The organism is Granulibacter bethesdensis (genome assembly GCF_001889525.1).
Classification (GTDB): Bacteria; Pseudomonadota; Alphaproteobacteria; order Acetobacterales; family Acetobacteraceae; genus Granulibacter; species Granulibacter bethesdensis_C.
In genome coordinates, this window is sequence record NZ_CP018192.1 from 228,319 (window position 1) to 285,989 (window position 57,671).

44 protein-coding genes and 1 tRNA gene (2 of these 45 only partly in view) are annotated in these 57,671 nt (G+C 58.5%); 26 read left to right on the plus strand and 19 right to left on the minus strand.

The features are described 5' to 3' along the window. The 4 genes from GbCGDNIH6_RS01005 to GbCGDNIH6_RS01020 all read left to right on the plus strand — a co-directional run. Positions 1 to 1,781, plus strand: the 3' portion of a protein-coding gene (locus tag GbCGDNIH6_RS01005) for a tetratricopeptide repeat protein (protein WP_408874851.1). Its footprint begins 127 nt before the window's first position; 1,781 of the gene's 1,908 nt are visible here — the last part of the coding sequence; the start codon falls outside the window, past its left edge; the stop codon is at positions 1,779 to 1,781. Between the two features lie 27 nt (positions 1,782 to 1,808). Beyond that, the gene (locus GbCGDNIH6_RS01010) at positions 1,809 to 4,952 is read left to right on the plus strand and encodes a glycosyltransferase (protein ID WP_072562544.1); all 3,144 of its coding nucleotides are present in this window, start codon (positions 1,809 to 1,811) and stop codon (positions 4,950 to 4,952) included. A gap of 84 nt (positions 4,953 to 5,036) precedes the next feature. Further along, positions 5,037 to 6,182, plus strand: coding sequence for a PAT1 family protein (locus GbCGDNIH6_RS01015; RefSeq protein WP_081369897.1), 1,146 nt, complete (start codon positions 5,037 to 5,039; stop codon positions 6,180 to 6,182). 92 nt (positions 6,183 to 6,274) lie between these two features. After that, entirely contained in the window at positions 6,275 to 7,501 is a 1,227-nt protein-coding gene (locus tag GbCGDNIH6_RS01020) for a glycosyltransferase (protein WP_072562545.1), read from the plus strand. Between the two features lie 68 nt (positions 7,502 to 7,569). Here the strand turns inward: GbCGDNIH6_RS01020 and ppa are convergent, their stop codons facing one another. Further along, positions 7,570 to 8,094 carry an inorganic diphosphatase gene (ppa, locus tag GbCGDNIH6_RS01025; RefSeq protein WP_011630907.1) on the minus strand — a complete coding sequence of 175 codons (525 nt, stop codon included), beginning with the start codon at positions 8,092 to 8,094 and terminating at the stop codon, positions 7,570 to 7,572. A gap of 161 nt (positions 8,095 to 8,255) precedes the next feature. Between ppa and GbCGDNIH6_RS01030 the strand changes: the two genes are divergently transcribed. From GbCGDNIH6_RS01030 to GbCGDNIH6_RS01040, 3 genes are all read left to right on the plus strand, one after another. Beyond that, positions 8,256 to 8,328 (plus strand) — tRNA-Ile (locus GbCGDNIH6_RS01030). Between the two features lie 67 nt (positions 8,329 to 8,395). After that, positions 8,396 to 10,075 carry an energy-dependent translational throttle protein EttA gene (ettA, locus tag GbCGDNIH6_RS01035; RefSeq protein ID WP_072562546.1) on the plus strand — a complete coding sequence of 560 codons (1,680 nt, stop codon included), beginning with the start codon at positions 8,396 to 8,398 and terminating at the stop codon, positions 10,073 to 10,075. Beyond that, a complete protein-coding gene (locus tag GbCGDNIH6_RS01040; protein ID WP_332455403.1) occupies positions 10,020 to 10,655 on the plus strand; it encodes a GNAT family N-acetyltransferase in 636 nt (211 codons plus the stop codon). The genes ettA and GbCGDNIH6_RS01040 overlap by 56 nt, the downstream gene beginning before the upstream one ends. A 1-nt stretch (position 10,656) precedes the next feature. Here GbCGDNIH6_RS01040 and GbCGDNIH6_RS01045 read toward each other — a convergent pair whose 3' ends face one another. The 4 genes from GbCGDNIH6_RS01045 to GbCGDNIH6_RS01060 all read right to left on the minus strand — a co-directional run bounded on the left by GbCGDNIH6_RS01045 (position 10,657) and on the right by GbCGDNIH6_RS01060 (position 13,797). After that, entirely contained in the window at positions 10,657 to 11,601 is a 945-nt protein-coding gene (locus GbCGDNIH6_RS01045) for a YncE family protein (RefSeq protein ID WP_081369898.1), read from the minus strand. A 7-nt stretch (positions 11,602 to 11,608) separates the two neighbouring features. Then, positions 11,609 to 12,166: an SRPBCC family protein gene (locus GbCGDNIH6_RS01050; RefSeq protein WP_095413420.1), complete on the minus strand. Its 558-nt coding sequence runs from the start codon at positions 12,164 to 12,166 to the stop codon at positions 11,609 to 11,611. A 140-nt stretch (positions 12,167 to 12,306) separates the two neighbouring features. Then, positions 12,307 to 12,900 (minus strand): MlaC/ttg2D family ABC transporter substrate-binding protein, encoded by a 594-nt coding sequence (locus GbCGDNIH6_RS01055; protein ID WP_038515772.1) that lies wholly within the window; start codon positions 12,898 to 12,900, stop codon positions 12,307 to 12,309. Between the two features lie 69 nt (positions 12,901 to 12,969). Then, positions 12,970 to 13,797, minus strand: a complete 828-nt coding sequence (locus GbCGDNIH6_RS01060) for an MlaA family lipoprotein (protein ID WP_025285782.1) — start codon at positions 13,795 to 13,797, stop codon at positions 12,970 to 12,972. Positions 13,798 to 14,033: 236 nt separating this feature from the next. Here GbCGDNIH6_RS01060 and metF point away from each other — a divergent pair, with 236 nt between their 5' ends. From metF to GbCGDNIH6_RS01080, 4 genes are all read left to right on the plus strand, one after another. Further along, a complete protein-coding gene (gene metF / locus GbCGDNIH6_RS01065; protein ID WP_051496826.1) occupies positions 14,034 to 14,996 on the plus strand; it encodes a methylenetetrahydrofolate reductase [NAD(P)H] in 963 nt (320 codons plus the stop codon). An 85-nt stretch (positions 14,997 to 15,081) separates the two neighbouring features. Then, a complete protein-coding gene (locus GbCGDNIH6_RS01070) occupies positions 15,082 to 17,370 on the plus strand; it encodes an ATP-dependent helicase (protein WP_072562547.1) in 2,289 nt (762 codons plus the stop codon). Positions 17,371 to 17,383: 13 nt separating this feature from the next. Further along, the gene (locus GbCGDNIH6_RS01075) at positions 17,384 to 18,310 is read left to right on the plus strand and encodes a 50S ribosomal protein L11 methyltransferase (RefSeq protein ID WP_025285785.1); all 927 of its coding nucleotides are present in this window, start codon (positions 17,384 to 17,386) and stop codon (positions 18,308 to 18,310) included. A gap of 39 nt (positions 18,311 to 18,349) precedes the next feature. Beyond that, complete coding sequence (locus tag GbCGDNIH6_RS01080) at positions 18,350 to 19,840, plus strand: Ppx/GppA family phosphatase (RefSeq protein ID WP_072562548.1); 1,491 nt, start codon at positions 18,350 to 18,352, stop codon at positions 19,838 to 19,840. A gap of 16 nt (positions 19,841 to 19,856) precedes the next feature. Here GbCGDNIH6_RS01080 and rnd read toward each other — a convergent pair whose 3' ends face one another. Beyond that, positions 19,857 to 21,044 carry a ribonuclease D gene (rnd, locus tag GbCGDNIH6_RS01085; RefSeq protein ID WP_072562549.1) on the minus strand — a complete coding sequence of 396 codons (1,188 nt, stop codon included), beginning with the start codon at positions 21,042 to 21,044 and terminating at the stop codon, positions 19,857 to 19,859. A gap of 100 nt (positions 21,045 to 21,144) precedes the next feature. Between rnd and GbCGDNIH6_RS01090 the strand changes: the two genes are divergently transcribed. From GbCGDNIH6_RS01090 to GbCGDNIH6_RS01100, 3 genes are all read left to right on the plus strand, one after another. Continuing rightward, a complete protein-coding gene (locus GbCGDNIH6_RS01090) occupies positions 21,145 to 22,125 on the plus strand; it encodes a magnesium transporter CorA family protein (RefSeq protein WP_072562550.1) in 981 nt (326 codons plus the stop codon). Between the two features lie 142 nt (positions 22,126 to 22,267). Next, a complete protein-coding gene (aspS, locus tag GbCGDNIH6_RS01095; protein WP_072564219.1) occupies positions 22,268 to 24,055 on the plus strand; it encodes an aspartate--tRNA ligase in 1,788 nt (595 codons plus the stop codon). Between the two features lie 57 nt (positions 24,056 to 24,112). Next, positions 24,113 to 25,144: a cell envelope integrity EipB family protein gene (locus tag GbCGDNIH6_RS01100; RefSeq protein ID WP_081369899.1), complete on the plus strand. Its 1,032-nt coding sequence runs from the start codon at positions 24,113 to 24,115 to the stop codon at positions 25,142 to 25,144. A gap of 11 nt (positions 25,145 to 25,155) precedes the next feature. Here GbCGDNIH6_RS01100 and GbCGDNIH6_RS01105 read toward each other — a convergent pair whose 3' ends face one another. The 4 genes from GbCGDNIH6_RS01105 to GbCGDNIH6_RS01120 all read right to left on the minus strand — a co-directional run bounded on the left by GbCGDNIH6_RS01105 (position 25,156) and on the right by GbCGDNIH6_RS01120 (position 31,007). Further along, entirely contained in the window at positions 25,156 to 26,496 is a 1,341-nt protein-coding gene (locus GbCGDNIH6_RS01105; RefSeq protein ID WP_157692285.1) for a hypothetical protein, read from the minus strand. 202 nt (positions 26,497 to 26,698) lie between these two features. Then, a complete protein-coding gene (locus tag GbCGDNIH6_RS01110) occupies positions 26,699 to 28,855 on the minus strand; it encodes a DUF6311 domain-containing protein (RefSeq protein ID WP_475690078.1) in 2,157 nt (718 codons plus the stop codon). After that, positions 28,783 to 30,066, minus strand: a complete 1,284-nt coding sequence (locus GbCGDNIH6_RS01115) for a DNA polymerase IV (RefSeq protein ID WP_072564221.1) — start codon at positions 30,064 to 30,066, stop codon at positions 28,783 to 28,785. Before GbCGDNIH6_RS01115 ends, GbCGDNIH6_RS01110 begins: the two co-directional genes overlap by 73 nt. Further along, positions 30,063 to 31,007, minus strand: a complete 945-nt coding sequence (locus GbCGDNIH6_RS01120; protein ID WP_072562553.1) for an ROK family protein — start codon at positions 31,005 to 31,007, stop codon at positions 30,063 to 30,065. The genes GbCGDNIH6_RS01115 and GbCGDNIH6_RS01120 overlap by 4 nt, the downstream gene beginning before the upstream one ends. 114 nt (positions 31,008 to 31,121) lie before the next feature. On the opposite strand from GbCGDNIH6_RS01120, the gene GbCGDNIH6_RS01125 reads away from it, so the two are divergent. From GbCGDNIH6_RS01125 to GbCGDNIH6_RS01145, 5 genes are all read left to right on the plus strand, one after another. Continuing rightward, positions 31,122 to 31,409, plus strand: a complete 288-nt coding sequence (locus GbCGDNIH6_RS01125) for a sulfurtransferase TusA family protein (RefSeq protein WP_072562554.1) — start codon at positions 31,122 to 31,124, stop codon at positions 31,407 to 31,409. Between the two features lie 105 nt (positions 31,410 to 31,514). After that, positions 31,515 to 31,781, plus strand: coding sequence for an exodeoxyribonuclease VII small subunit (locus GbCGDNIH6_RS01130; protein ID WP_072562555.1), 267 nt, complete (start codon positions 31,515 to 31,517; stop codon positions 31,779 to 31,781). A gap of 66 nt (positions 31,782 to 31,847) precedes the next feature. After that, entirely contained in the window at positions 31,848 to 32,777 is a 930-nt protein-coding gene (locus GbCGDNIH6_RS01135; protein WP_072562556.1) for a polyprenyl synthetase family protein, read from the plus strand. A 69-nt stretch (positions 32,778 to 32,846) separates the two neighbouring features. Then, the gene (gene dxs / locus GbCGDNIH6_RS01140; RefSeq protein ID WP_072562557.1) at positions 32,847 to 34,853 is read left to right on the plus strand and encodes a 1-deoxy-D-xylulose-5-phosphate synthase; all 2,007 of its coding nucleotides are present in this window, start codon (positions 32,847 to 32,849) and stop codon (positions 34,851 to 34,853) included. Continuing rightward, positions 34,853 to 35,593 carry a TlyA family RNA methyltransferase gene (locus GbCGDNIH6_RS01145; RefSeq protein ID WP_072562558.1) on the plus strand — a complete coding sequence of 247 codons (741 nt, stop codon included), beginning with the start codon at positions 34,853 to 34,855 and terminating at the stop codon, positions 35,591 to 35,593. The genes dxs and GbCGDNIH6_RS01145 overlap by 1 nt, the downstream gene beginning before the upstream one ends. Positions 35,594 to 35,646: 53 nt before the next feature. Here the strand turns inward: GbCGDNIH6_RS01145 and GbCGDNIH6_RS01150 are convergent, their stop codons facing one another. The 3 genes from GbCGDNIH6_RS01150 to fabI all read right to left on the minus strand — a co-directional run bounded on the left by GbCGDNIH6_RS01150 (position 35,647) and on the right by fabI (position 41,834). Continuing rightward, positions 35,647 to 39,603 carry a Pls/PosA family non-ribosomal peptide synthetase gene (locus GbCGDNIH6_RS01150; protein ID WP_072562559.1) on the minus strand — a complete coding sequence of 1,319 codons (3,957 nt, stop codon included), beginning with the start codon at positions 39,601 to 39,603 and terminating at the stop codon, positions 35,647 to 35,649. A 289-nt stretch (positions 39,604 to 39,892) separates the two neighbouring features. Next, positions 39,893 to 40,981, minus strand: a complete 1,089-nt coding sequence (gene aroC, locus GbCGDNIH6_RS01155) for a chorismate synthase (protein WP_072562560.1) — start codon at positions 40,979 to 40,981, stop codon at positions 39,893 to 39,895. Positions 40,982 to 41,000: 19 nt separating this feature from the next. After that, complete coding sequence (fabI, locus tag GbCGDNIH6_RS01160; protein ID WP_072562561.1) at positions 41,001 to 41,834, minus strand: enoyl-ACP reductase FabI; 834 nt, start codon at positions 41,832 to 41,834, stop codon at positions 41,001 to 41,003. Positions 41,835 to 42,056: 222 nt separating this feature from the next. Here fabI and pdxH point away from each other — a divergent pair, with 222 nt between their 5' ends. Continuing rightward, positions 42,057 to 42,698, plus strand: coding sequence for a pyridoxamine 5'-phosphate oxidase (gene pdxH, locus GbCGDNIH6_RS01165; protein WP_072562562.1), 642 nt, complete (start codon positions 42,057 to 42,059; stop codon positions 42,696 to 42,698). Between the two features lie 145 nt (positions 42,699 to 42,843). Beyond that, positions 42,844 to 43,176, plus strand: a complete 333-nt coding sequence (locus GbCGDNIH6_RS01170) for a hypothetical protein (RefSeq protein WP_072562563.1) — start codon at positions 42,844 to 42,846, stop codon at positions 43,174 to 43,176. Between the two features lie 112 nt (positions 43,177 to 43,288). On the opposite strand, the gene GbCGDNIH6_RS12295 is transcribed toward GbCGDNIH6_RS01170, so the two are convergent. After that, positions 43,289 to 43,432: a hypothetical protein gene (locus GbCGDNIH6_RS12295; RefSeq protein WP_157691953.1), complete on the minus strand. Its 144-nt coding sequence runs from the start codon at positions 43,430 to 43,432 to the stop codon at positions 43,289 to 43,291. Positions 43,433 to 43,486: 54 nt separating this feature from the next. Here GbCGDNIH6_RS12295 and GbCGDNIH6_RS01175 point away from each other — a divergent pair, with 54 nt between their 5' ends. Then, positions 43,487 to 44,809, plus strand: coding sequence for a glycosyltransferase (locus tag GbCGDNIH6_RS01175; RefSeq protein ID WP_157692286.1), 1,323 nt, complete (start codon positions 43,487 to 43,489; stop codon positions 44,807 to 44,809). A 79-nt stretch (positions 44,810 to 44,888) separates the two neighbouring features. On the opposite strand, the gene GbCGDNIH6_RS01180 is transcribed toward GbCGDNIH6_RS01175, so the two are convergent. From GbCGDNIH6_RS01180 to GbCGDNIH6_RS01200, 5 genes are all read right to left on the minus strand, one after another. Continuing rightward, entirely contained in the window at positions 44,889 to 46,487 is a 1,599-nt protein-coding gene (locus GbCGDNIH6_RS01180; protein ID WP_072562565.1) for an efflux transporter outer membrane subunit, read from the minus strand. Further along, on the minus strand, positions 46,484 to 47,680 hold the full coding sequence (locus GbCGDNIH6_RS01185; RefSeq protein WP_072562566.1) for an efflux RND transporter periplasmic adaptor subunit: 1,197 nt from the start codon (positions 47,678 to 47,680) through the stop codon (positions 46,484 to 46,486). Before GbCGDNIH6_RS01185 ends, GbCGDNIH6_RS01180 begins: the two co-directional genes overlap by 4 nt. Next, positions 47,680 to 50,862 carry an efflux RND transporter permease subunit gene (locus tag GbCGDNIH6_RS01190; RefSeq protein ID WP_072562567.1) on the minus strand — a complete coding sequence of 1,061 codons (3,183 nt, stop codon included), beginning with the start codon at positions 50,860 to 50,862 and terminating at the stop codon, positions 47,680 to 47,682. Before GbCGDNIH6_RS01190 ends, GbCGDNIH6_RS01185 begins: the two co-directional genes overlap by 1 nt. A 445-nt stretch (positions 50,863 to 51,307) precedes the next feature. Continuing rightward, positions 51,308 to 52,330 (minus strand): lysylphosphatidylglycerol synthase domain-containing protein, encoded by a 1,023-nt coding sequence (locus GbCGDNIH6_RS01195; protein WP_072562568.1) that lies wholly within the window; start codon positions 52,328 to 52,330, stop codon positions 51,308 to 51,310. A 10-nt stretch (positions 52,331 to 52,340) separates the two neighbouring features. Continuing rightward, on the minus strand, positions 52,341 to 53,327 hold the full coding sequence (locus GbCGDNIH6_RS01200) for a ferritin-like domain-containing protein (protein WP_198355783.1): 987 nt from the start codon (positions 53,325 to 53,327) through the stop codon (positions 52,341 to 52,343). A gap of 524 nt (positions 53,328 to 53,851) precedes the next feature. On the opposite strand from GbCGDNIH6_RS01200, the gene GbCGDNIH6_RS01205 reads away from it, so the two are divergent. The 4 genes from GbCGDNIH6_RS01205 to GbCGDNIH6_RS01220 all read left to right on the plus strand — a co-directional run. Further along, positions 53,852 to 54,571: a sterol desaturase family protein gene (locus GbCGDNIH6_RS01205; RefSeq protein ID WP_232449886.1), complete on the plus strand. Its 720-nt coding sequence runs from the start codon at positions 53,852 to 53,854 to the stop codon at positions 54,569 to 54,571. A 44-nt stretch (positions 54,572 to 54,615) separates the two neighbouring features. Next, positions 54,616 to 55,722 (plus strand): dATP pyrophosphohydrolase, encoded by a 1,107-nt coding sequence (locus GbCGDNIH6_RS01210; RefSeq protein WP_232449888.1) that lies wholly within the window; start codon positions 54,616 to 54,618, stop codon positions 55,720 to 55,722. A gap of 210 nt (positions 55,723 to 55,932) precedes the next feature. Beyond that, positions 55,933 to 57,075, plus strand: coding sequence for an inositol-3-phosphate synthase (locus tag GbCGDNIH6_RS01215; RefSeq protein WP_232449890.1), 1,143 nt, complete (start codon positions 55,933 to 55,935; stop codon positions 57,073 to 57,075). Next, positions 57,072 to 57,671 carry the 5' portion of a phosphocholine cytidylyltransferase family protein gene (locus GbCGDNIH6_RS01220; RefSeq protein WP_072562571.1) on the plus strand. Its footprint extends 117 nt past the window's final position, so 600 of the gene's 717 nt are visible here — the first part of the coding sequence; the start codon lies at positions 57,072 to 57,074; the stop codon falls past the right edge of the window. The genes GbCGDNIH6_RS01215 and GbCGDNIH6_RS01220 overlap by 4 nt, the downstream gene beginning before the upstream one ends.

Here is a 57,671-nt window from a genome sequence, read left to right on the forward strand (position 1 = left end):
CAGGCGTTCCTTTCAGTCCCCGGGAAGGGGAACGCTGGTTGGAAAGGGCCGCCAGTCAGGGCTTCGTGGAAGCGCAGACCCTGCTGGCAACCCTGTATCTGCGTGGCGTGGGGGAGCAGGGGGAACCAGCCACTGCCGATCCCGCAAAGGCTGCATCGGAAGATGTGCTGGGTGGGGTGGAAGCCTCTCTGGAGGCGCGATCCGGGGGCGCAGGAACAGCGGCCTCCCGTGTCGGATCAGGCTTGTTTACCTCTGCTTCCACGATTCAGGCCGATCCGCTCAAGGCACTGGGCTGGGCGAGCAAGGCGGCGGAAGCTGGTTCCTCTGACGGGCAGGCGCTGGTCGGATATATCCTGACGACCGGTCCGGAGTCTGTGCGCGATCTTGAGCAGGCGCTGGTATGGTACCAGAAAGCAGCAGCTTCAGGCTGTCCGCAGGGGGCGCTGGGAGTGGGGTTGGCCCTGCTCAAGGATGCAGTGACGCCGGAAGCCACTCAGGCAGCAGCCGAGCAATTGCAGGTGGCAGCCAAGGGAGGTCTGCCGACGGCGCTCTATCTGCTGGGCGTGATGCATGAGCGTGCCGCCGGTGTGCCCCATGATCTGGCAGCGGCCGCCGGTTACTACAAGGCAGCCGCAGAGAAAGGGCTGGTTTCCGCCCAGGCACGCTGGGGTCTGGCGCTGCTGGAAGGACGAGGCGTCAAGCGTAATCTGCTGGAGGGTGAATCATGGCTGCGCCGTGCAGCCCTTCAGGGCGATGCCGAGGCGGCGGCACTGGTGGGTGACCTTTACGCACGGGGTGGGGATGTCCCGCCTAATTATGCCGAGGCCGCTCTGTGGTTTCGACGTGCTTCCGATGCAGGGCACAGCAAGGCGGCCCGTACGCTGGGTCTGATGTGTCTGACGGGGGCCGGGATGAGCCGCGACCCGGAAGAAGCGGCTCGCTGGTTCCGTATTTCGGCCGAGCGTGGTGATCAGGAAGCCGTGTCCGACCTTGCCAGTCTGGTGCAGGCTGGTCTGGCTGCGGAAGAAGAGAGCATCAGAACCCGCAAGATTTTTGAACAGGCCGCTGCGAATGGGGATCTGGTCGCGGCTTTCAATTTCGGCGTTTGCCTTGCCGAAGGGGTGGGAATTGAGAAAGACGAGCGCAGCGCCGCGCAATGGTTGCGCAAGGCTGCGGATGGCGTGGTGAATGCTCAGTACTGGTATGGGCGTATGCTGCTGGAAGGGCGTGGTCTCGATGTGGACGCCGAAGCCGGGCGCTCCTGGATCGAACGGGCTGCTTCTACCGGCATGGTGGAGGCCGAGGTTGCGTTTGCAGAACTGCTGGTGACTGGGCGCGGTGGCGCGAAGGATCATCCGGAGGCGCTGGTCTATTTCGAACGTGCCGCCGGGCGGGGCCATATCGGTGCCATGTTCGCAATTGGTGCTATGATGGGCGGTGGTCACGAAGTACCGACGGATCGGGAGAAGGCGATCATCTGGTATCGTGCGGCAGCAGAGCGTGGTCATGCTCATGCACAGCTGATGTTGGGTCGGTTTCTGGCGCGGGGACTGGCTGGAGAAAAGGACGAGCTTCAGGGGCGCTTCTGGTTGGAAAAGGCCTTGTCGCAGGGTCTGACAGAAGCACAGGGCGATCTTCAGGCTCTACCCCCGGAGATTCTGACGATGCCCTATCCTTATGAGGCAGTCAGAGAGGACAATCCCCCCGAAGAGCCTGTCCCACACTTGGCAGAGCATGAGCCGTCTTCAGTCCAAAATCCGGCTCTGACGGATCATTCCTGACGTGCCGGATATGTTGCAGGGTGCGAGATGGCAGCATTAGGCAGCGCTGCCGTTGCGGCTGAGCGACAGAGACTGCGGGAATATTGGCGTCAGCTGGCTGAAGATGCCTACAAGCTTGGCGAACGGGCCATGGAGCAGTCGCAGTGGCACGAAGCTGCGTTCTGGCTGGCCCGGGCCACGCGTCTGTCTCCGCGTCAGGACACGATCCGGCTGCTATCGGCACTTCTGAAGCTGCGGCGGGGTGATCCGACTGCAAGGGCCGATTTTGAATCCCTTGCACGCCAGTATGAAACGACCGAGATCCTGTCCGGTTTGGCGACTTTGCAGGTGCTGGGCGGTGATCTGGCATATGCTGCCATTACCGTTCAACGACTTCTCTCACGTATCCGGCATGATGTCTGGCCGATAGCGCATGAATTGTTGATGACGGTGAGCAGGGCAGCAGGATTGCCGGGCTGGTGCCGCCTGTCAGCCGATGGACATGTTCACGCCTATGAAGTCGGAACGGGTGATGTAAACCCCGCCAGTCTCAGTTTCACCCTTGATGGGATAACGCTGGAAACAGCGCCTTCCATGCAGAAGTTGGTGGCGGGTCATTGTCTTGATGTGCGAAGCAGAAATCGGCCTTTGCTGGGGTCGCCGTTTGATTTGGTGGCGATGTATCGTGTGCAGGGCTGGATTGATTGGAATGAAGACGGGGATGTGCAGGGCTGGGCCTGGCATCCGGGCTGCCCTGACGCTGATCCGCTGCTGGCGGTCATCTCTGCTGACGGACACTTGTATGGTCCGTTCACGGCGCATGAACCGGCGGAGAAAGTGGGTCTTGATACACCCTTTGCCCGTCCCCGGCGTATTCATGTTCCGGCGGGGGAATGGGATGGCACCGGGCTGATTTCGGTTCGCGATGTGCGAGGCAATGATCTTTTGGGTAGTCCGCTTGATCCCCGTCTGAGCCCTCTGTTGAAACTGAAGCGGCAGGGTGCGACCGGTGGCGAGGGTTTTGCCCGCGGCGCGATCAGATCGGTGCGTGCTCTGGCCCGTGCATTACCGGTTGCTGCCCCGCCCATTCCCTGTCCTGCGGATATCCTGCCGGAGATAAAGCCTCTGGTCCCGTTGCGCTGCTTGCCTGTAGCGGAGAGCCTGTCGACCGCCTCCCCTGTTGAGACAGGGCGGCCCGTCTCCATCGTGATGCCGGTTTATGGTGGCGGAGACGTTGTCCGAGCCTGTCTGGAGTCTGTGCTGGCCACGGTCCCTGAATCGACCGAGATCATCATCGTGGACGATGCCGGTTACGACCCCGCACTTCTGGTGCATTTACAGGCTCTTGCCGGGCAGGGGCGCATCAGCCTGCTGCATCAGGCCCGCAATCGCGGATTTCCATCCGCGGTCAATCTTGGCATGCGGGCGGTTGGGGCCGGGCGGGACGTGGTGCTGCTGAACAGTGACACGCTGGTGCCGAAAGGGTGGCTGAAGCGGTTACAGAAAGCTGCTTGTACGGCTTCGGATATCGGGACGGCAACACCTTTTTCGAACGATGCCTCAATACTGAGCTATCCGCAGGAGGATGGGCGCTGGCCTCTGCCGGATCGTGCTGAAACAGAGCAGTTCGCCCAATTTGCTCGTCAGGCCAACAGGGACCGGGTGGTTGATATTCCGGTTGCGGTCGGGTTCTGCATGTATATCCGCCGGGACTGCCTCGATGAGGTCGGTGTTTTCCGGGATGACGTCTTTGCGCAGGGCTATGGCGAAGAAAATGATTTCTGCCTGCGTGCCCGTGCGTTGGGCTGGCGCCATGTGGTTGCAACGGGTGCTTTCGTTGCCCATGTGGGGGGGGGCAGCTTCGGAGAAGGCCGGTCGCGTCTGGCAGCCCGGAATGAATCGATCCTCTCAGCGCTGCATCCGGGCTATCACGACATGGTGGCGGCTTGGCGTGCCCGCAACCCGCTGCATGCCAGCCGCCGGGCGATGGATGTTCTGCGTTTCCGGGCGGCCCTGCCTGACAGGCCTTCCGTTCTGATGATTACCCATGATCGGGGCGGAGGGGTGCAGCGACAGATTGAGACCCGGATAGCCCTTTTTCATCAGGCAGGCCGCAATGTGGTGATCCTGCGTCCGGTCATGATTGAGGAGACGGCCTCTTATGAGGGCTGGACCGTACTCGACACCGGGTTTGCCGATCAGTATCCCCATTTGCGGCACCGTATGCCCCATGACAGGGCTGTCTTGCTGCGGCTGCTGCGCCAGATAAAGGTGGAGCAGGTGGAACTGCATCATCTGCTTGGCCATGACCACACCGTAGCCGGTCTGGCTGCAGCGCTGGGTGTGCCGCAGGATATGCACGTGCATGATTATGCCGCGTTCTGCCCCCGTATCGCCCTCATGAGTCCGGCCCGGCGCTATTGCGGGGAGCCGGATATCGACCAGTGTGAACGCTGCATCGCCGAGGGAGGCAGTCATCTGGAGGAGCCAATCAGTATTGCAGCCTTGCGCCACCGCTCACAGCGCGATCTGATGGAGGCTGCGCAGGTCGTCACTCCCTCAAGGGATGTGGCACGGCGGATGCAACGCCATTTCCCGGCCCTTCATCCCATCATTGTCCCATGGGAAGAAAGTGACGATATCGTGTCCATGCCCCCAGGAATGGAGAGTGATATGGCGGCATGGGGGCCTTTGGCGGATCATATTTGCGTGATCTGTGTTATTGGCGCGATCGGCGCTGAAAAAGGTTTTGACTGTCTGCTGGAGGCTGCAAGGGATGCGGCAGCGCGCTCCCTCCCCCTTCGTTTCGTGCTGGTCGGGCATAGTGTTGATGATCCGGCCCTGCTCGAGACAGGTTATGTCCGAATCACCGGACGTTACAGCGATGATGATTTGCCCGCTCTTATTGTGGCCCAGAAGGCGAAAATGGCATGGATTCCTTCAATCTGGCCTGAAACATGGTGCTTTACGCTCAGTGAGGCATGGCGGGCGGGGCTTCCCGTGGCGGCCTTCGACCTCGGTACGGTAGCGGAGCGTATTAAAAAAGCTCAGATGCATCAGAGCTATGCCGGCTTTGTGATGCCGCTTGGTATTTCTGTTCAGATCATAAACGATACATTTCTATCCTGTCAGATGGATAGAACAGGCTTTGCATCCTCTGCAAATAGGGTAAACAGAATTAAGTTTTGCTGAATACGGTGAAAGCGGTTCTGACAGCCAAAAGAAGCAGCCGAATAAAAACCAGTTTCTTTTGCATCATGGAGAGCGAGATTACGCATGTCTGAAGGCTTGTTTGCCGGGCAAAATCCGGCCCAGTCCCGACTGGGGCAAGGTGCTCCCGGAAATGTGGCCGCACCATCTGGTGCGGATCAGCAGGCTGCTGCACAGAACACAGCCTCCCGTATCATGAGCGAAATTCAGGTTTCCGCGCATGTCATGAAGCTGGATACCGGGCTGTTCTGCTTTGTCCAGACGCCAAGCCCAAATCGTCCGTTGGACAATAGCGGGCTGCCAGCGATTCGGGTTTCCCTGCCGCCGGGACATGAACATCGGCCCCATGCCATTTCGGTGACATCTTTCCGGGAAGATGGCTGGTTGTACGGCCCCGCCGATGCCGCGCTGGTGCGGGTTATGCAGCCGCAGGCTCAGGTGCTGGTCACAATTTACCAACAGCCCGGCCAGCAGGATTCCGCACCCCGGTTACAGGTGCTGCGTCTGGCTGATGGGGTGCCTTTTGGCGGTATTCCCTCCGCCCCTCCTCTTCAGCCAGGTTTCATGCAGCCGGGAGCAGTACCGCCGCCGGGTGTGATGCCGCAGGTGGGGGTTCCTCCGATGCCACCACCACAGGGCGTTCCTCAAGGCATTCCGCAAGGGATGCAACAGGGTGCACCCCAGGGGCCGGCTCAGTCATTTGAACCGGTCAGAACGCAATCCGGTGCTATTCCCGATATTATTGCTCATATCCGTATGCAGGGGGATGTCGGCGACCAGTTGGGTGAATGGATTGGCGAGCGAGGCAGTACCCGCTGGATCGAGGGCTTTATGATCATGCCGCAAAGCCTGATCGATCCGAAAGATATAGAATATCAGGGTGTTCTTGGACGTGGTTGGTTGTCCCCGTGGATGGAAGGCGGCCAGCTTTGCGGCAGCCGGGGCATGGCATTGCCGTTGCTGGGGCTGAAGGCGCGGTTGCGTAACAGGGCCGCCGAAGCTTTCGAGATAAGCTACGAGGGCAGTTTCGTGGATGGGACAGCTATTGGGCCGTTGGCAGGCGGGGAGACGCTGGAAGCGACCAATATGGCTCCTCTGGAAGCATTCCGGATCATTCTGCGCCCAAAAACCAGTGTCCCCCGGCCTGCTCCCAAGGCATCAACCCGTAAAGCAGCCTCCTCGGCCCGGGCAGGTGCACGGCGCAACGCATGAGGCCGGTACACGGTATTTGAAATAAAAAGGGGCAGCACCATCTTTGAAAGGGTGCTGCCCCTTTGCGGGCGATTACCTGATATGGATTTGATGTGAAATTCCTGTTTGTCCATCAGAATTTTCCGGGACAATTTTTGCATATTGTCCGCTCACTGGCGGAAGAAAACCGGCATGAAATTATCTTTTTGACGGAGGAAAACCCCAATTTTCTGGGGGGGGTCCGGAAAATGGTCTACCGGATGTTACGTCAGCCAGAGCCCAATGTTCATCTCCATGCCAGAGATATGGAACTGGCGGCGGTCCGGGCCGAGGCGGTGGCATCGGCGGCGCGTAATCTGCTGCTTCTTGGGTTCAGGCCCGATATTATTATTGGCCACCATGGCTGGGGAGAGTTGCTGAACCTGCAGGATATTTGGCCAGGTGTCCCCTTGCTTGGATATTTCGAATTTTTTTATCGTACCTATGGAACGGATGTGAATTTCGATCCGGAATTCCCGAGTGGGCCTGATTTCCTGCCCAATGTGCGCAACAAGAATGTCGTCAACTTCCTGGCGTTGCAGTTGGAGGGCATGGGGCAGACCCCGACACGGTTCCAGTTGGAGACATATCCGGAATGGGCCAGGGAGCGGATTCGGGTTGTTCCTGAAGGCGCTGATCTGGATGCCTGTACGCCTGATCCAGCGATCCGTAAGCAACCCTATCAGCTAGGCGATTTCCATGTCGCGCCGGATGAGAAGCTGATCACCTTCGTATCCCGTGATCTGGAGCCTTATCGCGGCTATCACGTCATGGTACGCGCCCTGCCGAAGATTTTGGAAGCTCGCCCCGATGTGAAAGCGATTCTCGTCGGCAGGGACGGGGTCAGTTATGGCGCTCGGCCCGTCAACACCACATGGAAAGAGCATTTCCTGAACGAACAGGCCGGGCGTCTGGATATGAGCCGGGTCTGTTTGCCGGGGCGTATCGACTATGAGGAGTTTTTAAAATTGCTCCAACGGTCGAACGCACATGTCTATCTGACCTATCCCTTCGTGCTGTCGTGGTCGCTCAGGGAGGCTCTGGCGACGGGCTGTGCCATTATCGGCAGCGATACCGCGCCGGTGCTGGAATTTCTGACGCATGAGGAAAATGCGTTGATCACACCGTGCCTCGATCCTGACAAGCTGGCGGATTCTGTCCTGCGTCTGCTGTCAGATGAAAAGCTCGAGAAAAAACTGCGGCGGAATGCCCGGCGCTATGCCGAGAAGCATCTCCGTATGGAGGACCATCTGGCCAGTTTCCGCGCCCTGATCTCTGAAATGACGGGGCAGGAACTGTAACCAGTCAGGCCCTGTCAGGCGTGATATAAAAAGGGGCGGCAGGCGTTTTTCCTGTCCGCCCCGTTTTTTTATTTCGCTGCGCGCTGGATGGAGGCGGTGATGGCAGCCTCGGCCGCAGCCTTGTCGCCCCAGCCGGTGACCTTCACCCATTTGTTGGGTTCCAGATCCTTATAGCGCGTGAAGAAATGCTCGATCGCCTTGCGGGTGATTTCCGGCAAATCCTCGATTTTTTCCACCGTGCTGAATTGCGGATGCACCTTGTCATGCGGGACGCAGATGATCTTTTCGTCGATCCCGCTTTCGTCTTCCATGTTCAGAACGCCGATCGGGCGGGCGCGAATCACGGCACCCGGTACTACGGGGGCGGGGGTCAAGACCAGCGCATCCGCTGGATCGCCATCATCGGCCAGCGTACCGGGAATGAAACCATAGGAAGCGGGGTAGGCCATGGGTGTGAACAGGAAACGGTCCACGATCACGGCGCCGGAGTCCTTGTCCACCTCGTATTTCACCGCAGAACCTTGCGGAATTTCGATCACGACATTGATGTCACTGGGGGGCTGCTTGCCAATGGCCAGCTTGCTGACGTCCATGAGAGGATACTCGTCTCGTTAAAGAAAAAGGTCGGCGCACCGTAACGGCCAGAGTTGTCCTTGCCAACATGGCGTAGTTGTGGTTCCCCTCCCTTCGCACCGTGTCGTACCGGGTGGGGGGCGTTGTTCCCCAACTGGTGGCGGCGGCGCGATACTCTCATGCGCCTGTAGCTCAATGGTTAGAGCGGACCGCTCATAACGGTTTGGTTGCGGGTTCGAGTCCTGCCGGGCGCATATTTCGATCTCCGTCGGCCGCGGCTTGTTCAGACGCGGCCGACTGGTCAACCGCCGGGAGCCAGATATGGCCAGCTACCAGTATGTCTATGTGATGAAGGATGTGACGAAGGCTTATCCGGGCGGCCGGGAAGTCTTCAAGGGCATTACCCTGTCCTTCCTGCCGGGCGTGAAGATCGGCGTACTGGGTGTTAACGGGGCCGGTAAATCGACCCTGATGAAAATCATGGCCGGAATTGAAAAAGAATATGGCGGCGAGGCTTGGGCCGCAGAAGGTGCCCGTGTCGGTTATCTGTCTCAGGAGCCACAGCTCGACCCCACCAAAACAGTGGCGGAAAACGTCGGCGAGGCGTTTGCGGAGCTGAAAGCGGCGATCGACCGCTTCAATGAAATTTCCATGGCGTTCGCCGAACCCATGGATGACGACAAGATGAACGCATTGCTGGCCGAGCAGGCCATGTTGCAGGAAAAGATTGACGCGGAGGATGGCTGGGATCTGGACCGCCGCGTTGAAATCGCGCTGGACGCGCTGCGCTGCCCGCCGCCGGAGACTTTGGTGGACCGGCTGTCCGGCGGTGAGCGCCGTCGTGTTGCACTGTGCCGCCTGTTGCTGGAGAAGCCCGATCTGCTGCTGCTGGACGAACCGACCAACCATCTGGATGCGGAAAGCGTGTCCTGGCTGGAACGCACGCTGCGTGATTATGCGGGCACGGTGATGGTCGTCACCCATGACCGTTACTTCCTGGACAACGTGACCAACTGGATTCTGGAGATCGAGCGGGGCCGTGGCTATCCGTTCGAGGGCAACTACTCCTCCTGGCTGGAGCAGAAGCGCAAGCGTCTGGCGCAGGAAGAAAAGGAAGAGAGCAACCGCCAGCGCGCCCTGGCGGCGGAGCAGGAATGGATTCAGTCCAGCCCTCGCGCGCGTCAGGCCAAGAGCAAGGCCCGTATCCAGCGTTATGAGGAATTGCTGAACAAGTCTCAGGAACAGGCTGGTGGCGTAGCGGATATCGTGATTCCGCCCGGCCCCCGTCTGGGCGGCACTGTGATCGAGGCGGAAGATCTGCGTAAATCCTTCGGCAATCGTCTGCTGATTGACGGGCTGAACTTCAAGCTGCCGCCGGGTGGTATCGTCGGCGTCATCGGTCCGAACGGCGCAGGCAAGACGACTCTGTTCCGTATGATTACCGGGGTGGAGCAGCCCGATTCCGGTTCCCTGACCGTGGGTGACACCGTGAAGCTGGGCTATGTGGATCAGAACCGCGACAGTCTGGACGACAACAAGACCGTCTGGGAAGAAATCAGCGGCGGCACGGATGTCATCCATCTGGGCAAGCGCACAGTGGCCAGCCGGGCCTATGTCGGGGCTTTTAATTTCAAAGGACCCGATCAGCAGAAAAGAGTCGGCGTGTTGTCAGGCGGTGAGCGTAACCGCGTGCATCTCGCTAAAATGCTCAAGAGCGAGGCCAATGTGATCCTGCTCGACGAGCCGACCAATGATCTGGATGTCGATACATTGCGGGCCCTGGAAGACGCTCTGGCGGATTTCGCAGGCTGTGCCGTGATTATCAGCCATGACCGCTGGTTCCTCGATCGTCTTGCAACGCATATCCTCGCCTTCGAAGGCGATAGCCATGTCGAGTGGTTCGAAGGTAACTTCCAGGCCTATGAAGAGGATAAGCGACGCCGACTTGGCGCCGAGGCCACCGAGCCACATCGTATTAAGTACCGCCCGCTGGAGCGTTGAGGACGGGGCGGAGCGCTCCCCCGCCCTTGCAGCTGTTGCTCCTCTGGCGGATTTGATCCCGGCCGGGCGCATTCTGCGCACCGGGCGGCTTCTGTTGTACCCTGTCACCTATGCCGATCTGCCCGATCTATGCCGGATCAAAGCGGATCCCGGGGTCTTCGCGATCATGCTGGGCGGGGTTCGTAATTCCTTGCAGGCAGCGGAGGATCTGGCCGCTGATATTGCTTTCTGGGGTCAGCATAATGTCGGGATGTGGGCGGTGCGGGACGCCCATACCGGTCATTTCGAGGGCCTGACTGGTCTGATGGGCCGCCCGGATGGGCGTGGCATGTCGATTCGTTTCGCATTCTGGCCGGAGGCGCGTGGGCGTGGTTATGCCCGCGAAGCGGCGGGAGCCGCTTTGCGCTATGCCCATGATGTTGCAGGGGTGGAACGTGTCATCGGGGTTGCGCGGGAGGAAAATTGGGGTTCCCGCATGGTGCTGGGCAGTATCGGCATGCGGCATGCCGACAGCTTTATGCGGGATGGATACCGAATGCTGGTTTACGAAAGCTGGCGGATGGGACGTCCGCCGGCATAAGTCAGCGCAGGAACGTGCCGAAGGAGCGCGGGCTGTTCCCCGCTTTCACAAGCGCCTTCTGATAGCCGTTTTCGGCATCGAGAATAGACAGTGTATCGTCCATCCAGTTGACGACGTACAGGGTCTTGCCGTCCGTGCTGGTCTGGATGCCTTCAGGGTAGGAACCGACACGGAAGGTGGCGATCAGCTTGAGGCTTACCGTATCGAATACGGTGACGGAATCAGACATCTCGTTGGTTACATACCCGCGCTGCCCATGCACGGCGACGACGTAAGGGCGATGCCCGGTCGGAATCCGGGCCAGCAATGTGCGTGATGGCAGGTCAATGACGGCGACATCATTGGATTCGACATCGGCGGCATAGGCGCGTTTACCATCCGAGGAAACCGTGACGCCAAACGGATGCTGCCCGGTCTTGATGGAGGCCAGATGTTTGAAATGCACAGCATCAAGGATGGAAACCTGATTATCTTCCCGATCCGCGCAAATCAGGTTTTTGCCATCGGGTGTGAAAGCCAGACCGGAAGGAGATTTCCCGGTTTCAATGACAGCTTTGACAGCACCACTTACGCTGTCCAAAGCGGTGACATGATTGGCAAACCAGTCCGCCACAAACACGGTTCTGCCATCCGGTGAAACGGCGACGCCCAGCGGTGCACCGCCAACTGTAATACGCTTGATTACACTGCGCTGCACAGCATCGAGAATGGTGAGGCTGTGATCTTCAGGGGCGGTGACATAGGCGCGGCTGCCATCCCGGCTCATGGCAATTCCGGCGACATCCCCCCTCATTGGAATGGAGGCGACCGGTTTTGTGCTCTCCAGATCGATGATGGTAACCATGTGACCCTGCTGATCGGTCACGAAAGCCTCCGCCGTCCGGCCCGTCAGCGGGGCAAGGAGAAGGGAAGCGACCGATAACGCGCTCAGCAGGGTCCTGATCATGGGGGTTTTAACCGCCGAATTTGGCCTTCAAGGCGGCAAGACCGGCTTTCATGTAGTCGGCGACCGCCTTTTTGGACGCTTCATCGTTCAGGTTCGGCGGCGGATCATTGTTCATGTAGCCGCGATAAAAAGCCGCGTTCCATTCGACGGTGGATTTGCCACCAGCCGCCGGAGAGACGGACAGCTCCGTGGACAGGTCGTTCGCGGGCAGGGCATCCGGGTTGGGCTTGGTAAGGAAGGTTTTGTACAGATGCTCGGTGGCATCGTACTTATCCAGAGACTCGGTGATCGGCTTCCCGGACGCTTTCAGCGTCAGGGTGCGCAGGGAGGTAACCTTGTTACCGCCATCACCGGTGACGCTCGCCACGGCAGGATTCCAGCTCATGTCATGGAAATTGCCGATGACGGCCCAGACTTTGTCCGGAGTTGCGTTGACCGTCACGGATTCCTCGACCTTCTGACGGGTCGGGCCATGGGCGGAGGCCTGTGAAGCGGCAAAGGAGGATACAAGAACCGGAACAGCCAGCATGGCTGCGCGGGCAGGGGTAAGCCAGTGAAGAAGCATGACAATCTCCCGTTGGGGCGGCAAATATTGCCCGCTCTTTTCCGCAGAACAAGCGTGCCTGAAGGAAAAAGTCTTAAATTCGAGGTTTTGTTTGATCGGTTTTTGCAGCGCCAGTGATGGCACTGAAAAAACGCTCTGTTTTATTCCCCCGCCTGCCGGCTGATGGCAGAGATCAGGGTATCGAGATCCTGGTTATGATGTTGCAGGAAGCTGGCATAATCCTGCCGTTGGGTCAGCCGCAGGCTGGTGCCTTCCGCCAGCACATCCACAATACGGGGGGGACCGCCCTGTGTCGCCACAACCCACTGGACGTTGGCCGGGGCATTTCCGGGGCGATGAATGATGGTCTGAACCAGCGTATTTTCGCCTTGTGGCGTCACGCGGCCAAGCGTGTAGCTCATTCCTTTTGCTTCGCCGATCTTGCTGGTGACGTTGCGGACGAGAACCTTGTGAAACAGGCTCAGATATTGCTGCCGTTGTTGCTGTGAGGCACTCGTCCAGTAACGGCCAAGGCAGAAGCGTCCCACATTATCGACATCGATATAGCTGTCGACGATACGGGTCAGTTCGGCTTTTTTCCTGGCTTCGCTGGGGGAATTATTGACCGCAGCCACCAGTTCATTCCCGGCGCGACGGATGAAGTCGGCCGCTACGTTGCTCTGGGCGTGGGTGGGCAGGGGTAGAAATGTGGCACCGGCAAGAGCGGCGGCCAGAAACAGTCGTCGATTCAACACAATGGCATCCATGAGGTTCAGTTTTACCATTCACGCGGGAGCGGTCGGCGTAAAAACCCGGTCTCCGGATCAGGGTTGTCCCGGTCCGGAAGCGGGGAACAGATCTTCATCCTTTACCGTCCCTTTGTTGCGGGCATCTTCGATCACGCTGGCGCGGTGCTGACGGAACAGGCTGCGGAACGTGGCGTAAGGGTCTAACGACGTTTCCTGGATCGAGTTCAGCACATCATTGGCCTGATCGCGCATGTCGGCAGCCGAGACGCTGTACTGTGTCCAGAGCAGCTTGTTGACTGTAGCGCCCTGCCCAACCCATGTGGTGGGGGACATGGCAACATCGACGCCATAGCCGGATGCATCACGCGGATTGCTGGGCCCCAGAATAGGCAGGAACAGAAACGGGCCTTCCGGTACGCCCCATAACGCCATGGTAACGCCGAAATCGGTATCGTGGCGTTTGATACCCATATTGCCTGCCACATCGAACAGGCCGCCAATGCCAAGCGTGCTGTTGATAGCGAAGCGGGACAGCGTGTCGCCGGCGCGCTTTCCGTTCCACTGCAGAACGTCATTGGCCAGGATCACGGGGGTCTGGATATTGGTAATCGCGTTGCGGAACCCGGTGCGGACTGGGGAGGGGACAACATAATGATAGGCAAGGGCCACCGGTTTCAGCACCACCGCATCAATGGCATCGTTCACCTGGTACATGACCCGGTTGGTGGGTTCCAGCGGATCGTTGGCCTGCTGGTATTCCGCGACAGCTTCCTTGTCGCTGGCAGGTGGTTTCGTCGCACATGCGGCTATCAGGCCGGGCAGCAGCAGGACAGCCGCAAGCCGGCGCAACGGAAGCCCGAACGGACGCATGGTCGAAACTGTGTCAGAACAATCAGCGCGCATGGGCGGCAGGTCCTTGAAGAATTAAGCCCCACCGTGAAGGTCGGGGGTGATGGCCAGACAGCCTGTCTCTGCGAACTGTTGTAGCATGCAGTTACGGGGCTGCAACGCATCCGGATGTATGAGGTTGTGCATCATGGCACTATCAGGCAAGAGCTAGCCATCACTGTGGCTGTCAGGTGACAACACCGACCGGCTTTTCCCTTCCGGTGCGAGGGGATGGATGGAGACAGAGGGATATGAATCGTCTGGCGGGTCAGGAACAGCAGGGTGCAAGCGCGACATTGCGGCGCTGGCTGACCGGCCCGCGCGTGACCGGGCTGCCGGCCATGGATGCGGAGCATCCTGTGCCGCTGCTCTCGTTTGAGTTCTTCCCGCCGAAAACGGCAGCCTTGGAACGTCAGCTCTGGTCCTGCATCCGCCGTCTGGAGCCGCTGGGGCCTCGTTTTGTCTCCGTCACCTATGGGGCCGGCGGCTCGACTCAGGCCCGTACGCATGAGACCGTCGCCCGTATCGTCCGTGAAACCAGCCTGACCCCCGCTGCGCATCTGACCTGTGTGGGTGCCACACGCGATGAGGTCGATGAGGTCGCTCGCCATTACTGGGAGGCTGGGGTAAGGCATATCGTCGCTTTGCGGGGGGATATGCCGGGCGGTGCCCCGTATCAGCCCCATCCGGGCGGATACGCCTATGCCTCCGATCTGGTGGCCGGACTGAAGCGGATCGGAGATTTCGAGATCTCAGTGGCGGCCTATCCCGAGACTCACCCGGCTGCACCGGATGCCGGCTTTGACCTGGACAATCTGAAACGCAAGCTTGATGCCGGGGCGACACGGGCGATCACCCAGTATTTTTTCGATACGGATACGTTCCTGCGTTTTCTGGATCGCTGCCTTGTCGCAGGTATTACCGCGCCGATCGTGCCCGGTATCATGCCTGTCTCCAACTATGCGCAGGCGGTTCGTTTCAGCACGGCGATCGGTACCAGCGTGCCGGATTGGCTGGGCCGCCTGTTCGACGGGCTGGAAGACGATGTGGAAACCCGCCGTATGGTGGCGGCGGTGGTCGCGGCAGAGCAGGTCAGGCTGTTGCAGGCCAACGGGATTGACGAATTTCACTTCTATACGTTGAACCGTCCTGATCTGGTCTATGCAATTGCCCGTATTCTGGGTGTTCATCCCCCTGCCGCACCCGTCGCCTGAATAGGTTTGAGCTTTTCCCCTCCGGACTGCCCCTGCACGGATGTGGCCCTGCACGGATGTGGTCTGACAACATATATCGGATTTTGTGACCGATCATCCTTCATCGCCGTTTCCTCCTGCTGCTTCTGTCCCGTCTGAGGGGGGGGAGGCGTATCTGGCGCGCCTGAACCCGGAACAGCGGGCGGCGGTGGAGACAATTGATGGGCCGCTGCTGGTGCTGGCCGGCGCAGGCACGGGCAAGACACGGGTGCTGACCACCCGCTTTGCCCATATCCTGAAAAGCGGACGTGCTTTTCCCAATCAGGTTCTGGCCGTCACCTTCACCAACAAGGCTGCCCGGGAAATGCGGGAGAGGGTCGGGGCGATCCTCGGCGAGACGGTGGAGGGGCTGTGGCTCGGCACATTCCATGCGCTCTGCGCCCGTATGCTGCGGCGGCATGCGGAGTATGTCGGCCTGTCCTCGAATTTCTCGATTCTCGACAGTGATGACCAGATGCGCCTGCTCAAGCAGGTGGCGGAGACGTTCCGGGTCGATACCAAACGATGGCCGCTGCCCGGCCTGATGGCCGCCATCCAGCGCTGGAAAGATCGCGGCCTGACGCCGGAGCGTGTGACCCCGGCTGAGGATACGGATTATGCCTCCGGCCATGCTGTCGCGATCTATCGGGCCTATCAGGAGCGGCTGCGGACACTCAATGCGGCTGATTTCGGCGATCTGCTGCTTTTTATGACGGAGATTCTCCGCTCCCGGCCGGAGGTGCTGAGCCAGTATCATCGGGCTTTCCGTTACATTCTGGTCGATGAGTATCAGGACACGAATCTGGTCCAGTATCTCTGGCTGCGTCTGCTGGCGCAGGGACGGCAGAACGGGGATCAGAACATTTGCTGCGTCGGGGATGACGATCAGAGCATCTATTCCTGGCGCGGTGCGGAGGTGGAAAACATCCTGCGCTTCGAAAAGGATTTCCCCGGCGCTCATGTGGTGCGGCTGGAGAGTAATTATCGCTCGACCGCCCCCATTCTTGGCGCTGCGGCCGGGCTGATTGCGCATAATGAAGGGCGGCTCGGCAAAACGCTGCGTCCGGGCCGGACCAATGCGGAAGGTGAGAAGGTTGATGTCATCTCGCTGTGGGATTCCGATGAGGAGGCCCGCATGGTGGGGGATCGCATCGAGACAGCGCGTCGTAACCGTCACCCTTTGTCGGAGATCGCGGTGCTGGTCAGGGCCGGCTTTCAGACCCGCTCCTTCGAGGAAAGGCTGATTACTCTGGGCGTGCCCTATCGTGTCATTGGCGGGTTGAGGTTCTATGAGAGGGCCGAAATTCGGGATGCGATCGCTTATGCGCGGCTGTTGGCCCAACCTTCCGATGATCTGGCGTTCGAGCGGATCGTGAATGTGCCGCGTCGTGGCGTGGGAGAGGTCGCGTTGCGTGGCCTGCATGAACGGGCCAGGGCTGATTCCGTCCCGCTGCTGGAAGCCGCTTCACGGCAATTGGCCGATGGTAAGTTGCGCGGGAAAGTGAAAGAGGGCATCGCTGCCTTCCTGCAGGGGCTGGAGAGTTGGCGGCGCATGCTGGGTAGCGAAGGCCATGTCGCCACCATGGCCACCATGCTGGATGAGAGCGGCTATACGGAGATGTGGAAGCAGGACAAATCACCCGAGGCGCCGGGCAGGCTGGAAAATCTCAAGGAATTGCTGCGCGCCATGGCCGAGTTCGATGCTCTGCCCGGTTTTCTCGATCACGTCTCGCTGGTGATGGAGAATGAACAGGATGCGGGCGACGACAAGGTCAGTCTGATGAGCCTGCATGCCGCCAAGGGACTGGAATTCGACATGGTTTTCCTGCCGGGTTGGGAGGAAGGCCTGTTCCCTCATCAACGGGCGTTGGATGAAGGTGGCCTGAAAAGCCTGGAGGAAGAGCGGCGGCTGGCTTATGTGGGCCTTACGCGCGCGCGACAAAAAGCCGTGATCAGCCACGCCGCCAACCGGCGCATTTACGCCAACTGGCAGAGCGCCATTCCCAGCCGCTTTATCGAGGAGCTGCCGCCGGACTGCATCCAGTCGCAGGGGTCGGCAGTGATGGAGCGGGAGCAGCGGTTGCGGGGTGGATTCGGAGGTGGCGTTCAGTTCCCGATGCTGGCGACCCGCACCGGCCCCCGTACTGCCCCCTGGGCCGCAGCACCACGGGTGCAGGAAGCATGGGAACAGCCTGGCCGGGCATCTCAGGCAGGGCGGTTTTCGGTCGGCAGCCGGGTTTTTCATGAAAAATTCGGCTATGGAACGGTGACGGCGGTGATTGATGACCGTCTGGACGTGACATTCGACAAGGCAGGCACGAAACGCATTCTCGACAGTTTCGTGGAACCGCGATGAGGAAGACAGATCAATGAGCCGCCATGCCACCGCTCTGGAGACGGTGCGCGTCATCGTTCCCGATGAAGCCGTCTATGCTTATGAAGCGGCGTTTCAGACCGTGTGCGGCAATGTCGGTCTCTGGCTGGATGAGGATACCGGCCTCTGGCATATCGAGGGGGTCAGGGAGCGTGGTACGCCGGGCCTCGATCAGGCTCTGGCGCTGGCTCGCCTTGCCAGCGGTACGGATGCGGAGATCATCCGCACCGAAACGCCTGCCGATGGCTGGCTTGCCCGCACCTATGAATCATTCCCGGAACAGCTCGTAGGTCGCCGTTTTGCGGTGCGCGGCACACATCTGAACGGTCCCGACACGCCTGGCCGGATCACGCTGCGGCTGGATGCGGGGGTCGCGTTCGGCTCCGGCGAGCATGGCTCGACCCGTGGCTGTCTGCTGGCGCTGGAGCAACTGGTTGCAAAAGCCTCGCCAAAGCGGCGGGTCATCGATCTGGGAACAGGCTCCGGCATTCTTGCCATGGCAGCGGCACGGCTGATCAAGCCGCATCCGGTGCGGGTGATGGCGGCGGATATTGAACCATGGTCAGTGCGTACCGCGCAGCAGAATGCAGTGCTGAATCGGGTATCAAGACGGCTCGACTGTCTTGTCTCGGATGGATGGAAGCGGCGTCCCATCCGGGCCAGGGCACCTTATGATCTGATTTTCGCCAATATTCTTGCCCGCCCTCTCTGTGGTATGGCCTATCATCTGGCGCAGTCTCTGGAACCGGGTGGCCATGTGATTCTGGCCGGATTGCTGGCGACCCAGATGCGGATGGTGTTGGCAGCCTATCGCCGTCAGGGGCTGGTGCTGTGGAAAGCGATTCCGCAGGGACATTGGATGACATTGATCCTTCACAAGCGTCCGGTGACCTCTTTGGAAAAAGCGGTCTCTGCGGCATAATTGAAGACGCTTATCATCATAAAAGAAGAGACGCGCTGAATGCTTCTTCCTCTTCCGACTGACAGAAAACGTGCTGCGGTCGTTGATCTGGGGTCCAATTCGGTACGCCTCGTGGTGTTTGAGGGGCAGTCACGGAACCCGTTACCGATTTTCAACGAAAAAGCGGTGCTCCGGCTTGGGCGCGGATTGCAAAGCACAGGACGGTTGAACGATGAAGGGGTCGGGCAGGCGCTGGTTGTCATGGCGCGGTATTACGCGTTGGCCCGCGCGATGCATGCCGATCCGTTCGAGGTATTGGCGACTGCAGCGGTGCGGGATGCCGAAAACGGTCCTGATTTTGTGGCGGCACTGGAACGGATCATGCCGGGCGTGCCGATTCTGGTGCTGTCAGGGCATGAAGAAGCCGCGCTGTCGGCACAGGGTGTGCTGTGCGGCATGCCGCAGGCAAGAGGTATTCTGGCCGATATTGGTGGTGGCTCGCTGGAAGTGGTACGGCTGGATGGGGGGCAGGCACAAGATGCCGCTACCCTGCGGCTTGGGGTCATCCGGCTTGCGGATCGTGCCGGAGGCGATCCGGCCAAGGCGCGGACACTGGTCGATACTGACCTTGCTTCCGTACCGTGGCTGGGGCAGCAGCCGGGCCAGGATCTGCTGCTGGTGGGCGGGGCATGGCGCGCAATGGCGCGTATCCATATGGCTCAAACCGGTTATCCGCTGAATATGGTGCACCATTACACGATCAGCCGGGATGAAGCACGGGATCTGACTGGTGTCATCGCTTCCGCCAGTCTTAAAGGGCTGGAGCGGCTTCCTGCCGTTCCACGCCGTCGGATGGAAGATCTGCCCTATGCGGCTTTGGTGCTGCGTCGGTTGCTGCGCGCCACTGGCTGTCGTCGTGTTGTATTCTCGGCCAATGGTTTGCGCGAGGGCTGGTATATGCGCACGATCCCGCCGGAGATCGCCGCACGTGATCCATTGCGGGCGGTCGCCGAGGAAGATGCGCGTCTTTATAGCCGTGATCCTGCTCTGCCTGGCCGTCTCTGCGCCTGGACGGATGGATTATTCCCCGATGAGACCGAGGAACAGAGGCGTCTGCGCGAAGCCTGCTGTCTGATGTCCGATATCGGGCATCACGATCACCCTGAATTCAGGGCAGAGCAGGCGTTTCATTATCTGCTGCGTCAGCCGGGCAGCGGCCTCGATCATCATGGTCGGGCTTTTCTGGGTTTGACGATTGCCATGCGATATGAGGCCGATCCGGCTTCTCCCTGGCTGCTGCCGGCGCGTTTGCTGCTGGATAGTGCTGCAGCACTTCGGGCTGACATTCTGGGACATGCCCTTCGGCTGGCCTATACATTGTCCGGTGGCACGCCGGCCCTTCTGGCACTGGCGGGTCTGAACGCACGGGATGGAGCACTGGAACTGCGGCTGCATCGCGGTGGGGGTGTTTTTGCCGGTGAAAGCGTGGTGCGCAGGCTGGAGCAACTGGCCCAGATCATGGGCCTGCGACCCATGATTACAGAGGGGTAAGCGATTAGGCCGCTGGTCAGGCTGTGGTGATCAGTTTGATTTGCTTGCCGTCCACGCCAAGACAGATCTCACCGTTTTTCAGGGCGAGAGCATCCTGACCGAATACGTCCCGCCTCCATCCGGTCAGAGCCGGGACGTCCGGTTCCGCCTCGGTTGCCAGCCGGTCCAGATCTTCCGAGGACGCCAGCAATTTCGGAGCGACATTATGCTGTTCGCTTTTGGCTGCCAGCAGCACTTTCAGCAATGAGACGAGAGCGGGAGAAGGGCGCGACCCACTCTCCCGGCTGCGCGGAATCGCGGGAAGATCAGAGTCCGGCAGGCCCCTTGCCTCGGCAATGGCCGCCAGCAGGGTGGCGCCTGACCGGCCTTCCGCAAAGCCGCGCCCGACTCCACGGGCCTGTGCCAGAGACTCTGCATCGGCAGGGGAAGTGGCGGCGATTTCCAGCAGACTTTCATCCTTGATCAGACGCTGCCGCGGAATGTTCAGGCGCTGTGCCTCAACCTCACGCCAGGCGCATATGGCGCGCAGCAACCCCAGATAGCGCCGGTTATTGGTGCGAGGCCGCAGTCTTTCCCACATCGTGACCGGATCGGTGCGATAGGTTGCGGGATCGTTTAGCACCGCCATTTCCTCCGACACCCAGCCCAGGCGGCCTTCTTTTTCCAGTCGATCGCGAAGCGTCTCATATACACCACGCAGATGGGTGACGTCGGCGGCGGCATAGTCGATCTGGGCCTGAGACAGGGGACGGCGGGACCAGTCGCTGAACCGGTGCGCCTTGTCGATATGACCGCCGGTCAGCGAGGAAACGAGCGTGTCATAGCCGACCTGATCGCCAAACCCCGCCACCATGGCGGCAACCTGTGTGTCGAACATCGGTTGCGGGATGGCGCCGAAGCGCAGCAGGAAAATTTCAATATCCTGCCGGCAGGCATGAAACACTTTGATCACCGCCGGATCAGCCAGCAATTCTCCCAGCGGGGCGAGATCCAGTTCCGGCGCCAGCGTATCGATCACGGCGACGCAATCCGCCCCGCCAAGCTGCACGACGCAAAGTTCCGGCCAGTATGTGCGTTCTCGCATGAACTCGGTATCAATGGTGACGTATGGCTCCCTGCGCAGCGTCGTGCATAACGCTGCGAGGTCTTCGCTTCTTGTCATCAAGGTGGGGCTGGGAAATCTGGAGCGGGACTGGCGGGACATAGGGCTGCTTTTATACCCGTGTGTGCGGGGGCGGAAGGACCAATGGCGTGATTGATGAGCCGGAATACGATGGAACAGAGAGGCTGGAAGGCATGCTGCCATGTTGAGGGTATTCCCGGCGGCCCATGGGGCAGAAGACCAGACGGGACATATTGCCCCTGACTGTTTGGCGCAGGCTGGCTGGATTGATCTGCATAATCCGACGGAAGAGGAAATCCGTCTGGTGTCTCAGGAAACCGGGCAGTCTATTCCTTCACGTCAGGCGCTGGAGGAGATTGAAAATTCCAGCCGTCTGCGCCTGCATGAGGAAACCCTGTATCTCAGCATGCCGCTGGTCAGCCGGTCGAGTGAGGAACCGGTCGTAGGACCGTTGGGTATGGTGGTGAACAGGGAGCGCCTGATCACGATCCGGTTTCAGGAAGCGCAGGTGTTTGATCGACTGCATGAAGTGCTCGCGGCCAGACAGGCGGGCGGCAGTTCCGGTTTCCGGTTGATGGTTGCCCTGATCGAGGCGCTGGTTGATCGACTGGCCGATGTGCTGGAAATGACGGCGACCGATATTGATCGTGTCTCCGGCACAATTTTCAGGGAAAGCCGTCAGACGTCCCGCAGGCCGGCCCGTGCGGATCGTATGTTGCAGGCATCCCTGCGCCGGATCGGCCAACTGGGCGACAGGCTGGGCAAGATTCGCGACACTCTGCTTGGGGTAGGGCGGATCGTGCCCTATGTGATCACGAACGCGCAGGACTGGTTGTCGGATGCGCTCACGGCACGGTTGGAGTCGCTGAAGGCCGATATCGCGTCTCTGAACGACTATGAGAATCATCTGAACATGAAGCTCAATTTCCTGCTCGACGCGACACTCGGGTTTATTAGTATCGAGCAGAGCGTGATCGTGAAGGTGCTTACCATTGTGTCGGTCGCTGGTATCCCTCCGGTGCTGATTGCCGGTATTTATGGGATGAATTTCAAGCTGATGCCGGAGCTGGACTGGCATTACGGCTATCCGATGAGTCTCGGGCTGATGGTGCTGAGTATCCTGCTGACGATAGGGTGGTTCCGGATACGGGGATGGTTCTGAAGCGGTTTTTCGCGGCATTATGGGCTTTGCCTGATGGCGACCATCGGCTACTCAGTCGCGCCCCGTCTTTTTCGGGGATTGCCTGAAAAGATGTGCCGCTTCCGCCTGGCCGGTGGAGGTGGACGCCGCGAGGATTGATCCGATGCACGCCTATCGCAGCCATGATTGTGGCGCCCTGCGCGCCGCCGATACCGGAACGGAAGCCCGTCTGTCCGGCTGGATTCACAGCAAGCGCGATCATGGTGGCCTGTTGTTCATTGATCTGCGTGATCATTACGGCTTGACGCAGTGCGTGTTCGCCTCCGGCACTGATGTATTCGCGACGGTTGAAAAGTTGCGTCCCGAAAGCGTCATCACCGTGACCGGGCAGGTTGTTGCACGTGAAACAGGGACGGTGAACCCGAAACTGCCGACCGGTGAAATCGAACTCCGGGTAACTGCGCTGGATGTTCAGTCCTCGGCCGAGGTGCTGCCTCTGCAGGTGGCGGGCACTGAATCCTATCCCGATGAACTGCGGCTGAAATACCGCTATATCGACCTGCGGCGGGAGCGCGTGCATCGGAACATGATGCTGCGTGCCCAGGTCATCGCCAGCCTGCGTCGTCGTATGATTGAGCAGGGCTTTACCGAATTTCAGACCCCGATCCTGACGGCATCCTCCCCTGAAGGTGCGCGCGACTTTCTGGTGCCGGCCCGTCTGCATCCGGGCAAGTTCTACGCGTTGCCGCAGGCGCCGCAACAATTCAAGCAGCTGGCGATGGTAGCGGGCTTTGATCGCTATTTTCAGATCGCCCCCTGTTTCCGTGATGAGGCCAGCCGCGCTGACCGCTCCCCCGGTGAATTCTATCAGCTCGATTTCGAGATGAGCTTCGCCACGCAGGAAGACGTGTTTGCTGCACTGGAACCGGTGATGGCGCAGGTGTTCGAGGAGTTCTCCAACGGTCGTACGGTGACCAGGCCGCCTTTCCCGCGGATTCCCTATGAAACCGCGATGCTGGAATATGGCTCCGACAAGCCCGATCTGCGCAATCCGCTGCGGATCACCGATGTGACGGCTCAGTTTGACGGTTCTGGGTTCGGGCTGTTTGCCAAGATCGCGGCTTCGGGCGGGATCGTCCGTGCCATTCCGGCACCGGGCGCCGCTGGAAACCCACGCAGCTTCTTCGACAAGCTGAATGATTGGGCGCGTGCGGAAGGGGCCGGTGGCCTCGGCTACATCATTTTCGATGCGGAGGGTCCGAAAGGCCCCATCGCCCGCAATCTGGAGCCGGAGCGTGCGGAAGCCATCCGTCAGGCTTGCGGATTGCAGGCGGGAGATGCGGTGTTCTTTGCCGCAGGACAAAAGCTGGAAGCTGCCAAATTCGCAGGTGCCGTCCGGACTCGGTTGGGGCAGGAGTTGAACCTGATCGCACAGAACGAGTTCCGCTTCTGCTGGATCATCGATTTCCCGATGTATGAGTTGAACGAGGAAACCGGTCAGATCGATTTCAGCCATAACCCGTTCAGCATGCCGCAGGGTGGGCTGGATGCGCTCAACAATCAGGATCCGCTGACGATCAAGGCGTATCAGTACGACATCGTGTGCAACGGGATTGAGCTTTCATCGGGGGCTATTCGTAACCATCGTCCTGATTTGATGATCCGTGCGTTTGAGATCGCGGGTTATCCGGCCAGCGAGGTGGAGGCACGGTTCGGCGGCATGCTGAATGCATTCCGCTACGGCGCCCCCCCGCACGGTGGTGCCGCACCGGGCATTGACCGCATGGTGATGCTGCTGGCGGATGAGCCGAATATCCGCGAGGTGATCCTGTTCCCCCTCAATCAGCAGGGCGAGGATCTGATGATGGGTGCCCCGGCCGAGGTAGAGCATGCCCGGTTGAAAGAATTGTCCCTGCGGATCGAAAAACCACCTGTGGTTAAAAAGGGGTAATATCGGCCTTCGCCCCTGCCTGAGCAGCATTTTCCGCGCTGGCGGGGGTTGGCGAGCATGGTGGGAGGCTCTTATCCTTCCCGCATGGCACGTATCCGCGATTTTCTCGTTCCGTCTCGTATCCATGTAGGTCAAGGGACCGGGTCTATCCGGGAAGCGCCCTCAATCACGCGCTTTTCTCTGGCGCTGGCAGGGTTGATGCTGGGTGGGGTCAGCAGCGCCTCACTCTCCGTCCTCCCTGCCTTGGCAGCCGGCGGAGAGCACGCAGCAGAAAAACCTGCTTCTCATGATATCGTGCCGGCGGCCCAGTCCGCCTCCTCCATGACGCCAACAGCCCACCCGGATCAGGCACAGATTCTTAAGATTGCCTCCGGCATGGCGGCGCATCGCATCCATTACGATCTGACACTGGATGGCACCCCGACCGGGGATGTCATTGGTGCTCGCGGCGGTATGGATTACGAGGTCATTGATGCCTGTGATGGCTGGGCTACACGGCAGCGTCTGGAGATGACGATTTCCAATCGGGATGGTCAGGATATCCAGATGGTTTCGGATTACACTACTTGGGAATCCAAAGACGGCACCCGCATGCGTTTTCACATGAGGCAGACGACGGATACCGCCGTGTCACAGGAAACGGCGGGTGAAGCCTCTATGGATGGTTTCGGCCAGAGTGGGACGATCCGTTATGATCTGCCGCGTCCGATGACCAAGCCGATTCAGGCCGGTACGTTCTTCCCGATGATGCATACGGCGGCACTGTTGGCTGCGGCGGAGAACGGGATCAAATTTTCGGCCCTCCCCCTGTTTGATGGAACATCGCCAGATGGAGTGCAGGATACATTTGTCGTAGCGCTCGACTGGAAAAAATCGGTTCCAGTCAAGATTGACCTGCTCAAGGACATGCCGAGCGCCAAAGTGCTGGTGTCGTTCTTCGACACCGACAAGGCGAGGATAGAGCCTGCTTATCAGGCCGGCATGCGATACTGGCTGAATGGCGTGGCGGATGACCTCACCATGAATTTCGGTGATTTCAAGCTGAAAGGCGGCATTGCATCCTTCAAGTCACTCCCGCATAAATGCTGATTGTCCATCGCTTATGGCAGGGATGAGGTAGTGACGATCAGCTTCTGCTTGTGAAAGAACTGCATGATCCCGACCGGAATCCAGTTCCGGGTTTGCCCCATGACGTAATTGCCTGCTGGCAGATAGCCATTATGGACGATCATGCCATCCGGCTGCTGATAAAAAATCATTGCGTCAGCGTGGGCTGTGCCGGACGCCCATGTTGCTGCTTTCGCCGCAGTGACCTGATCAGTGAGTGCATGATCATGCTGGAGCGCTGGCAAGCGAACAGGCAGCGCAATCAGAAGTGCCACGGCGAATGGCAATGCTGACACGACCCGTAAATATCGTGTGTCGATCAAGGGCCAGCGGGCTGAGGCAAATCCGAGGGCCATAACCGCCAGCAGAATATAGCTCTCGCGGATCGTAACATGCCGGGCGCAGCAGACATAATCAAATTGATAATAGGCTGCGAGGATGGAGATATAAGCCGCTGAAAGAAGAGCAATAGCAAACCCTGTCAGAAGTCCCGCTCGAATCCGGACTCCATTGCGGCGCATGCTGCTCCAGCACCAGCGTGCTCCCAGAAAAAACAGCAGATGAATCCAGCCAAGCGGCATTTGGTTCTGTGTTGAAAAGCCAAGCTCATCCATCAGCACGCCTGTAGCCGCCTGTGCGCTGGGAAGAGCATGGTGAATATAGTGCCCTGTCTGGATAGGAAGTTCGGGGGTTCCAACCCTCCCCAGCAACAGCAGAAACAAAATCAGTCCCGATCCCAGCAGAGGCAGACTCCAGCGAAAAAATGCAGGCAACAGCGGCTGCTCGGAAAAGGCGAACGGAGCGTTCATGATGGTAAAGAGGAAGACGAAAAACGCGCCGGTTTCACTACTCCATGCGGCAATGATCAGCAGAACGATGGATCGGGTGGAGGTAATGGGTGTGTTGCTGGCGATCTCCCAGAACAGCAAGGTGATGGCTGCCAGGGTCGTGACATAAGCAACGGCTGATTGAGGCCAGAAAAAAACCTCGGTCGGATCGGTATCGAGCAGATAGAAGGCGGGCAGCGCCAGACACAGACAAAGTTGGAGCAGCTTTTTGTTGCTGCGGTGTCTCAGGATGGACAGCCCGCTGATGATCAGAACCGCCCATAAACTTCCGATGATCGCGGTGATCAGGGGGCGATGCAAAGCAGTTGATGCAAGATAATACAGCCAGAGAATGAACTCGGAGACCGGCCTTGGACTCCAGTGGAAAAAACGGGTCAGAATAAACGGCAGACCTGTATCGCGATTATGAGCAAATGTAATGAACTCATCAGCCTGCCATCGGCTGAGTGGGATCAGACGGGCATAAGTGGCAATGGAGGCAGTCAAAAAAAGCGATATCACCGCTGCAATTGACAGTTCCAGAAAATCAGTAAGAGATTTCTTGGTGATGTGTGCCTTCATCGCTCTATTATAAGGTGAATTTTTTTCTTAATTCCAGCTCTTCATTCAAGATCAAGGAAAATATCCTTATAAAATGTCATAATCTTATAAGGATACCGCTGATATTCTATGGAGAGAAAATTTTTTATTATCTTTCTGAAACTGTTACAGCTTCCAGCCCAAACCCGATCTGACTGTCAAAAAGCCAGGATTTGCGTTCAGTGGGTGAGATCGGGCGTGCAATCCGGAAGGTCAGGCGGCGCAGGCCAGTGATGGGTGGCAAGTTTGCCTGATAGGTTTTGATCTGCATATCGGTCAGATCCCATTCCGCGACAGACGCACCGTTTTGTAAAACGGTGACATGCTGGGTGCCTCCACTGACGGGGGCAAAGCCCTGAGCCTGAACAACCAGATGCAGGGCGCCATCACCGATGGCGGGAAGAAGAAGATCGGCTTGCGGGCCGACGCTCCATGTTCCCCATCCGGCCGGTTCAAGCCAGCCCTGGACCAGCAGAGTGGATAGCGTATGCCCGGCGCTGGCAGGCAGGCGCTCTCCACTTGTGGCATGAGGCAACTGGATGGCAGGCAGCCCCTCCATCCGTGCTGTATCGGCAGTGCAGATGCCGAGTGCACCCAGGGCCCTGCATTGTTCCGCAGCATGATCGACCAGAAAAGCCGCAGCCTGATGATGGGGCAGGAACAGCTTGACCTCGCCCGGTGCCAGCGTACTTCCCCCGGCAGCGTCCAATGAACATCCGGCGGCAGTGTTAGTGCGGGCCGTATACATCGTGTTCACGGCAATGGGGGTTTGCGCGGCAATCCACAGAACCTGCATCAGATCATGGATGTCGTTGTTCCAGCAGCGGGCAGGCATATAGATATTGAGCCTGCTCTGCCCGGCCAGAATGCTGCGCAGCTTCGTACTGTCAAACGGTGAGGCCACTTGCTGATGCATCTCAGCACGCACACCTGCTCGCAACTGGGTGGTATCCAGAAACTGAAGTCCAGCCGCTAGTACGATCAGAGCCATGCCGAACATATGCCGATAGGTGCCTTTCCATGCTGCAATGGCTGCGATGCTGACTGGCAGCAAGGTGTAGCTCACCGGCCAGAACAGGCGTCCGCTGGCCCTGATCTGTTGAAGGGCCGCGGGTGGATGGGGCAGCAATATGGCGATCCGATGATGCCCGACATACCATTCATGGGATAGGGCGAGGATAGTCAGGGCAAGGCAAGCCGCGATCAGGCCACCATGCCGGCGCCACCCACCCCGTACAAGGTGCCGCAGGCAGGATGGAGCGAGCCGGGTAAGGACTGTGAAAAACAGCAGGAGCAACAGACCTGCGCCCAGATACTGAAAGCCTTCATATTGACCGCCTGTTCCATCAATTGTGGCCATCTCATGGTTGGGAAACAGGGCAGAGCCTGCGGGGTAGAAAGGTGCCAGCCAGTTCATGGAGTATAATCCGTATCCTCCATCTGATTTCGCACCCCAGAGACTGGCCCCATAGCCTGTCACAACCACGAGCCCACTTGTCAGCAGGACAACTGCGGCGCATTGGCGCCAGCCTTTGTCTCCACGCAGCTTGAGTGTGACGGGAACCGCCAGAAACAGGCTTGCCACCATGACCATCAGATAAGGATGGATCAGCAGGCTCAGCACGGTCAGCACACTGCCTGCCACCAGGAGCGACAGGCGCGGTCCGGTACAGAGTCTGAAATACAGTCCGACCATCAGCAGGATCAGAAAGTGCCCGCACAGGGCGGCATGTCCGATGCGGAAGATGAAGGTCGGCATGGAAACAGCCATCACCGCGATGGCAAGCGCAGGCAGCAGCCGTTTCTCCCCCAGACCGCGCAGGGCATATATGGCGGCAACCGGTTGCAGCATCCAGCACAGCGTCAGCCAGATGGTGACTGTCTCAAATCCTTTCGGCAGCCATGGTTGAAACAATTTGGCCAGTAAAATGGTCAGAGGAATACTGTCGGTCAGGCTGACAGCCGTATCAGCCATTCTGTGAGAGACCAGAGGAGGCCAGTTCCAGGATTCAGCCAGAAAATACCACTGGCCGACAATATGCTGGGCTACATCGGCCGATGTCGGTGCGGCAGACTGATAGTGTCCCAGAAAAGCGGAGAGCGGGAACAGGGTGCTGGTCAGCAGGATGCCGATCAGAAGCCCCCATAGATAACTGAGACGACCTCTGGCAGCCGGCTCGGATGAAAAAGGTATCAGGATCGTCTCCCTGGAACTGGCGGGGGTAATATCATTCCGCGTCCGTGCTGAATAACACGCTCTCCGAATTTATCACGCAGCTGATCCAGCGCTTTCCGGGCGGCGGCTCGTCTGGTGCTGGTCTGGTCCATTAAATCACCGGGATCGGCCAGGGAAGCACTGACCAGCGGTGCAGCCCCCAGCCCGATCAGGCGAAAACGGGTGCCATCGGTTTCTTTTTCCAGCAGGTTGCGTCCTGATTCGAACAGTGTTTCCGGCAGGCAGGTCGGCCTATGCAGGCGACGACTGCGGGTGCGCTGGGTGAAACCGGCGGTTTTCAGCTTCAGCACGATGCCGGACGCAGCCAGATCCTGCGCCCGCAGGCGGCGTGCCAGTTTTTCAGCCATGCGCCAGAGATGCCGTTCCAATGTCTCCCGGTCGCTGATATCGGCTTCAAAGGTGGTTTCGGCACTGATGGATTTTGTATCGTGCTCAGGGGAGATACGACGGGAATCTTCTCCGCGTGCCCTCCGTACCAAGGCTGGCCCGTCATCGCCGAGGCGTCGTCGTGCTTCCCGGTCATCCAGTGCCTGCAACTGCCCCAGCAGCACGATGCCCTGCGCCGCCAGACGACTGGCCTGCGCGGCTCCGATGCCGGGTAACAGGCGTACCGGCTCCGATGCCAGAACCTGCGCGGCTTCTGCCCCAATGACGCTGAAGCCGCGTGGCTTGTCCCGACCGGCAGCGATCTTGGCCATCAACCGGTTGTCGGCCAGTCCGATGGAGACTGTCACGCCCAGAGCTGCTTCCACCTGTTGGGCGAGCCGTGCGAGCACACGGGCCGGAGACATGCCGTGAAGCGCCTCTGTGCCTGACAGGTCGAGTGCAGCTTCATCAATGGACAAAGGCTGCACCAGCGGGGTCAGGGCCAGCATCATTTCCCGGATACGATACGCGGCGGCACGATATTTCGGAAAGTCAGGTGGCAGAACAACGGCGTCCGGGCAGGCTTTCAGGGCCTGAAACATCGGCATGGCGCTGCGCACCCCCTGCATCCGGGCGATATAGCAGGCGGCTGCAACGACACCTCGTTTGCCTCCGCCGACCAGAACGGGCTTCGCTGCCAGTTCCGGGCGGTCATGTTTCTCGACACTGGCATAAAAAGCATCGCAATCGACATGCGCGACTGTCAGTTGATGAAGTTGCGGATGACGGACAATCCGGCGGGAGCCGCAGGCGCAGCGCGGCCCTTCCGGCGCAGCCAGACAGTCCCGGCACAACGAGCTCTCTGTTGCCGTCATCCCGGCCGAGGCTCTGGCGCAGGCCATAACCATGCCGCACCGCGTACGCCGGAACTGTCGCCGTGGCGGTTTTTCAGCACTGGCGTATCGCAACCGTCATTGAACACGTGGCGGGTCATCAGGCCGGGGAGAGCGCTGTAGAGGTGGTCCATGGCCGATAATCCCCCGCCCAGCACGATAGCATCGGGGTCCAGCACATTGACAATCGCCGCCAGCCCACGTGCCAGCCGATCCGCATGTTTGTCCAGTGCCTGTTGCGCAGCGAAATCGCCCGCCCGCGCACGTTCGGGCAGGGCGTGAGCATCATGGGAGCCGGGACCATCGCAGGAAGCGGCCAGAGCCGGTCCGCTGAGATAGGTTTCCAGACAACCATGTTGCCCGCACCAGCAGGCGGGCATGGGCAGATCCTCTGCATCGGGCCATGGCAGCGGATTATGCCCCCATTCTCCGGCAATACGATGGCGCCCGGTCAGGGCACGGCCATTGACCACGATGCCACCACCGCAACCCGTGCCCAGAATCACGCCGAACACGACGCTCATTCCCGCTGCCGCCCCATCTGAGGCCTCGCTGAGTGCAAAACAGTTGGCATCATTTTCCACCCTGATCGGACGATGCAGAAGCTCTGCCAGATCACGATCCAGAGCATGACCGATCAGATAGGTAGAGTTGGCGTTCTTCACCAGTCCGGTCCGGGCGTCGATCGTGCCGGGAATGCCCATGCCGACACTGCCATGCCCACCCAGCGCCTGTTCCGCCGCCTCGACCATGGAGGCAATCTGGCGCAGTGAAGGGTCATAAAATGAGGGGGTCACAGCGCGACGGCGGTATAGAATATCGCCATCCCGTCCCAGAGCGACGATCTCCGTCTTGGTGCCGCCGAGATCAATCCCGATGCGGAAATCGGGGCTGATGCGGAAATCAGGAATGCCATGCGCCATGATCACGTGATGCCGCAGCTATCGGCCATGCTCAAGCGGCAATCCTGTTTGTTCTCACGGCCTCTATAGCCGAGCGGGCTTGTCCTGTTTCGCAGAAGAGCGGAGAATTGCTCCATGGCCGAAACTGTTCTGGATGTCAGGGGCCTCAGTTGCCCTCTGCCCGTGCTCCGTGCCAACCGTGCCCTGCGCGGCATGGCGGCGGGCGAACGTCTGCGCGTGCAGGCGACCGACCGCGCCTCCGTGGCGGATTTCCATGCTTTCTGTCGAGAGACCGGCCATGCTCTGGTAGCCTGGAGCGAGGAAGGCGGTGTGTTCAGTTTTGTGATCAGACGCCGTGGCGATCCTTCTCCTCCCGGATCGTCCACGGATCAGGCCGAAGGTCAGAACATCGTTTCTGGCTGATCAGAGACGCATGCGGCGGGGGCTGAAGGCCCTATCCAAAACCCCGTACAGCCGCTACGAGACTGGCCCTTCGGCGTAAGCGGCAGGATAGAGGCAGGAATTGGCATGAGCGACGCGAAAAGCGGACCGTCATCTGTGTCTTCCGCTCCCATCGAGTCCTTGTCTTTCGAGGATGCGCTGGCCGAGCTGGAGCAGATTGTGCGTGCTCTTGAAGGGGGCCAGCAGAAACTGGAACACGCTATTGCCGCGTATGAGCGGGGCAATGCACTGCGTCGCCACTGCGAGACGAAGCTTGCTGATGTCGAAGCGCGGGTGGCGGCGATTGTGGAATCAGCGGATGGCGTCACCGGCACCCGTCCGCTGAACGATTGAGAGTTCGACTGGAAACGGCCGGAAACGGATTATGATGACCATCATCCATACGGGAATGAAGCGGATATGACCGTGGCGACGCATGAGCTTGTCCATACGCTGCCGGCCTCGGCTTTAAAGGAGGCTCTGACCCGTCGCGCCCATGAGGTCGAGGCGGCGCTGGATCGCCTGCTGCCTGTTCCCCCCGGCCCGGAGTCGCGGGTGGTGGAGGCGATGCGCTACGCGGTTCTGAATGGTGGCAAGCGTCTGCGCGCGTTTCTGGTGCTGGAAAGTGCTGCCCTGTTCGATGGTGTAGCCGCTGACTCCGGTGTGCGTGCCGCGGCCTCGGTCGAAATGCTGCATGCGTATTCTCTGGTGCATGACGATCTTCCGGCGATGGATGATGACGATCTGCGCCGAGGCAAACCTTCCGCCCATCGTGCCTTTGATGAGGCAACCGCTATTCTGGCCGGTGATGCCCTTCAGACCAGCGCGTTCGAATTGCTGGCGGATGCGGCCACGCATCCTGATCCGGCTGCACGCTGTGCGCTGGTGTTGGCTCTGGCCCGGGCTGTGGGTGCGGATGGTATGGTCGGTGGCCAGATGATCGATATGGCATCGGAAGGACGGGCACTGACGACGGAGCAGGTGGGGCGTCTGCACGCCCTGAAAACGGGGCGGCTGATTCAGTACAGTGCCGAGGCAGGGGGTATTCTCGGCGCGGCTACGCCGGCCCAGCAGGAAGCTTTGGCCTCTTACGGGCGTGATCTTGGGGCTGCTTTCCAGATTGTAGACGATATTCTGGATACCGAAGGCACGGCGGAAGAACTCGGTAAGACCGCCGGTAAGGATGAAGCCGCCGGCAAGGCGACGTTTGTTGCCGTGCTTGGCATCGATGGTGCAAAGCACGAGGCGCAGGCTCTGGCCGACCGTGCGAAGGCGGCTTTGTCCGTGTTCGGTGGACGGGCGGCGATGCTGACCGCTCTGGTCGATTATGTTCTGGCGCGCCGTAGCTGAAGCGCTTTTTGATGAGGCGCCGTTCCGGCCTGCCGGAATGGACGCGTCGGTGTGAGTGAGACTGACTTTATGACTGAAACAACCCCTGTCCGTTGCCATGAGACTCCGACGCTGGACCGAGTTCGTTACCCGTCTGATTTACGGAACATGTCATCGGATCAGCTGCGCGCGGTTGCGGATGAGCTTCGTGCGGAGACGGTAGACGCTGTCTCGGTGACGGGCGGGCATCTTGGCGCGGCGCTTGGTGTGATTGAGCTGACGGTTGCGATCCATGCGGTGTTTGATACTCCGTCTGACCGTCTGATCTGGGATGTTGGTCATCAGGCTTATCCTCACAAGATCCTGACGGGCCGTCGCGATCGCATCCGGACCTTGCGGATGGGAGGCGGCCTGTCCGGCTTCACGAAGCGTTCGGAGAGCGAATACGATCCGTTTGGCGCGGGCCACAGCTCGACCTCGATCTCGGCTGGTCTTGGCATGGCGGTGGCGCGGGATCTGCGTCGCGCGGCGGGCGAGGTTGGGGCGGGACCTGAGCATGTGATCGCGGTGATCGGCGACGGGGCGATGAGCGCCGGGATGGTGTATGAGGCGATGAACAACGCCGGCAGCCTGAAGTCGCGCCTGGTGGTGATCCTGAACGACAATGACATGTCGATCGCGCCTCCTGTGGGGGCGATGTCGGCGTATCTGTCTCGTCTGTTGTCCTCGCGGAGCTTCCTGAACCTGCGCGATCTGGCGGGGAAGATGGCGCGCCATTTCCCGCGTGGGATCGAGCGGACGGCGCGCCGTGCGGAGGAATATGCGCGCGGCATCCTGACGGGCGGCACGCTGTTCGAGGAGCTGGGCTTCTATTACGTGGGCCCGATTGACGGTCATAATCTGGACCATCTTCTGCCGGTTCTGCGCAATGTGCGGGATGCGGAGGAGACGGGTCCGATCCTGGTGCATGCGATCACGCGGAAGGGTCATGGCTATGCGCCGGCGGAGGCGTCTGCGGACAAATATCATGCGGTGAGCCGGTTCAACGTTGTGACGGGCGAGCAGATCAAGCCCGCGCCTGTTCCTGGGGCAAAGCCCGCGGCGCCGACCTACACGAAAGTCTTTGCGGAGGCGCTGATTGCGGCGGCGGAGGATAATCCCCGCGTTGTTGCGATCAATGCGGCGATGCCGTCCGGCACGGGTCTGGACGCGTTTGAGAAGCGGTTCCCGGATCGTTGCTTTGATGTGGGGATCGCGGAGCAGCATGCGGTGACATTTGCGGCTGGTCTGGCGGTGGAGGGGATGGTTCCGTTCTGCGCACTGTATTCGACCTTTCTTCAGCGCGGTTATGACCAGCTGGTGCATGACGTTGCGATCCAGCACCTTCCGGTGCGCTTTGCGATTGACCGTGCTGGGCTGGTGGGGGCCGATGGGGCGACGCATGCCGGCAGTTTCGACATGGCGTATCTGGGCTGTCTGCCCGGGATGATGATTATGTCTCCGTCTGATGAGGCGGAGCTTGTGCATGCTGTGGCGACGGTTGCGGCCTATGATGCGGGGCCGAGTGCGGTGCGTTATCCGCGTGGCGAAGGCGTAGGCGTTGCGCTGCCGCGTGATGAGAAAGGTCGCCTGCGCGGGGATATCCTGCCGATCGGTCGAGGCCGCCTCGTGCGGGAGGGTCGGAGCGGGATCGCGATCCTGAGCATTGGCACCCGGTTGCAGGATGCTCTGCTGGCTGCGGATGATCTTGGCGCGCATGGGCTGACGGTGACGGTGGCGGATGGCCGCTTCGTGAAGCCGCTGGACACGGCGCTGGTGGAGCGTCTGGCGCGGGAGAACGATGTTCTGGTGATTGTTGAGGAAGGCTCGATCGGCGGCTATGCCAGCCACGTTATGCAGCATCTGGCGCAGGCTGGCCTGCTGGATGCGCGCGATGGCCATGCGCTGAAACTCCGTTCCATGATCCTGCCCGATCGCTATATCGACCATGATACCCAGCCAAACCAGATCAGACAGGCTGGACTTGACCATCATGCAATTCGAGATACCGTCCTGAAACTGGTTGATGTCGGTGTCACGGCGGCGCAGCCCGCCTGATGGCGAAGAAGCGTGCCGACCAGCTTCTGGTAGAGCGCGGTCTGACGGAAAGCCGGTCCAGGGCGCAGGCCGTGATCATGGCCGGGCTGGTTTTCTCTCAGGAGCGTCGGATCGCCAAGGCTGGCGATATGCTGCCGGAAGAGGCGCCGCTGGAACTGCGTGGGCAGGATCATCCCTGGGTCTCACGCGGGGGGCTGAAACTGGCACATGGTCTTGAGCATTTCGGCCTGTCACCGCAGGGACGTATTTGTCTTGATGTCGGGGCTTCTACAGGTGGTTTTACCGATGTGTTGCTGACCCATGGCGCGCTCAAAGTCCATGCTGTGGATGTGGGCCATGGTCAGTTGGCCTGGAAATTGCGGTCTGATGACCGTGTTGTCGTGCTCGAAAAAACCAACGCCCGTCATCTGACCCCTGAGACTCTCGGCGGCGACCGGATCGAAGTGGTTGTGTGCGATGCCAGCTTCATCGGTCTGCGGACGGTTCTGCCAGCTGCGCTGGAGATGGTCGTTTCAGGTGGATGGGCTGTTGCTCTGATAAAGCCCCAGTTTGAAGCTGGAAGAGAGGCGATCGGTGCCAAGGGAGTGGTGCGCGATCCTGCCGTGCATGAGGCCGTCTGCGGCATGATCCAGGAGTGGTGGCAGGCTTTGCCCGGTTGGCGCGTGCTTGGGATCGAGCCAAGTCCGATCACCGGCCCGGAAGGCAATCGTGAATTTCTGATTGCGGCAGTCAAGGAATAAAAAAGCCGGGATGCTGCTGCACCCCGGCTTTTTTTGGTGATCCAGCCCCGATTTCAGCTTTGCCGCCGTGCTGGAGAACCGGACCAAACCGTTCCGGCCGGGATGGATTCTCCCTTCATGACCAGAGAAAGCGGCCCGATCCGGGCATCCTCATTCACCGTGCTGCCATACAGCGCGATGGACATGGTACCGAGCGAGGTGCGCGCACCCAGCCGGACCAGACCGATTTTCATGACCCGGTCCTCGAACAGATGGGTCTGCGGCCCGCAATTCGTATCCAGTGCGGCATCATCACCGATTTCCACCATATCGAATTCGGTCAGGTCTGTGGTGTCGGCGCAGATACGGCGTCCGACCTTCGCGCCCAGTAGTTTCCACGACCATGGCAGGAAAGGCGTGCCGCGGAATGGATCGAGTAGGAATGGTACGGCCAGCCCTTCATAGGTGGCGGTAATCGCCTCGCTGAGCCACACGAACGGCGTCCACATCGGCACTTCCGCCGATTTATAGCGCCCGATCAGCACCCATTTCATCAGGGCAACACTCACCAGGGATGGGATACCCATCACGGTGAAGTAGATAAACGGCACCGCCGCGTAGGAGGCCAGCAATCCGTAATGGTCATAGGTCCAGTCGAAACAGCTTATCGCATGACCCAGCATGGCGATGAACAGCGTAGGCGGCAGCAGCACCCGAATACCTTCGATTAACAGGCGCATGCCGATGCGGATCGGGCCGGGACGGAAGGTCAGGGTCTCGGCATGGCAGGTGAAGCTCTGCCGTGTAGGAAGAATAAAGGAGGGACTACCGAGGCAGGTCTGACCGTCCTTGAGGGGTGCCTTGTCGGTTGCGGGGGGCACGGACAGACACCCTACCAGACATTCATCGGGGATGGAGGTGCCATCCGGCAGCAGGGCGGAGTTACCGACAAAGCTACGACGGCCGATGACGGTCTTGCGCAGGTATAGCCTGCCATGGCGGATATCGGCGTCCCCCAGCATCACGCCGTCGGCGATGAAAGCTTCCGGCCCGATTTCCAGCAAATCATGCGTGACGGAGGTCGCGGTGGAAATCTCGGTATATTCGCCGATTTTGGCACCCAGTGCCCGCATCCAAGGTACGACATACAGTGTGGCGTAAATAGCGTGAACAGCCCCCAGTGCCAGCTCCATCAGATGATCGACGAACCATTTGCGCAGGAAGAAAGCCGAGCGCACATCATACACGCCTTCCTTGACCCGCCCGAGCAGCAGCCAGCGGAGGATCACGATCTCGGCCAGCATGAAGCTGATATACATGACCGACAGCAGCGGGATCAGGGCATAGAGCGGCACCGCGCCGATGCTCCAGCGGCCATCATGGAGCTGATCATAGATCACCATGCCGGGCAGCAATGGCACGAAGGCGATGACAGGGAATATGGCCATCACCAGTGACAGGGCGGTATCGAACACCACGCGGCGCAAGGGTGTAACGCGTTCCGGCTGTGTTTCCGGTGCGGCTTTCGCAGTGAAGCTGGCGGGGGAGCCGTTCCAGATCTCGCCGGCCGGGATCGTGTGGTCTGCGGACAGGGCAGACAGATTGCCCAATTCGGCCCGGTCTTCCATCACCGCATCGCGTTCGACCACGGCGCGGGAGCCGACATAGCAATCCGCGCCGATCCGGATGTGGCCGATATGAAGCATACCGCCTTCGATCGACACATTGTTGAGGAACACCTCGTTGCCGATGCTGGTATCGGCGCCGATTTCTATCAGATCGGCGGCCCCGAATCCGACCGAGCCGAGATGCGCATCCTTGCCGACTTTCATCCCGAGCAGACGGCAATAAATACTGTAGGCAGGCGTGTCGGCCATGAAAGCCGCCGGCACGACCTGAAGCATCCGCGATACGAACCACCAGCGGAAATAATAACTTCCCCATAGCGGATAGCTGCCGGGTTTATAGCGCCCGATCACCAGCCATTTCGCGGCAATGGCGATGGCGGTGATGACCAGCGGAGTCAGCACGAAGGTCAATAATGTGCCTAAAATCGCCTGACGGACAGTCCAGTCGAATTCCATCAGGGCTGAGAAGACCAGGTACGGCACGATGTCCCGAATGGCCTGAAGTCCGAAAATCGGGATCAGGGCTACGGACTGGGCTGCCCCGCACAGGCGATGACGCCATGGCGGCACGGTCTGGAAAGGAGGCAGTGCGGCTTCTGTATCCCCGGTTGCCGTGTCGGCAAATTTGGCTGCCAGCCGGTCCAGTGTGCGGCACTCGTACAGATCCTGAATGGAAACAGAGCGGAACCGCTCATCCTGTCGCAGCCGTGAGACCAGCCCGGCTGCCGAAAGTGAATGGCCACCGAGATCCTGAAAGAAATCGTCGATGGCGCTGACCTGAATATGTGGAAACACGGCTTGCGCCGCCTCCACCAGTGCTGCCTCAGCCGGGTTGCGCGGTGCTACGATATCACGTTTTTCAGGTGCAATGGTCTCAATGACGGCGGGGAGCGCCTTGCGATTGATCTTGCCGCTGGGCAGACGGGGAATCTCGTCCAGCGCCAGAAATACGGTCGGCAGCATGTAGGCGGGCAATCTGGCCGCGAGTGCCGCGCGGATCGTACCGGCATCGGGTGTTGCGCCCTCGGCATAGGAAATGAACGCGACCAGATGCTGTGTGCCGGCGCTGTCCTCACGCAGCACGACCGCCGCTGCCCGCACCGCGTCCAGCTTGCCGAGTTCGGCCTCTATTTCCCCGGTTTCGATGCGGTAGCCACGGAATTTGATCTGATCGTCAATACGGCCATGAAAAACGATGCGGCCTTCGGTATCAAAGCTTGCCTTGTCGCCGGTGCGATACAGGACAGGGTCGGGAATATTGGAGGCATCCGCAGCGGCGAGAGGATTGCGGATAAATTTTTCGGCGGTCAGCTCCGGGCGACCAATATAGCCGAGGGACACACCCGGGCCACCGATCAGCAACTCTCCGCCCTCACCGGCCGGAACAGGAGCCAGCGTCGTTTCGTCCAGAATATAAGTGGTATAGCCCGGCAGCGGATAGCCGATGGTGATCGGATCGCCCGGCTCCAGCTCTGCCGCGGTAGCGGTGACAGTGGTTTCAGTAGGGCCATAGGTGTTGAGCAGACGACGCCCCGGCTTCCACCAGCGATCCACCAGTGCGGCAGGACAGGCCTCACCACCCATATTGATCAGACGCAGGGAGGGAACATCGCGGTCCAGCATGGCCAGCAGGGTCGGCACACAGTGCAGGACCGTTACGTTCTCCTCGGTCAGCACATCCGGCAGTGCGTCGGAGGCGCGGACCAGCTCCGGCGGGGCGACGATCAGTGTCGCGCCGGCGAGATAGGAGATGAACACTTCCTCCAGCGACATGTCGAAAGCGGGGGAGAAACCCTGATAGACGATATCATCCTCGCGGATGTTCAGAACCGCGTTTTCGGACTGCAAGAGATGGCGAATATTGCTCTGGCAGACGGCAATGCCTTTCGGTTTGCCGGTCGAGCCGGATGTGTAGATGGCGTAAGCCGGATCGTTTGAAGAAGGCGGTTGAAACGCATCGGCACCCGGCGCGACGGCGGGTGCGGTTTCATCCAGCGTATCGGTCGTTATCGCAGGAACGCTCAGCCCATCGGCCAGTGCCAGATGGGCGGCATCGACCAGCACTGCGGCGGCCTGGCAGTCCTCGACGCTGATATCGACGCGTTCACGCGGAGCTTCGGGGTCAAAAGGCAGATAGGCCGCACCGGTTTTCAGAACCGCGAGAATAGCGGCATGCAGGGCAATGGAGCGTGTGATCCAGATGCCGACAAAACGACCCGGCCCGATGCCGCGTGCCGCCAGAACGGCCGCCCAGCGGCTGCTGAGTGCGTCAAGCTCTGCATAGCTGATGGTTTGCCCGCGAAAGCGGATGGCGATTTTTTCAGGCAAACGAGCGGCGGTAACACGGAAAACATCTGCCAGAGAGCCATGGTCTGGTGTGACCGGAGCAGGGATATCACGCATCTCGTTCAAACGGACTCTCCATCGCACGGGACAGGCAGCAGACTTTGTCATTCCACCGCGCAAATTCCGCGTGTTCAATAATAAGCCTGCCTGGCGTCATGGCCGGTGGCGGGCTGGGTTATAGTAAATGGTAAGCGATAACCTGTCACACCAAGCAAGGTCATTTCACGGTATCTAGTGACAGGAAGCAATGTTGTTCTGAAGCAATAATATTGAATCTGTATTAAGATTGCGGTCGCTTATCAGGATATTGCTTGTCCCTGCTGTGCCAGTTCAAAGTGGGGTCAGATCACCGCAGGCCGTTCTGTGCCCGATCACGCAGCAGATGATCAGCCAGCACACAGGCGACCATTGCTTCGCCAACCGGCACTGCGCGGATGCCGACGCAGGGATCGTGGCGGCCTTTGGTGATGACCTCGACCGGCTGTCCATCCCTCCCGACCGACCGGCGGGGGATCAGAATGGAGCTGGTCGGTTTAACCGCGAACCGCGCGACGACCGGCTGTCCGCTGGAAATGCCGCCCAGAATGCCGCCTGCATGGTTGGAGCCGAAAATGTGGGTTCCTCCGGCTTCATTGGGGGCAGCAAAGATTTCATCGGCGTTTTCTTCCCCTGTCAGGGTGGCTGCGTCGAACCCATCTCCAATCTCCACGCCTTTGACGGCATTGATACTCATCAGGGCTGCGGCCAGATCGCTGTCCAGCTTCCCGTAAAGCGGCGCGCCGAGGCCGGCCGGCACCCCTTCGGCAATGACTTCCACCACCGCTCCGACCGAAGAGCCGCGTTTGCGGATCTCATCCAGATAGACTGCCCATTGCTCAGCGGCGACCGGATCGGGACAAAAAAACGGATTGGCCTCAATCTGGGACCAGTCCCAGCGTGAGCGGTCGATCCCGTGGGGCCCTATTCTGACCAGAGCCGCCCGAATAGTGATTCCTGCACCAAGGATTTTACGGGCTACTTCGCCGGCGGCGACCCGGCAGGCGGTTTCACGGGCCGAACTGCGACCACCACCGCGATAGTCCCGGATGCCGTATTTCAGATCATAGGTCAGGTCGGCATGGCCGGGGCGGTATCGCTGGGCGATGTCTCCGTAATCTTTCGATCGTTGATCAGTGTTCTGGATTTCCAGTGCGATCGGGGTGCCGGTTGTAACGCCCTCGAATGTGCCGGAAAGAATGCGTACCTGATCGGCTTCCCGGCGCTGGGTCGTGAAGCGTGACTGGCCGGGCCGGCGGCGGTCCAGTGCGGGCTGGATATCGGCTTCAGTCAGTGGAATGCCGGGGGGGCAGCCATCTACGACACAGCCAATGGCGGGGCCGTGGCTTTCCCCCCAGGTGGTGACGCGGAACAGATGGCCGAAACTGTTATGGGACATGAGGCTGACCGTGAGGCTTTCAGTCTGAAACCACCGCAATGTCGGGGGCGAGAGGATTTTTCATGCCGACAATGTGATAACCGCAATCGACATGGTGGTTTTCGCCGGTCACGCCGCTGCTGAGATCAGACACCAGATACAGACCGGCATTGCCGACTTCAGCCAGAGTAACATTACGGGCCATCGGCGCGTTCAGTTCGTTCCAGCGCAGGATATAGCGGAAATCGCCGATTCCACTGGCGGCCAGCGTTTTGATCGGCCCGGCGGACAGGCTGTTCACCCGGATGCCATTCCCACCCAGATCGGCGGCCATGTACCGCACGCTGGCTTCCAGTGCTGCCTTGGCCACGCCCATCACGTTATAATGCGGCATCCAGCGTTCCGCTCCCAGATAGCTCAGCGTCAGCATGGAGCCCCCATCGCTCATCAACTCTGCTGCACGACGACAGACAGCGGTGAAGCTGTAGCATGAGATGTCCAGCGCCTGCAGAAACGCATCGCGCGGAATGTCCAGGTACCGGCCGCGCAGAAAATTCTTGTCCGCCCAGCCAATAGCATGGACCAGGAAATCCAGTTTGCCGCCGAAATGATCGGAAACCTGGGCAAAAGCCTGATCCATCGAGGCATCATCACCGACATCGCAGGGAACAATCAGGGAGCTGCCAACACTTTCCGCCAGTGGAATGACCCGCTTGGCCAAAGCATCCCCCTGATAGGTGAAGGCGAGTTGCGCCCCCTGTGCGGCACAGGCTTGCGCGATGGCCCAGGCAATGGAACGGTCATTGGCGACACCCATGATAAGACCGCGTTTCCCCTGCATCAAAGTTCCAGTCCGGGGTCCGCTCTGTGTCATGGTGTCAGGTTCCTCATCATGGGGCGGTCAGTTCTGGCAAAAGATGCCATGGTTAGTAAAAAAACAGGCGGATCTTGATACCGTCTGGCATAGGGGCAGGGCGGTTGGACTTGACGAAACTGCGGGGCAGGGCGGAAGGACAGTGTGGTACGACCCTGCGCCGGATGGTGGTGGCACAGGGCCGCTGCTTTCGGCAAGGCATGGGCGGGGAGGAAAGATCTCATGAGCATGGATAGTGACGCAAAATCCCCATTTCAGGCACCTGAGTTGGCTTTTGACGATCCTTTTGCTGCTTTTTCCCTGTGGATGGAGGATGCCAGAGGGGCCGAGCCGAATGATCCCAATGCCATGACCCTGGCGACGGCGTCGTCATCTGGTGTTCCTTCCGCCCGTATCGTACTTCTACGGAGTGTTGATGCGGCGGAGCATCCAGAGCGCGGCTTCGTGTTTTTTACCAATACGGAAAGCCGGAAAGGAGTGGAGATTGCCGCCAATCCGCAGGTCGCCCTGCTGTTTCACTGGAAATCTCTGGGGCGGCAGATCCGTATCGAGGGCAAGGCCATGCCGGTTGCAGTGGAGGAAGCAGAGTCCTATTTCCATACGCGCCCCCGCATCTCACGTCTGGGTGCACGCGCATCGGATCAGTCCCGCCCCCTTCCTGACCGTAAGACACTGCAAAAGCGCGTGGAGGAGGAAGAGGCGCGCTATCGGGGAGACGATATTCCCCGTCCGGCCTATTGGTCCGGCTATCGTGTCACTCCGGCAGTGATAGAGTTCTGGCAACAGATGCCGTTCCGGTTGCATGACCGGCTGGTGTTCAAGCGTCAGGGGAAAAGCTGGGAGCAGGAGAGGCTTTATCCCTGAGCGTTTCTTGAACCGTCAGAGTTAATATAAATGCTTTAATGATACTCTTGGGCATGATAATCTCAAGACATCTGCGCATTTTTCAAAGAATGTGTTTTTAATACGAGTAATATTAATTAAATTTACGTTTGAAGGGATTTTTTGGATGATTACTGGCACCTTATACGATGGAGAAGGTATCCGGCTTGAAGGGGATGGTCCGGATCTGTCACCCACTTGGGTTGATGATATGCCGTTCAAGATACTGCTGCAGAATTCTGATGAGCAGAACCCGGAAATGCTTAAGGAAGACCGCTACTGGTATTTGGCAAAAGAGGGGGATGCCCCTGTCGTGGTTCCAAAACACTATGTGGAAATGTTGGCCGGTCATCTGAAATCCGGAAAAAAGCTTGCCGTGATCTCTGACGATCCAGAATCAGTATCCGGTATCTGCAATATGATTCTGCTGATTTGCCGCAGCCCGGGGGGGACTGCCTGAGCCTGGGGCAGGTCGGAAGGATAGTAAGATGATCGGCCATGTCGATTCTGTGACCCGAAGAAAGGTCAAAGGCTGGGCGTTTAATCCGGATGATCCCCATGTGCCGCCAAAATTACGGTGTCTCTGCAATGGAGAGTTCATTTCCATTATTGTTGCCAACAGTTATCGCCCTGATCTTGAGCAGGCCGGTATCGGGACTGGCTATCATGGGTTTGAGCTGGAATGGGACATCGCCCTTGATCCGGTCAAAAGACATGTCATCAGCCTGATTGATGAAGCCAGCGGGCAGGAGCTTAAAAACTCGCCCCATATGCTGGAGGCTGAAAACTGTTTCGACGAGGAATTCAAAAACGGTCTGTCCAGTCTTCTCCGCAGTATTGAAAGTAGGGAGGGACAGGAACAGGCCGCCGGTTTTCTGCTGGATCAGGCAGAGCAGCTTGCCCAGCGTATGGTTGAAACAGATTCTCTTTGCCGGGAAGATGATTTTCTGGATCGCTTACCTGCGGAGAAAATTCATCCTTTCACCGGATGCCGTGTGCTTGTTCTCGATGAAGTAGTTCCGGCAAAAAATCGTGATGCCGGCTCCAACGCGATCGTATCGCATATTGAATCTCTCCAGCGTCTTGGGATGGAAGTCAGTTTTGCAGCAGTACAGTATGATGCTGCACCTGATTTCCTGACGGGTATAGGGGTTCACTTCTATGCACCGCCGCTTTTTCGCAGTATTGAGGATGTGCTGCGCAGAAATGTCGGGCAGTTCGATGCGGTTTATATCCATCGCACTTCAATGGCGATACGATATATTCCGCTGATACGGTACTGGAATCCGCATGCCGTTATTGCCTATCTGGTCGCTGATCTTCACGCTGTGCGCATGATGCGCCAGGCCGAGATGACACAGGATGCGCCGCTGTGGCAGGATGCTTTTCGTACACAGAAAGCCGAGTTAGCGGCAGCCTGGCAGGTTGACACCGTTATCACGCATTCTTCTTACGAACGCGATCTTCTTCGCACTCAAATGCCTGCAGCCAATGTGCATGTCATTCCGTGGGCGGTTGATGCAGAACCGGTATCCGCCACATTTTACCAGCGCCAGGGCATTGCTTTCATTGGCAACTACAAGCATGCGCCCAATCGTGATGCTGCAGAGTATCTTATCAATGAGGTGATGCCACAAATATGGGCGATCGATCCAACCATTGATTGTCGGATATACGGTACGGGCCTTCCCAAACATCTGGTTGGTGTACGCCATGGGCGGGTTCATTTTATCGGACCGGTCCCTGATCTTCGGGATGTTTTTATGACTGCGCGGCTGACAGTCGCGCCTCTACGCTATGGGGCTGGCCTTAAAGGAAAGGTTCTCGACAGTTTTGCCGCTGGCATTCCCTGCGTCTGCACTCCGATTGCTGCGGAAGGTATGGACCTGCCATTGTCCATGAATGCCCTGTTAGGTGGGGATACGCAAAGCCTCGTCAAGGCGATACTCAATCTGCATAATGATCTGGAACTATACAATAAAATTTCAGAGCGCTGCCTTTCTTATATTCAGAAAAACTGTTCGCGTGAGCGAATCGACGCTTTGATAAAAGCTGCTTTTGTGTCTGCTGGTTTGCAAGGGAATGATCTGTAAGCGGAGTGCTGGCAGAATAAAAATTCTGTTCATGTCCATCAATCCGCCCGACTTTATGGCCGGGCGGATTTTTTATTGTTCAGTGTGTACTTGCTGAAGGCATATAGGGCGCCGTCAGGTTTTCAAATTTCTCAGGATTGGCTTCCACCGGAATGCCGCCAATATCCTTGGGATGACGCAGCCCGTCATATTGGAAGACATCGAAGGACTGAAGCTGGTCTTTCGGCGGAATCTGGGTCGTGCTCCAGCCACCACCGACAGATCTGATCAATTCCACCACCGATTTTTCATATTTCACATGCACCTGTATTTTGGACATCAGCGCATCGAGCTTTGCTTCCTGCGCGATAATCGCATCCAGGTAGTTGGATAGACCACCGGTATACAGCGTCATGGTGATCGCCTGCATCTGTGAAGCTGTCTTGACGGCTTCTTCCAGCTTGACGACTTCCTGTTGGTAGAGGGTCGTTTTGGAAAGTCCGTCCTCCACTTCTTTGAACGCAGACAGCACCCTGGAGCGATAATCATCCCGTGTTTCGCGATAGACGGACCATGAGTTTTGCAGCTCGGCCCGCCGCAGGCCACCTTCGAAAATCGGGATGTTCACGGCTGCACCATAGGACCACAGGCTGTTTTGCAGCGTCCCAAGATTGAAACCGCTGGCATCAAAGCCGCCATTGGCTGCCAGCGATACATCCGGATAGAATGCAGCCCTTGCCACACCGATCATACGATTGGCTTCAGCCATTTTGCGTTCCGAGGAAGCAATATCCGGCCGACGCTGCAAAAGCAGAGACGGTACGCTGACCGGCACATTTACATTCGGAAAGTCAAAATGATCTTTTGCGGGAATGTGGAACGTGCTGGGTGAGGCGTTGGTCAGAATTGCGATCGCATGTTCAACCACTTGCCGCTCTGCGCGAATATCAAGTTCCTGAGCCTGTGTGACATACAGACGATTTTTGGCACGGATCAGATCCAGCGGCGGCGCCGCCTGATTGCTGACCTGCGCGCCTGTAATTTCAATCGCTTTGTTATAATAGGCGATTGCCTGATTCAGAATTTCTTCCTGTGCGTCCAGTCCGCGCAGCATGATGTATTCGGATGCCAGTTCGGCCTCCATGCTCAGTCTTGCACCGGCATAGTCGGCGGCACGCTGTTGCACGAAGTCTTCTGTGGCACGAAGACGGTTGCGGATTCTGGACCAGAAGTCAGGTTCCCAGGATGCCACCGCTCCATAGAACGTGTCGCTCTGGTTGAGTGCGCTGCCCGGTGCATAGAACAGGCTGTCAGCCGACTGCCTGTTATTCGAGGCACCGGCCTGAATCCCGACATGCGGCAGAAGCTCTGACCGCACTTTCATGATCATCGAGCGTGCCTGCAGGAATCGTTCGGCTGCCGCCTGAAGATCAGCATTGTTGACGACGGCGCGTTCCTCCAGATCATTCAGGGTTGGATCCTGGAACAGAACCCACCATTTCTGTGGAATTTGCGTATCGGCTGGTGTGGCTTCCCTGAACGGCCCTTGCCCATGCCAGGAAGCCGGAACAATGAAATTCGGCACTTTATAGTCCGGTGCGAGATTGCAGCCCGCGACGATACCGGAACAAATAAGGGCACTACTTGCCTTCAGAAGGGACTGAAGTCCCTTCTGCAATGTCTGGAGAGAGGGCATCATTCTTCGGAAACCTCTTCATCCGCCGGGGAGTTATTGCCCTCATATCCGTTCATCGGCTTGGTGATCCGAACTGTCTGTCCTTCCAGCAGATCGGCTGGAGGATTTTTGATCAGCACATCGTCTTCTTTCACCCCTTCGGTCACGGTTGTCGATGTATCCGCCATCGTGCCAACCTTGATGTTCTTGAAATGGACGTGATTGTTTTTGTCGATCACCGCAACCTGTAGGCCGGGTTCCTCGAAGACCAGAGTTGCCGTGGGAATCTCGAAGCTTTTGTAAGGCACGGGAGCCGTAAAATTCACGGAGGCGAAAGTGCCCGGCCACAGGGCGTGATCAGGATTATCCAGTACGAATTCTGTAATCGCCGTTCTGGTGTCGGAGTTGAAGCTGCGGGCAATTGTCAGGAAGTCAGCCTTGTATACCTTGCCCGGATCCTGAGGCAGGGTGATGTTCGCTGTCATGCCGGGCTGAAGAATGGCGGCAAAGTTCTGCGGCACGGACACGAACAGACGCATCTTGTGCATGTCTGAGACTGTGAACATCTGCGTTGCTTCGTCTTCCTCGCCATGTTCACCAGTGCCGGAACGGACGTAGTCTCCGACATTGATGTTACGAGCGGTCACAACGCCATCAAACGGTGCCACGATGGTCTTGAACCGTTCCAGTGCTTCATACTTGGCGACAGTATGGGCGGCTGCCTGCATTTCCGCGTAACCGGACTGGAGATTGGCATCCGCAACCGAGACGGACTGACCGGAGACGGCATTGGCCTTTTGCATATTGTGCCAGCGTTCTGCGCTGATCTTGGCCAGATTGTATTTGGCTACCTTGGCTTCGTAATCAGCCTTTGCCTGATTATATTCGGCATCAAGCATGGGGGTATTGATCTCGGCCAGCACATCGCCCGCTTTGACGACGGCGCCATAATCCTTGTACCACATTTTCACATAGCCGGTGGCCTGCGGATAGATCTTGGCCTGATACCATGCGTCCAGAGTGCCGGGCAGCGTCAGTTTTTTCTGGTTTGATGCCAGTTTCGGCTTGACCACTGTGACATCGGGAATTGCGTTATAATCGGTCTCATCCTTCAGGGATGAGACCTTGGTCACTTGTTCCCTGAACAGGGTGAACGCATAGACACCAAGCGCACAGCCGCCAAGCAGGACAATGACGTAGGGGAGTCTGATTTTCATTATGCCGCTCCTTTGGAAGCAGAACGCCGGCCATAAACAATCGCGTAAATGCAGGGGACAAACACAAGGGTGGAGATCGTGGCCATAATCAGGCCGCCGATCACGGCCTTACCCAAAGGAGCATTTTCGGAGTTGCTGGTTGCCATCGGGATCATACCCACGATCATGGCGCTTGCCGTCATGATCACCGGACGGATACGCCCGTACCCTGCTTCCAGCGCTGCCGTCAGGGCCTTGCCATGTATTTCCATCCGTTCACGGGCATAGGACACCACCAGAATGGAGTTGGCGGTGGCTGTGCCCATGCACATGATCGCGCCTGTCAGAGCAGGCACCGAGATATTGGTTTTGGTCAGGAAAAGGCTCCATGCAATTCCGGCCAGTGCCCCCGGCAAAGCGGTGATGATGATGAACGGGTCCATCCAGGACTGGAAATTCACCACGATCAGCAGATAGATCACGGCGACCGAGACGAACAGGCCGCCGATCAACTGGACATAGGCTTCCCGCATTGTGGGGGCCTGCCCCTGTATCTCTACGATTGCACCACGGGGCAGTGTGCTGGCGTTTTCCTCAACGATTTTTTCAACATTTTTCAGAACAGTGCCCAGATCGATGCCTTCGGTGGACACATAGATGTCGAAGCTCGGCATCGAGTTGTAGCGGGTCACTTCTCCAGGCGTGCCGACGGGCCCGACATGGCTGACGCCACCCAGTAGCTGGATCTGGGAATGTGCGTCTTTTGCCGATCCGCCAACCGGGACGGTCAGCAAGTCGTTGAAGTGAGTGAGCTGAGGCTGCGGAATATAGGTATTGAGGGTAAAGGTCACACCCCAATGCGGGTCAAACCAGTATTGAGGGTCGACCGTCGAACTGCCGGACAATGTCATCAATTCACTGTCGGCCAGGTCGCCTGCCGTGATGTCTGTCTCACTGCCGAAGGTTCGGTCATTCTGGATAAAGAGAGTCGGATTCCGCATGATTTGCTGCAGAACCACGTCAGAAGAGCCGGGGATGCGTCGGATTTTATTCACCAGCATCCGTGAATATTGATACAGCTTTTCCAGTTCCGGCCCCTGGATCTTGATATCGATCGGGGATGGGGAGCCGAAGTTCAGGATTTTTGCCGTCAGCTCGGCCGGCTGGAAGGTAAAGACCGTGCCGGGGAAACTGGCTGACAATTCCTTGCGCAGGAGTCTGCGATAATCCCAGACCTCAGATTCAGGATTGTTGAGCATGATTGTGAAGTCACAATCCTGAGTGCCGATGGTCGGGGTCGGAATAAAGGCCTGGTTGTGAGGTGCTTCCGCCATGCCGCAATTGGCGACGGCATCGGCAACCTGACCGGGCAGCAGCTCATGCATCCGGTTGATCACCAGTGCGGAGATACGTCCGGCGACTTCGATACGTGAGCCGAGCGGTGCACGCATATGCATTTGCAACTGGCCGGATTTTACTTCGGGGAAGAAGTCCCGCCCCATGATCCCGAACAGCCCGAGAGAGGCAATGGAAAAGGCCAGCATGCTCAAAACGACGGTTCTTCTCTGCCGGATGGCGCCCTCCAGAAAGCGCCCATATCCCTCCCGGAAAGAGGAGAAGCCCCTCTCGAATCCCTTCTGGAAGCGGGTGAAGAAACCCGGACGTTTGGGAGGATGGGGATGATGGCCTTCCCCATGTTCGGCGCCATGGCCCTGATGCCCATGCCCGACCAGAAGATACTTGGCCATGGTCGGCACCAGAGTGCGGGACAGAATGAAAGAGGCCGCCATGGCCAGAATGATAGCTTCCGCCATTGGCATGAACAGCCAGCCCGATACGCCACTGAGGGCAAACAGAGGCAGCCAGACGATACAAATGCAGGTGGTGGAGACGAAGGTCGGGATCACGATCTGGTTGGCGGCATCGACAATGGCCGTTTCCAGATCTTTTCCCATTTCAAGATGGGTATCGATGTTCTCGATCATCACGGTGGCGTCGTCCACCAGGATGCCGACCGCCAGCGCCAGCCCGCCCAGCGTCATCACGTTGATGGTCTGACCAAGCCAGCCAAGTCCGATCAGGGAGCAGAGAATGGCCAGCGGAATAGAGGTCGCGATGATGACCGTAGGACGCCATGAACCAAGGAACATGATGACCACGAAGCCGGTCAGTGCCGCTGCGGTGGTCATTTCCCGCAACACGTCCGTGATGGCGCCTTTCACGAAACCGGCGGCGTCACTGAACACGCTGATATGGCTGCTGGCGGGGATGACTTTTTCCAGACGCGGAAGGAGATCACGCACGCCGTTGATCACGTTCAGGGTTGAGGCTTCACCGCTTTTCATGACGACCAGCAGAACGGCCTGTTTTCCATGCACCAGGACGAGGTTGGTCTGTGGATGGCCGCCCCGGTACACTTCGCCGAGATCGTGAATGTAAACGACCGCGTTGCCGACACGTTTAACCGGGATATTGGCGATTTCCTCGACGGTTCTGGGCGTTGCGTTGGTCTGCACCATCCAGTCTGTCGGGCCTATTTTCTGGTCACCTGCCGGGCGCACAACGTTCTGGGTATCCAGAACCTTCTGCACGTCCATGGCCGAGATATGGTGCGCCTGCAGCTGTTCCTGATTCAGGCTGATCATGACGAAGCTGTCCATACCACCGTAAGGGTGGGGGACGATTGCGCCCGGAACGGTCACCAGCATGGGTCGGATACGGATCTGCGCCAGTTTGAACAGATCCGAGGGCGTCATGTTGTCGGATGTCAGCTTCAGCGTAATGACTGGAACCGAGGATGCTTCCAGCTTCATGATCATCGGTGCCGGAGTATGCTCCGGCATCGTGATCAGCACGGTCTGAGAGATCGCGACGACGTCTGCTTCGGCCGAGCCGATTTCGGTGCCCGGCTGGAAGAAAATATTAACGACTGCACGACCGTAATAGGAATCGGACTGCATATGTTCGATTCCCTCGACGGTCGAGGTAACGCCTTGCTCGAAATTATAGATGATTCGGCCTGCGAATTCATCAGGGAGCAGGCCCCCATATGTCCATACGACGGCGATAACCGGGATGCGGATGGTCGGAAATACGTCTGTTGGTGTTTTGAGGATGGACAGAATACCAAAGAAAACAATGGCAATCGATAAAACAACGAAAGTATATGGTCGTCTAAGAGCAACAAGAACGAGTGCGTTCATTCGTCTAATCCCGGCGGTCGTTCATAGTGGGAAGCTTTCCTCACGTAGAGTCGGTCGGTTGCCTTTATGCCGAAATACGTCCGGCTGCATCTGTTTTGCTCTCGTGAAATTTTCTATCCTGAGAGCCAAAGGGCCGATGATTCCGCAGAGAAGTCAAGGCAGGCAGATGACAAGGCATTAATAGTTGCAGGCGATGCATGTTATTTTTCCTTAGCTCGCATGGAGTTCTGCATAAAAGTAATCAAATGAGTAACTAAAATCGTGTTTAAGATTGCCTTCGCAAGCAATGAACGAAAGTTATTTTTACTGTCATTATAATTGAGGATTATTTGTTTTTTGATAAGAATAAATACCTAAGAAAGGATAAATTGTTTACTTGAATGTACGATATGCTATTGGCGGGCTTCTATAGAATCATCGAAGCGATATCAGAACGATTATCGTCTTAATGCAAGTCTTTTGCAGATCGAATGGTTGGAGGGGCGCCTTGATCGGGGGGAAGGCGGTTACGCTGCAACAGGGCGCGTCGGCCTTCAGCCCATTGCCATAGCAGCAGGGCGGGAATACCGATGGCCAGATCACGCCCGCGTTTGATCAGCGATACGGCAAGGGCGGCTTCTCCGCTGAGGCCAAAGAGGCCGCCCAAAAAGATCAGGCCACCTTCCTGCACGCCAATTGCGTTCGGGATCATGAAGGCAAGGCTGCGTATGCCATAGAGCAGGCTGTCGATGGCAATGGCGCTGGTAACGGGCAGATTGATGCCGAGCAGGCGGATGGTCATCCATGTTTCAAGCCCGCTGATGATCCAGCACAGGAGATGCAGTGCTCCGGCCAGAAACAGGCGGGAAGGGGTTGCATAAATTTGGCGGATATCATCCTGCACCATGGCGGAGCGGGCCAGTGTCTGCCCCAGCAGATGGCGGGAGAGGGATGCGCCGATCCGATCGGTGCCCTTTAATCCTCTGGCTTGCAGAATAATGAACAGCGACACCAGTACGCCCATGCCCGATACGGCATAGAGCAGGGGCGTGACCAGCCCGCTATCGGGGCGGGTCCATGACAGCAGGGTGAGGCCGATCAGGGTGTAGACCAGCTGTGCGACCAGTTCTGTCGTGACATCGACGACGGTGGATGCCGCGGCAAAAGCCCCGGGAATACCGGCCAGTGCTGCTGCGCGTCCGCCCAGCACGTAGCCGCCCAGCTGTGACAGGGGCAGGGTTTCGGCGGCTGAATCGCGGATCAGGCGCCCCCATGTGAACCACCATGGCCGTCCTTTGTTCCGCCCCAGCATCCACCATGCAAGGCCCATCAGACCGATCAGGATCAGATGATAAAGGACGATGATGCTGAAGCCTTCCCAGCCGATGGCAGTCAGGCTGTGCCAGACCGCACCTGCATTCTGCTCCAGTACCAGCAGGGTAACGATGGCAAGCCCTGCCAGCAGGCCCAGAAGGACGGGGGTGTTCATGGCGGCCCGGCTAAGCCGCTGCTTTCTGCTTTGGTTTGCGTATGAAGCGGCAGGCCAGCCGGGTCAGGGTTGGCATGGTGGTGGGGCGGCGCAGGCGCTGGTCATAACCGGCAAAGCGGCGGTCATTTTCGGACAGGCACAGTTCCATGAGCTCCCGTACGCTCACATCGACGTCACTGACGGCTTTGGTGCCGGTGACGGTGAAATTATTATCCTGTGCTTTGGCAGCTTTCCCGTCGCCATCCATGCCGCGCGCCAGTCCGATCCGCTCCCAGCCCAGGAACACCCACACGGCAGCCACCTGCATTTCAAACCATATCCGGCGCCAGATGGGCAGGTTACGGCGATGTGCCGCCAGCCAGTTGGCGAACAGCAGGATATGTCTGCATTCCTCCTGCATGACCGGCTCGAACGTATCGACCAACTCGGGCGGGAAGAAGCCGGATCGCTGGGCGACCGCGAACAGACCGAACGCGAAGAAGCTGTCGATGCATTCACTGAAACCGGTGACCAGATAGGCCCATTCCGTATGTTTCGGCGGGGGGTAGGGCGGCTCCGGCTCCAGCACGATACCGTATGCCTGCACCAGGTTGGACAGCACCACCTTGTGCCGGCCTTCCTCCCACCCGTTCAGGGCGATGGCTTCCCGCCAGGCCGGATCATGGAGGCTCTCGGCATAGGATATCATGCGGATGCGCGCCTTGCCCTCCGTCTGAACGGCGATGTCCCAGATCGGCAGGCTGGTCAGCCTGTCCCGTTCCTCATCGCTCAGCTTCGGCCAATCGATGATGGTTGGTTTGTAGGGGTTGAAGGTCTCCAGAAACATGCGCAGCGTTGCCTGTTTATGGGCTTCAGAGCCGGGGGTGAGCTTTCCCTGGAAGGGGCTGATCCAATGTCGGGCCGCCTGATCGGCAGCAGCGATGATCCCGGTATCGTCTATGCCCCCTTTGGCAAGCTTGAGACCGCTGGGCGGAGGAGAAAGATCGGAAAGAGACATGCGGGCGAGAGACTCCTGACGCCGGACGTTATCCGCGGATGGGGGCGGGAAAGGCAAGCACCCAAGTTACGGGCGCATCATGCACATGATACCCTGACTATTAACAGGAGTGCGGCCGGGAGGCCAAATCCATAGCACCGATTCTGAATAATCGCCCCGCTACCGAAGCAAATGGTATGGAGGGTGAAAATTCCCGGGTCTGCAGGGCAATCTGCTCCTCCACCTTCAGCATTCAGATACTTGGTGGCTGGTGCACGTCAAATCTGTTTTGGTGCATGTGACAGGCTTATGTCATATGCGCAGAATGCATTGACCCGAGACTGTCATCTGAAAGGGACACAGCTTATTACCTGTCTGCTGACCGCTCGGTCAGAGCAATGGAGGCCAACGCATTGCTCGGGGGACAGGGCGTGTCGCGCGGATGGCCATTCTGTCCGCCTGATATGGGCAGGCAGGGATTGAAGGGGGACGGATCGGTGGGATGGGGCAGGCTCTGGGGCGGCCGAAGCTATGATCTGGGCAAAATGACCTTACCCGAATTATGGGTCGCCTATTTAACCTATCCGGCGATACAGCTTTACTTCGCCCTGATGGCAGGCTGTGCGCTGCTGGCGGCCATCTTTTATCAAGGCGCAGGCGGTGTATTGCTGGGCGTGATGGCGGCGATCCTGATCTATCCCTTTGTCTGGTACGGCATTCATCGTTTTATCCTGCATGGCCGCTGGCTCTATCGCATGCGCTGGACAGCCCGGCTCTGGAAGCGGGTGCATTTCGATCATCATCAGGATCCACATCGGCTTGAGGTGCTGTTCGGTGATCCCCTGAATACCATTCCGACCATGGCCGTGATCACGGTACCGGTCGGCGCATGGTTGGGTGGTATGGCAGGCGCCGTCTCGGCCTTGGGTGGGGCGCTGATGATGACATGCGTCTACGAGTTCTTTCACTGCATCCAGCATCTGAACTACAAGCCGAAATCGCGTATTCTTCAGTATATGAAGCGTGTACATCTACTGCATCATTTCCATGATGAAAGCGGTAATTACGGCATCATCAACTTTCTGCCGGATATGCTGGCAGGCACTTATTACCGGGATACCCGGGCTCGGCCACGTAGCCCGCATGTGTTCAATCTGGGCTATGATGTAGAGGAGGCACGCCGCTATCCATGGGTAATGCAGGCCACGGGGACTCCCCCGCGTGACCGGCCTCTGCCTGCATCGGCGCTGGCGAAGCGGGTATGATCTCCCCCTTCATCCATCCGGCTTCAGGCATTGAGATCATCCCTATGCGCAGCAAAGCGGACAGGGAGCGTTTCATAGCGTTTCCAGACCGGCTGGCAGCTGAGGATCCCTATTATATTGCCCCCCTCCGGATTGATCAGAGAATGCTGCTGTCGCAATCCAGGAATCCTTATTTTCGCCATGCGAAGGCTGCGTTCTGGCTGGCCAGACGCCATGGGCGTGATGTTGGGCGTATCAGTGCGCAACATGACTTGTTGGAGCCAAACGGGATCGGGCATTTCGGAATGCTGGCGGCCGAAGATGATGCAGCCGTTTTTGCGGCCCTGCTCAGGACGGTGGAAGCATGGCACCGGGAACGGGGTATTGGGGAGATACAGGGGCCGTTCAATCTATCGATCAATGAAACCGCGGGTGTTCTGGTCGATGGTTTTGAGACGCCGCCCATGCTGATGATGGGCCATGACCAGCCTTATGTGGGATCAAGGCTGGAAGAACAGGGCTATGAAAAGGCCCGGGATCTGCTGGCTTATCTCTATGACACGGAAGCGCCTTTGCCGCCTTTTGTCGGCAGGATGCTGAACAGGCCTTTGCCACAGGGGCTGTCGATCCGGCACCTCAACTGGTCGCGTTACAGAGAGGAGGTGGCCTCGATCACGGCGATCTTCAATGATGCATGGTCGGATAACTGGGGGTTCGTGCCCCTGACCGAGGATGAGACCGATGCCATGGCGCAGCAACTTAAACTGCTGTTGCATGACAAAATGATCTGGTTTGCAGACTATGAAGGCAAACCAATTGCTTTTATCGTGGCTCTACCGAATCTGAACGAGGCAATCCGCGATCTTCGCGGAAAATTATGGCCTTTTGGCCTTGTCAGATTGCTGTGGCGTCTGAAAATACGCGGTGTCAAAACTGCCCGTGTGCCCTTGATGGGGATCAAGCGCAGCTTCAGTCATGGGTTGCTGGGCAGTCTGATCCCTTTTCTGCTGGTTGATGCGGTGCGTCGGGAAAGCGCGAAATTAGGAATGTGTTCTGTTGAGCTGTCATGGGTTCTGGAAAATAATGATCCCATGCGGCGTATGAACGAAGCACTGGGCGGCAGTATCTACAAGACCTACCGTGTCTATCGAAAATCGCTTATGGAGGAGTAAGCGGATAATGTCGCATGTCAGCAGGTGGGTTCTGAAAATTCTGCGGCGGACCACTTAAAAAATATTTTTAGGCCGCGATGCTTTCCACCATGATAAATCCGGTCATAGGATGGAAGTATTGTTGCCGTCTTGGTTGCCTAAAATTCTGCAAGCCGGGTGGACATATCAATTTCTCCTACACTTGCAGCTGTGAACAGGGAATTTATGATTATGTCTGAAAAATCCATCCGCATTGCGGTCGCAGGGATAGGCAATTGTGCCAGTGCGCTGATTCAGGGGCTGCATTATTACACGCCGGAGCGTTGTGAGCAGGGTGTTGCCGGGTTGATGCATACCGAGATCGGCGGGTTTCGTCCCTGTGATATCCACGTCGTTGCGGCGTTCGACGTTGATGCGCGCAAGGTTGGACAGGATGTCAGCCGGGCGATTTTTGCCAAGCCGAACTGTACCACCATTTTCCAGGCAGACATTCCGGATAGCGGTGTGATCGTGCAGATGGGACAGGTGCTGGATGGAATCTCCGACCACATGGCCCATTATGCGGATGACAGGACGTTCCTGCGCGCTGATGTCCCTGAACTGAACAAGGCTGAGATTGTCGCGGAGCTGCGTCGCAGCGGGGCGGAGGTGCTGCTCAACTACATGCCGGTGGGGTCGGAGCAGGCGGCACGGTTTTATGCCGAATGCGCATTGGAGGCCGGGATCGGCTTCATCAACAACATGCCGGTTTTTATCGCCTCTGACCCGGTTTTCGCGGCGCGTTTCAAGGCTGCAAACCTCCCTATCATCGGCGATGACATCAAATCCCAGCTGGGAGCCACGATTTCCCATCGTGTGTTGACCGATCTGTTTGCAAAGCGTGGGGTCAAGCTGCTGAGGACGTATCAGCTCAATACCGGCGGCAATACCGACTTTTTGAATATGAAAAATCAGGATCGTCTGGTCTCGAAGAAGAAATCGAAAACCGAAGCCGTGCAGGCCGTGGCCAAGAAGCGTATGGATGATACCGACATCCATGTTGGCCCGAGCGATTATGTGCCCTGGCAGAATGACAACAAGGTCTGCTTCATCCGCATGGAAGGGCATCTGTTCGGCGATGTGCCGATGAATCTGGAAATGCGCTTGTCGGTCGAGGATTCTCCCAATTCGGCCGGTGTGGTGATCGATATGATCCGCTGCTGCAAGCTGGCGCTGGACGCCGGAGTGGGCGGCGTTCTGGAAGGGCCCAGCGCCTATTTCTGCAAACATCCGCCCGTGCAGTTGACCGATGACGAAGCCTTTCAGGCGACCGAGCAGTTCATTCTGGATTATGCAGGGGGCAAGGCAAAGGTGAAGGTCTCTGTCGTCGCATGAAATGCCTGATTGTCGCGGCCGGTCAGGGCGTCAGGCTGCGTACGAAAGGGGCGCTGAAACCGCTCATACCCCTTCGTGGAGTACCGCTGATTGAATCTGTGATGACCCGCACCATGCAGGCTGGCGTCGATGAATTTTTCGTTGTCAGTGGCTATCGTGGGGATGAGTTGAGGGCATTCCTCAACAGCTATGCGGCACGGGAAACCGTTCGCATCACGCATGTGATCAATCGTCAGTGGGATCGGGCCAATGGTTATTCCGTAACCATGGCCCGGCAGTTTCTGGATGAGCCGTTTCTGTTGGTGATGTGCGATCATCTGGTAGATCCGGCTCTGATCCGTGCCCTGATCGCGTATGGCACGCCGGAGAATACGGTGACGCTGGCGGTCGATTACAATCTGGACAGCCCGCTGAACGATCCCGACGATGTGACGAGGGTTCAGGTCGAGGATGGCCGCATCATCCATATCGGCAAGGTGATCCGCATGTATAATGCCTACGATACAGGCGTTTTCTTGTGTACGCCAATCATTTTTGCTGCGCTGGAAGAAAGTCAGGCCGCGGGGGATGACAGTATTTCAGGGGCGATGAACGTT

Coding starts and splice junctions, on each gene's coding strand:
- GbCGDNIH6_RS01010 (WP_072562544.1), top strand. CDS start 1,809: ATGGCAGCATTAGGCAGCGCTGCCGTTGCGGCTGAGCGACAGAGACTG.
- GbCGDNIH6_RS01015 (WP_081369897.1), top strand. CDS start 5,037: ATGTCTGAAGGCTTGTTTGCCGGGCAAAATCCGGCCCAGTCCCGACTG.
- ppa (WP_011630907.1), bottom strand. CDS start 8,094: ATGGACGTCAGCAAGCTGGCCATTGGCAAGCAGCCCCCCAGTGACATC.
- ettA (WP_072562546.1), top strand. CDS start 8,396: ATGGCCAGCTACCAGTATGTCTATGTGATGAAGGATGTGACGAAGGCT.
- GbCGDNIH6_RS01045 (WP_081369898.1), bottom strand. CDS start 11,601: ATGATCAGGACCCTGCTGAGCGCGTTATCGGTCGCTTCCCTTCTCCTT.
- GbCGDNIH6_RS01050 (WP_095413420.1), bottom strand. CDS start 12,166: ATGCTTCTTCACTGGCTTACCCCTGCCCGCGCAGCCATGCTGGCTGTT.
- GbCGDNIH6_RS01060 (WP_025285782.1), bottom strand. CDS start 13,797: ATGCGCGCTGATTGTTCTGACACAGTTTCGACCATGCGTCCGTTCGGG.
- metF (WP_051496826.1), top strand. CDS start 14,034: ATGAATCGTCTGGCGGGTCAGGAACAGCAGGGTGCAAGCGCGACATTG.
- GbCGDNIH6_RS01075 (WP_025285785.1), top strand. CDS start 17,384: ATGAGCCGCCATGCCACCGCTCTGGAGACGGTGCGCGTCATCGTTCCC.
- GbCGDNIH6_RS01080 (WP_072562548.1), top strand. CDS start 18,350: ATGCTTCTTCCTCTTCCGACTGACAGAAAACGTGCTGCGGTCGTTGAT.
- rnd (WP_072562549.1), bottom strand. CDS start 21,044: ATGTCCCGCCAGTCCCGCTCCAGATTTCCCAGCCCCACCTTGATGACA.
- GbCGDNIH6_RS01090 (WP_072562550.1), top strand. CDS start 21,145: ATGTTGAGGGTATTCCCGGCGGCCCATGGGGCAGAAGACCAGACGGGA.
- aspS (WP_072564219.1), top strand. CDS start 22,268: ATGCACGCCTATCGCAGCCATGATTGTGGCGCCCTGCGCGCCGCCGAT.
- GbCGDNIH6_RS01100 (WP_081369899.1), top strand. CDS start 24,113: ATGGTGGGAGGCTCTTATCCTTCCCGCATGGCACGTATCCGCGATTTT.
- GbCGDNIH6_RS01115 (WP_072564221.1), bottom strand. CDS start 30,066: ATGACGGCAACAGAGAGCTCGTTGTGCCGGGACTGTCTGGCTGCGCCG.
- GbCGDNIH6_RS01120 (WP_072562553.1), bottom strand. CDS start 31,007: ATGGCGCATGGCATTCCTGATTTCCGCATCAGCCCCGATTTCCGCATC.
- GbCGDNIH6_RS01125 (WP_072562554.1), top strand. CDS start 31,122: ATGGCCGAAACTGTTCTGGATGTCAGGGGCCTCAGTTGCCCTCTGCCC.
- GbCGDNIH6_RS01130 (WP_072562555.1), top strand. CDS start 31,515: ATGAGCGACGCGAAAAGCGGACCGTCATCTGTGTCTTCCGCTCCCATC.
- GbCGDNIH6_RS01135 (WP_072562556.1), top strand. CDS start 31,848: ATGACCGTGGCGACGCATGAGCTTGTCCATACGCTGCCGGCCTCGGCT.
- dxs (WP_072562557.1), top strand. CDS start 32,847: ATGACTGAAACAACCCCTGTCCGTTGCCATGAGACTCCGACGCTGGAC.
- GbCGDNIH6_RS01145 (WP_072562558.1), top strand. CDS start 34,853: ATGGCGAAGAAGCGTGCCGACCAGCTTCTGGTAGAGCGCGGTCTGACG.
- GbCGDNIH6_RS01150 (WP_072562559.1), bottom strand. CDS start 39,603: ATGCGTGATATCCCTGCTCCGGTCACACCAGACCATGGCTCTCTGGCA.
- aroC (WP_072562560.1), bottom strand. CDS start 40,981: ATGTCCCATAACAGTTTCGGCCATCTGTTCCGCGTCACCACCTGGGGG.
- fabI (WP_072562561.1), bottom strand. CDS start 41,834: ATGACACAGAGCGGACCCCGGACTGGAACTTTGATGCAGGGGAAACGC.
- pdxH (WP_072562562.1), top strand. CDS start 42,057: ATGAGCATGGATAGTGACGCAAAATCCCCATTTCAGGCACCTGAGTTG.
- GbCGDNIH6_RS01170 (WP_072562563.1), top strand. CDS start 42,844: ATGATTACTGGCACCTTATACGATGGAGAAGGTATCCGGCTTGAAGGG.
- GbCGDNIH6_RS12295 (WP_157691953.1), bottom strand. CDS start 43,432: ATGTCTTTTGACCGGATCAAGGGCGATGTCCCATTCCAGCTCAAACCC.
- GbCGDNIH6_RS01175 (WP_157692286.1), top strand. CDS start 43,487: ATGCTGGAGGCTGAAAACTGTTTCGACGAGGAATTCAAAAACGGTCTG.
- GbCGDNIH6_RS01180 (WP_072562565.1), bottom strand. CDS start 46,487: ATGATGCCCTCTCTCCAGACATTGCAGAAGGGACTTCAGTCCCTTCTG.
- GbCGDNIH6_RS01185 (WP_072562566.1), bottom strand. CDS start 47,680: ATGAAAATCAGACTCCCCTACGTCATTGTCCTGCTTGGCGGCTGTGCG.
- GbCGDNIH6_RS01190 (WP_072562567.1), bottom strand. CDS start 50,862: ATGAACGCACTCGTTCTTGTTGCTCTTAGACGACCATATACTTTCGTT.
- GbCGDNIH6_RS01195 (WP_072562568.1), bottom strand. CDS start 52,330: ATGAACACCCCCGTCCTTCTGGGCCTGCTGGCAGGGCTTGCCATCGTT.
- GbCGDNIH6_RS01200 (WP_198355783.1), bottom strand. CDS start 53,327: ATGTCTCTTTCCGATCTTTCTCCTCCGCCCAGCGGTCTCAAGCTTGCC.
- GbCGDNIH6_RS01205 (WP_232449886.1), top strand. CDS start 53,852: ATGACCTTACCCGAATTATGGGTCGCCTATTTAACCTATCCGGCGATA.
- GbCGDNIH6_RS01210 (WP_232449888.1), top strand. CDS start 54,616: ATGCGCAGCAAAGCGGACAGGGAGCGTTTCATAGCGTTTCCAGACCGG.
- GbCGDNIH6_RS01215 (WP_232449890.1), top strand. CDS start 55,933: ATGTCTGAAAAATCCATCCGCATTGCGGTCGCAGGGATAGGCAATTGT.